33 protein-coding genes are annotated in these 46,749 nt (G+C 41.8%); 14 read left to right on the forward strand and 19 right to left on the reverse strand.

Annotated features, from left to right (window positions below; all coding sequences use genetic code 11):
* Together HP439_RS02585 and HP439_RS02590 are read right to left on the reverse strand one after the other, a co-directional pair.
* A partial coding sequence (locus tag HP439_RS02585) for a GTP-binding protein (protein WP_172388787.1) occupies positions 1 to 1,131 on the reverse strand: 1,131 nt, incomplete at its 3' end.
* Positions 1,132 to 1,142: 11 nt separating this feature from the next.
* Positions 1,143 to 1,370, reverse strand: coding sequence for a hypothetical protein (locus HP439_RS02590; protein WP_172388788.1), 228 nt, complete (start codon positions 1,368 to 1,370; stop codon positions 1,143 to 1,145).
* Between the two features lie 99 nt (positions 1,371 to 1,469).
* Here HP439_RS02590 and HP439_RS02595 point away from each other — a divergent pair, with 99 nt between their 5' ends.
* Positions 1,470 to 1,970 carry a hypothetical protein gene (locus HP439_RS02595; RefSeq protein WP_172388789.1) on the forward strand — a complete coding sequence of 167 codons (501 nt, stop codon included), beginning with the start codon at positions 1,470 to 1,472 and terminating at the stop codon, positions 1,968 to 1,970.
* A 261-nt stretch (positions 1,971 to 2,231) separates the two neighbouring features.
* On the opposite strand, the gene HP439_RS02600 is transcribed toward HP439_RS02595, so the two are convergent.
* The 10 genes from HP439_RS02600 to HP439_RS02645 form a co-directional block, all read right to left on the reverse strand.
* Entirely contained in the window at positions 2,232 to 4,094 is a 1,863-nt protein-coding gene (locus HP439_RS02600; RefSeq protein WP_172388790.1) for an acyltransferase family protein, read from the reverse strand.
* A gap of 185 nt (positions 4,095 to 4,279) precedes the next feature.
* Positions 4,280 to 6,544: a multicopper oxidase family protein gene (locus HP439_RS02605; RefSeq protein ID WP_172388791.1), complete on the reverse strand. Its 2,265-nt coding sequence runs from the start codon at positions 6,542 to 6,544 to the stop codon at positions 4,280 to 4,282.
* Between the two features lie 222 nt (positions 6,545 to 6,766).
* Positions 6,767 to 7,642, reverse strand: coding sequence for a DUF3347 domain-containing protein (locus tag HP439_RS02610; protein WP_172388792.1), 876 nt, complete (start codon positions 7,640 to 7,642; stop codon positions 6,767 to 6,769).
* A gap of 957 nt (positions 7,643 to 8,599) precedes the next feature.
* Positions 8,600 to 10,321, reverse strand: coding sequence for a WG repeat-containing protein (locus tag HP439_RS02615; protein ID WP_172388793.1), 1,722 nt, complete (start codon positions 10,319 to 10,321; stop codon positions 8,600 to 8,602).
* Positions 10,322 to 10,341: 20 nt separating this feature from the next.
* Positions 10,342 to 10,560 carry a hypothetical protein gene (locus HP439_RS02620; RefSeq protein ID WP_172388794.1) on the reverse strand — a complete coding sequence of 73 codons (219 nt, stop codon included), beginning with the start codon at positions 10,558 to 10,560 and terminating at the stop codon, positions 10,342 to 10,344.
* Between the two features lie 41 nt (positions 10,561 to 10,601).
* Positions 10,602 to 10,784 (reverse strand): hypothetical protein, encoded by a 183-nt coding sequence (locus HP439_RS02625; RefSeq protein WP_172388795.1) that lies wholly within the window; start codon positions 10,782 to 10,784, stop codon positions 10,602 to 10,604.
* Between the two features lie 94 nt (positions 10,785 to 10,878).
* Positions 10,879 to 11,391, reverse strand: a complete 513-nt coding sequence (locus HP439_RS02630) for an STM3941 family protein (RefSeq protein WP_172388796.1) — start codon at positions 11,389 to 11,391, stop codon at positions 10,879 to 10,881.
* A 73-nt stretch (positions 11,392 to 11,464) separates the two neighbouring features.
* The gene (locus HP439_RS02635; RefSeq protein WP_172388797.1) at positions 11,465 to 12,157 is read right to left on the reverse strand and encodes a hypothetical protein; all 693 of its coding nucleotides are present in this window, start codon (positions 12,155 to 12,157) and stop codon (positions 11,465 to 11,467) included.
* Positions 12,158 to 12,475: 318 nt separating this feature from the next.
* On the reverse strand, positions 12,476 to 13,603 hold the full coding sequence (locus HP439_RS02640; RefSeq protein WP_172388798.1) for an aldo/keto reductase: 1,128 nt from the start codon (positions 13,601 to 13,603) through the stop codon (positions 12,476 to 12,478).
* 202 nt (positions 13,604 to 13,805) lie between these two features.
* Positions 13,806 to 14,921 carry an acyltransferase family protein gene (locus tag HP439_RS02645; protein WP_216657747.1) on the reverse strand — a complete coding sequence of 372 codons (1,116 nt, stop codon included), beginning with the start codon at positions 14,919 to 14,921 and terminating at the stop codon, positions 13,806 to 13,808.
* Between the two features lie 216 nt (positions 14,922 to 15,137).
* Here HP439_RS02645 and HP439_RS02650 point away from each other — a divergent pair, with 216 nt between their 5' ends.
* Positions 15,138 to 16,445 (forward strand): acetylxylan esterase, encoded by a 1,308-nt coding sequence (locus tag HP439_RS02650; protein WP_172388800.1) that lies wholly within the window; start codon positions 15,138 to 15,140, stop codon positions 16,443 to 16,445.
* 235 nt (positions 16,446 to 16,680) lie between these two features.
* On the opposite strand, the gene HP439_RS02655 is transcribed toward HP439_RS02650, so the two are convergent.
* A complete protein-coding gene (locus HP439_RS02655) occupies positions 16,681 to 16,914 on the reverse strand; it encodes a hypothetical protein (protein WP_172388801.1) in 234 nt (77 codons plus the stop codon).
* A gap of 269 nt (positions 16,915 to 17,183) precedes the next feature.
* On the opposite strand from HP439_RS02655, the gene HP439_RS02660 reads away from it, so the two are divergent.
* Both HP439_RS02660 and HP439_RS02665 read left to right on the forward strand, forming a co-directional pair.
* Positions 17,184 to 20,246 carry a SusC/RagA family TonB-linked outer membrane protein gene (locus HP439_RS02660; RefSeq protein ID WP_172388802.1) on the forward strand — a complete coding sequence of 1,021 codons (3,063 nt, stop codon included), beginning with the start codon at positions 17,184 to 17,186 and terminating at the stop codon, positions 20,244 to 20,246.
* An 11-nt stretch (positions 20,247 to 20,257) separates the two neighbouring features.
* Positions 20,258 to 21,931 carry a RagB/SusD family nutrient uptake outer membrane protein gene (locus tag HP439_RS02665; RefSeq protein ID WP_172388803.1) on the forward strand — a complete coding sequence of 558 codons (1,674 nt, stop codon included), beginning with the start codon at positions 20,258 to 20,260 and terminating at the stop codon, positions 21,929 to 21,931.
* A 239-nt stretch (positions 21,932 to 22,170) separates the two neighbouring features.
* Here the strand turns inward: HP439_RS02665 and HP439_RS02670 are convergent, their stop codons facing one another.
* The 3 genes from HP439_RS02670 to HP439_RS02680 all read right to left on the reverse strand — a co-directional run bounded on the left by HP439_RS02670 (position 22,171) and on the right by HP439_RS02680 (position 24,266).
* The gene (locus HP439_RS02670; protein WP_172388804.1) at positions 22,171 to 22,731 is read right to left on the reverse strand and encodes a hypothetical protein; all 561 of its coding nucleotides are present in this window, start codon (positions 22,729 to 22,731) and stop codon (positions 22,171 to 22,173) included.
* 639 nt (positions 22,732 to 23,370) lie between these two features.
* Entirely contained in the window at positions 23,371 to 23,943 is a 573-nt protein-coding gene (locus HP439_RS02675) for a TMEM175 family protein (protein WP_172388805.1), read from the reverse strand.
* Between the two features lie 11 nt (positions 23,944 to 23,954).
* Positions 23,955 to 24,266 carry a GNAT family N-acetyltransferase gene (locus tag HP439_RS02680; RefSeq protein WP_172388806.1) on the reverse strand — a complete coding sequence of 104 codons (312 nt, stop codon included), beginning with the start codon at positions 24,264 to 24,266 and terminating at the stop codon, positions 23,955 to 23,957.
* A gap of 312 nt (positions 24,267 to 24,578) precedes the next feature.
* Here HP439_RS02680 and HP439_RS02685 point away from each other — a divergent pair, with 312 nt between their 5' ends.
* The 7 genes from HP439_RS02685 (at position 24,579) to HP439_RS02715 (ending at position 40,905) form a co-directional block, all read left to right on the forward strand.
* On the forward strand, positions 24,579 to 26,528 hold the full coding sequence (locus HP439_RS02685) for a glycoside hydrolase family 97 protein (RefSeq protein ID WP_172388807.1): 1,950 nt from the start codon (positions 24,579 to 24,581) through the stop codon (positions 26,526 to 26,528).
* Between the two features lie 29 nt (positions 26,529 to 26,557).
* Positions 26,558 to 30,589, forward strand: a complete 4,032-nt coding sequence (locus tag HP439_RS02690; protein ID WP_172388808.1) for a hybrid sensor histidine kinase/response regulator transcription factor — start codon at positions 26,558 to 26,560, stop codon at positions 30,587 to 30,589.
* A 432-nt stretch (positions 30,590 to 31,021) separates the two neighbouring features.
* The gene (locus tag HP439_RS02695; RefSeq protein ID WP_172388809.1) at positions 31,022 to 34,099 is read left to right on the forward strand and encodes a SusC/RagA family TonB-linked outer membrane protein; all 3,078 of its coding nucleotides are present in this window, start codon (positions 31,022 to 31,024) and stop codon (positions 34,097 to 34,099) included.
* 18 nt (positions 34,100 to 34,117) lie between these two features.
* Positions 34,118 to 35,830, forward strand: coding sequence for a RagB/SusD family nutrient uptake outer membrane protein (locus HP439_RS02700; RefSeq protein WP_172388810.1), 1,713 nt, complete (start codon positions 34,118 to 34,120; stop codon positions 35,828 to 35,830).
* Between the two features lie 78 nt (positions 35,831 to 35,908).
* Positions 35,909 to 37,834, forward strand: a complete 1,926-nt coding sequence (locus tag HP439_RS02705) for a glycoside hydrolase family 43 protein (RefSeq protein WP_172388811.1) — start codon at positions 35,909 to 35,911, stop codon at positions 37,832 to 37,834.
* Between the two features lie 44 nt (positions 37,835 to 37,878).
* On the forward strand, positions 37,879 to 40,347 hold the full coding sequence (locus HP439_RS02710) for a glycoside hydrolase family 2 TIM barrel-domain containing protein (protein ID WP_172388812.1): 2,469 nt from the start codon (positions 37,879 to 37,881) through the stop codon (positions 40,345 to 40,347).
* A gap of 336 nt (positions 40,348 to 40,683) precedes the next feature.
* Complete coding sequence (locus tag HP439_RS02715) at positions 40,684 to 40,905, forward strand: hypothetical protein (protein ID WP_172388813.1); 222 nt, start codon at positions 40,684 to 40,686, stop codon at positions 40,903 to 40,905.
* A 76-nt stretch (positions 40,906 to 40,981) separates the two neighbouring features.
* Here HP439_RS02715 and HP439_RS02720 read toward each other — a convergent pair whose 3' ends face one another.
* Genes HP439_RS02720 through HP439_RS02730 form a run of 3 tightly spaced genes read right to left on the reverse strand, consistent with a single transcriptional unit; the run spans position 40,982 to position 41,851 of the window.
* Positions 40,982 to 41,476 (reverse strand): hypothetical protein, encoded by a 495-nt coding sequence (locus HP439_RS02720; RefSeq protein ID WP_172388814.1) that lies wholly within the window; start codon positions 41,474 to 41,476, stop codon positions 40,982 to 40,984.
* A gap of 8 nt (positions 41,477 to 41,484) precedes the next feature.
* Positions 41,485 to 41,688 (reverse strand): hypothetical protein, encoded by a 204-nt coding sequence (locus HP439_RS02725; protein ID WP_172388815.1) that lies wholly within the window; start codon positions 41,686 to 41,688, stop codon positions 41,485 to 41,487.
* Positions 41,675 to 41,851, reverse strand: coding sequence for a hypothetical protein (locus tag HP439_RS02730; protein WP_172388816.1), 177 nt, complete (start codon positions 41,849 to 41,851; stop codon positions 41,675 to 41,677). Before HP439_RS02730 ends, HP439_RS02725 begins: the two co-directional genes overlap by 14 nt.
* A 965-nt stretch (positions 41,852 to 42,816) precedes the next feature.
* Between HP439_RS02730 and HP439_RS02735 the strand changes: the two genes are divergently transcribed.
* The 3 genes from HP439_RS02735 to HP439_RS02745 form a co-directional block, all read left to right on the forward strand.
* The gene (locus tag HP439_RS02735; RefSeq protein WP_172388817.1) at positions 42,817 to 45,009 is read left to right on the forward strand and encodes a TonB-dependent receptor plug domain-containing protein; all 2,193 of its coding nucleotides are present in this window, start codon (positions 42,817 to 42,819) and stop codon (positions 45,007 to 45,009) included.
* Positions 45,010 to 45,034: 25 nt separating this feature from the next.
* Positions 45,035 to 46,267 (forward strand): DUF4374 domain-containing protein, encoded by a 1,233-nt coding sequence (locus HP439_RS02740; protein WP_172388818.1) that lies wholly within the window; start codon positions 45,035 to 45,037, stop codon positions 46,265 to 46,267.
* Between the two features lie 57 nt (positions 46,268 to 46,324).
* On the forward strand, positions 46,325 to 46,749 hold a 425-nt coding region (locus HP439_RS02745), incomplete at its 3' end, for a PepSY domain-containing protein (RefSeq protein ID WP_172388819.1).

Consider the following 46,749-nt stretch of genomic DNA (forward strand, 5'->3'; position numbering starts at 1 on the left):
CAACAGACAGCGTTCCAATTCTTCTATACACGTTTCTTTATCAAGATTCTGCCCTATGAATACTAGTTCGTTCTTTCTATCTTCCCATTCTGGATGCCATCGATCTAAAAGATCGTTCCTAATATCCGCATATCCTGGATATTCATAACGCGTCTCTTCGGGCATACTACTCCACCAGGATCCAGCACTTTCTAGGCGGAGACTTCCGCCTGCCTGGCTGAAGCTTAGAGCAGTATTAGGGCGAGACGCTATCCAGAAAAGCCCTTTAGCGCGGATAATGCTATGAGGATAGTCGTCGTTAAGATACCGGTGTAATCGTTGCGGATGGAACGGTCTTTGCGAACGGAAAACGAACGACGAAATACCATATTCCTCCGTTTCGGGTGTGTGTTCCATTTCCAGTTCCTTGATCCAACCCGCGGACGACGAAGCTTGGTCAAAATCGAATGAATCTGTACTCATAATGTCTTTGGGGTTCACTTTGCCAAACTGTGTACGTATAATTTTAGCTCCGGGATTTAGTTTGCGGATAGCTGCCTCAAGAATGCCGACGATCTCCAGCGACACTAAGTCTACTTTGTTCAATACGATAACGTTGGCGAATTCAATCTGATCAGTCAACAAGTTGACGATAGTCCGGTTATCTCGCTCGTCGTCTGTTAGCGTCCGATCCAACAATGTGTCAGCACTACCAAAATCACGGAAAAAGTTGAAACAGTCAACGACCGTCACCATTGTATCGATATAGCTGAAGGAAGAAAGGTCTATATTATTGTTTGGATCGACATAACTAAATGTTTGTGCTACAGGAATCGGTTCGGAAATGCCTGTACTTTCAATCAGAAGGTAATCGAATCTGTCTTCCTCTACCAATCTTTCAACTTCGATCATTAGATCTTCTCGAAGTGTACAACATATACAACCGTTGCTCATCTCCACCAATTTCTCATCGGTACGAGATAACACATTCTCACGCTCAACAGATTGAGCATCAATATTTATCTCGCTCATATCATTCACAATAACGGCAACTTTCTGCCCCTGCTTATTATGCAGCACATGGTTTAATAACGACGTCTTCCCGGCTCCTAAAAAGCCGCTTAAAACAGTAACGGGTAATTTTTTCCTCATTGTTATACGTATTAAATTGTTTTTATAGCTTCTTCAGCACTTATTATCTGCAGGAACCACCCCTTAATATGTTTTAAATGTTGGTAACTATACAGATTAATGAACCGCTGCGTTTCCGCAAGACTCTCATTCTCATAAACGGCCAAACGCGCTCTAGCGAATTCCAGCGTCAACGGAATACCGCACTTCTGTTCGATACAGATCTTCCAATCGTCAAAATTTTGTGGAATAACGTTCATAACTATCTCATTTGGACCAAAAATAAAAAATATAATACATTAATGCAGCAAAGTTGCATTAATGTATTATATTTACCTTTAAATCAGACAGATTGAAAAATGTTAAGATATCTAATCCACTTTTTTATATTGGTTACCGTGCACACATGTTCATACGAAGCCACCGCGCAACAGCGCGCCACAGAAACTCAGCACCTCCAAGATCATAAACCCCTGACGGGAAAGATATGGGAAACGTTTGATCTATTGATGTACAAAGTGACTAAGACAAATAACGAAACGATATACACTCCGTATTTCCCACCGAAACTTTCAGCACTGGATGGTAAGACTGTAGAAGTTCAAGGATATATGATACCAATTAAATCCGGATTTAGGCATAACACCTTTATGCTGTCCGTGCTTCCTATTCAGCAATGTATGTTCTGTGGTCAGAATGGGATTCCAGCGATGATCGAGGTCACTCTTTCAAATGGCAAAAAGGAGAAAATATCTGAGCATCCCGTTACTATAAAAGGTAAAACGGTATTAAACCGACAAGAAAAAAATCGCCTTGAAATATGGATTACAGATGCAGCTCTGGTGAATCATGCAGGATAGGATGTTTTAACAATGCACTGGACTATCTCGGGCAGGAGACAATAAACGTCAATTTAAAATTCGGCCGTGCGTCGCAAAAGAGCGAATCTAGGCTGCGAAAATAAAGATAGAATTTCGTAGGCCCCTATACCTGAAAGTTATGACGATTGGCTAGTATGGTAACAGAGAAAAATTGTCTAGAAAATTTATTTTCTAAACAATTGTTAATAAATTTATGAAGAGTTATAAAATTCTGGGTGCAGAGTTTTTCGAAGCTTACGATTATTTGTTGAAAATATTTTGATTCAGAAGTTCACGATATTGCTCCGTTCCGAATGTCGAAAAGTGGTCGGCATCGTACATATATGTTTCGATTAAGGATGATTTTTTCACATTTGAATCGAGATAGACGTCTATATATTTACTTGAAATAGAAGATTCTGCTAGAAACTTGTTTGCGTTGTTGCGATATCGCGCAAGGTATTTATCTTGAGAAATATTAAACTTCCTTTTCATCATCGAAACTACAGGATACTCGATGAGATAACTTTCGGTCTGGCCGATATAAACGGTTGGAATATCGTATCCTTCAAAGTAATCTTCAATCTGATCAAAATAACGTATCAATTGTTCTTTTGAATAGGCGGAAAAATCAGCAGAAATAATAACCTTGTCGATTTTTGTGTGGTACTTTGGGAGAAAGCTCAAATAAACGTAGTTCATTAGCTCCGTAGGCCCTAGGTAAATTGACTTAACACCAGGAACAGGAAAGGTGTCATCACCCGTCGCTTGTAACAAATTCACGTTATTCTGCTCGGCAAGACTACGCAGCGTATAGGAAAACATCCCTGCATGGCAGTCTCCGAGGAGTAGATAATTTTCTTTCCCCTCGACAAACATATGAAGCCTAGTCGTGTCAAACGATGCGAAACCATTTTTGGAGAGCAGATGTCCTTCATCAAAACTAAACTGCCCAGCCGCAGACTCTCGCGGATAGGTATACCAATAACTAGCCAAAGCAGCTTCTTCTGAATTCCAGAGGAGCTTCTCTGCCGGGATCTGTCTACCTAAAAATGTAACAACAATGGTTACCCCTGTTAAATAAAGAACGTACTGTGCCTTTCGAAAAATTTGGGCTTGTTCAATCAATTTAAAGGAAACGGCACCCAGCAAAAATGACAACAGAAATGCAACCACCTTCCATTCTGGCGTCTGGTTTAACGCAAAGTACGACCCCAACACAATAAGCGGCCAGTGCCAAAGATACCATGAATACGATATGTCCGCTACGAAACGAACAACCCAAGAATGGTACAATTTAAAATCACTTTGTAGCACTAGTATCCCTGCTGTCAAAACAACGGGCAATAAGGTTATTGCAGATGGCCAGCTGTCTGAAAAGCGTGAAAAAACGCCGGTTATAAAACACCCTAGCAGCAGTAAAAATACGATCGAAATTAGATTCCTTCCATCCTTTTTAATCAATTTACGCACTTGCTCTTGGTGAATGAAAACGATTCCACCTAATAACAATTCCCACGCACGAGTAGGGAACATATAAAAAGCGAAAGAAGTATCGATTCTAGAAAAATAGATCATCGTCGCAAAAGAAGTTGTGGCGAGTATATATAGACTAATTCCGATGCTTTTCCTCGTTCGTAACCCTATCCGAGATAGAGAAATTAAGATTAGCGGGTATAGCGCATAGAATTGCAACTCGACGGATAATGACCAGGTATGCAGTAGAAAATTAAGTCTTGAATCCGCTTGAAAATAACCAGAATTGAGATAATAGTAGATATTCGAGACGAAAATACTGCTTGAAAATGCAAAACGGCTATAGTCGTATAACTTAATTCCTACTAGAAAATATACGACGAGCAAGAAGATTAAAATTAACGCCATCAGCGCCGGGAAAATACGTCGTAACCGCCGAAAGTAAAACTCCTTCAAGCTAAAGCTACCCGCTTCTACTTTATGGAGAATAATGCTTGTCATGAGGTAGCCTGAGAGTACAAAAAAAATGTCGACTCCAACATAGCCCTCATTAAAATAAGGAACTCGTAAATGATACAACACCACCGCTATAACGGCGAGTGCTCGTAAAAACGCTATATCAAAACGAAATTCGCTATTTGCAATCATATGGTTAATAATAGTGCTGAAACAAGTATACGAATTTTAAGGAAGAAACTAAGTTAAATATTGATCCTTAGAATTTCTTAGAAAGCAAGCTGCCCGTCTTTCAATTATATTGAAAGACGGGCAGCAGATGCAGACTTCGTCTGGTCGAGAATAAAGACTCGGGGTCTATAATATGTTCAGATCCACTAGTAATTCAAAGACAACCCAACGCCTAAACCCATGTCGCTATCGTAGTGTGTCCGAATGCCCATGTTTTTGTTAAGAATATAACGTAGATCGGCCATGTATTCCATATCGGTATTCAACATAAACCCTGCTCTTAATCTTCTTGAAACCGGTATATCCTCGCGCATTAAAGAGAGCCGTACAATTCCGTCATGGTATACCTCCGCTTGAAAGTTAACCAACATTGGCAAGGTGTACATAAATCCTAAGCTAAAAGCCTGCCGTGTGTCCTTCTCATTCCTCTGCCCGAATAAATTCTTTTCATGCTCATCAGTTCCCATTTTACGATATCGCCAGTCAAAACCCACGAATGGCATAAACCACTGCATTTTGCCGATATATCGTCCTAGATGTGTTTCCACTTCGTAACCGTGCATATCACTGTATCCCAACCGCCATTCGGTTCCTATTGACCATCTTGCGTTTTGAAACATTGCTTCTCCGTCGTTACCATTGGTGGCAAAATCGTTCTGCACCATGAAATGTGGCATATTACTTTCCATCTGCAACATTTTATAAGCTTTCATTTTATCAGGTAGGTGTGGATTTTGGTAGTCATCGACCGCAAAAACTCTGTTCATTCCAGCCATCATATGATAAAGGATATGACAATGGAAAAACCAGTCTCCTTCTTGATCCGCTAAAAACTCAATGGTATCCGTTTCCATTGGCATGATGTCCAACACATTTTTCAGTGGAGACCTATCTCCTTTCCCATTAATTACTCTAAAGTCAAAACCATGCAGATGCATCGGATGACGCATCATGGAATTATTGTAAATAGTAATCCGCAGCACCTCGCCTTTTTTTACAGGGATTTTGTCTGTTTCCGAAAGAATTTTGTTGTCCATGCTCCACACGTAACGGTTCATGTTTCCAGTGAGGGTAAACTTTAGTGCCTTCACCGGTGCATCTTCCGGTAAAGTTGTGTTGTAAGGAGATTTGAGCATGGCATAGTTTAGTGTCTTGATCTCTGCTGATGCTGCCGCATGTTGATGGTTGCCATCGTTAGCCCTCCCATGCTGGTCGTGGCCGGAAGCCTTCTTCGTCTCGCCGGAGATTTCGGGATACATAACGGTATTCATATCCATTTGATTTAGACTCATTTTCATCCCCATATCATTCAGATCTCCATTCATCTTCATCATGTCATTCATCATTTTCATCCCTTCAAAATATTTTAATTTAGGAAGAGGTGATATTAATTGCTTGATGCCATTCCCAACGAAGTAACTCGCCGATTGCGTCCGATCCTCAGTAGTTGCTAAAAATTCATACGCTACACCTTCTTCAGGAATTGTCACTACGATATCGTAGGTTTCCGATACCGCGATTATTAACCTATCGACGTCAACCGGCTCTACGTCGTTACCGTCACTTGCCACCACCGTTATTTTTCCACCGGCATACCGCAGCCAAAAATAGGATGATGCTCCACCATTCGAGATGCGAAGGCGGACCTTATCCCCTGCCTTTAATAATTTTCCATCAACCTCTTTCAGGTCGGTGGTATGATTCCCGTTGATTAATATCTTGTCGTAGTACACGTCGCTTACATCCATTGCCAACATCCGCTTCCATTCGTTGGTCAGCTTAGTTTTAAAATGTCCCTCTCCGATGGCTTCGGCATAGGACTGCGTTGCTTTCTTTTTTATCGCGGCCCAGTCGTTAGCATTATGCAGCATCCGGTTAATGTTATCGGGATTAAGATTTGTCCATTCACTTAATATGATAGGTACAGTCGGTAAATCATCTATACCTTTGCGAAAGGTTTTATCATCTTTGCGCTTTTTCATTATAAAGCTACCGTACATTCCAATCTGTTCTTGGAACCCAGAATGCGAGTGATACCAATGCGTTCCATTTTGGATAATCGGGAAACGATAAGTATAGCTCGTACCTGCCTTAATAGGCTTTTGAGTAAGCCAGGGGACACCATCTTCTTTATTTGGTAAAAAAATACCATGCCAGTGCAACGATGTGCTTTCTTTTAACCTGTTATGTACTATAATTTCGGCCGTATCACCTTCTGTAAAAGTGAGGGTTGGCATGGGTATTTGGCCATTCACCGCAATGGCTCTTTTATCTTTACCTGCATAGTTTACAACGGTGTCAGTAACAAACAGTTCGTATCGCACCACTTGCTGTGCAAATAGAAATTGCGAGAATAGCAGAATAAAAGCTATCAACGGCAAACGTATCGTAATATTTTTAAATATGTTCATTTCATGTTATTATTTTTTAGCAGACATTAACCATGTTGGTCGTGTTAATGAATACTAGTATGAGCGTATAACAAATAAGATAGATTGTTATGGATTATCACAACAGCAGTAATTGCAAACTGTTTTGCAAAGCCAAAAAAAAGAATTCTTGACCATTATCCACTATTTGCAAAAGCACATGCCGTTCTGTTTACCGCATGTGCTTTTCAAAACGAACTTGTCTTACTTGTTGGTAATTGTCTCCTGAACGCTCCCGCACGTTAGCATCTTAGACCCGTAGTACGGATTTTTTATCGCCTTTTCTCTACTCAACCAATTAGCTCCTTTTCCATCGTTATACATCGGGCAATGTTGATAATAGAGGAGGTCCCCTTGTTTTGAAACCTTCGCGAGCTTATACATATCTTTTGACAGCAAAGCGAAATTCTCCCGCTGCTTTTCCAAGTCTTTAACCTGAGCAATTTTTTGTCCATTTGCTTCCAAATCTTTAAAAACATCCATCCATACGTCGTGTTCTTCAGAAGAAAGCTTCGCCATATCCACAGCTTTAATTGCTTCTATCAGTTTAGCCGATGATGTGCTTACGTCACTTTTTACAAGAGCATCTTTAACGAGAAAATAGTTGTCGAAAACCACCTTTAATTGTGATACGCTATTGGCTTCCACATTAGTCGACTCAGCCGTTTCGTTGTGGCTATGATTGCTATGTTCGCTGCTGTTTTGTGTTGCATCGTTATGGGACGTAGATACTGGCTTCAACAGTCTTTCGTACTGGCAACACTCCGGTAGTTTAGCATAAACGTCATCCGGTGCTAAGAAGTTTTCGCTGTCATAACCCGCTAAAGCAATTCGTTTGAGTATTTCGTCCCGATTTGTTTTTTTGCTATCGAAATTGAGGGTGGCAATTTTTGTGTTTTTATTCCACGTTACCGTGGATATATTATTCAACGTGCCTGCTTTTTCAATTGTAGCTTTACACATTCCACAGTTCCCGTATATTTCAACAGTTTCTGTTTTAGCATTTTTAATTTGTGCGTAGCTACTAAAAGTATATAGTAATACAGCGATTACCATCGATATCTTTGATATTAATTTCATTTTGAAAATTTTAATTCTATAAAAAATAAGAGGATTTCGAAATCGTTAATTGGATTTCGACAAGGCGCACTTATGGCTTAAAAGCCATTCATTTAGCTTATTTTAGGGGGCAGCCAAATGGAAATAAATCCCGACGAATAGTTCGCTTGGCTAGAACCAAATTTTTGCTTTTTAATCGCTGAAATAGGATTTGCGTTGCTTAAATCGATTGGGATCGAAAAGTTAAGTGAAGATGTAGAGGTGCTGCACCTACAGGAACTATGCTTACATTTCGTGTCACAGTCATTATGTTCCTGGCTATCGCTACTAGAGGATTTCGTTTCGCAGCAGTCTTCATTTTCTGTCATTGGAAATTGTTCTTTTAAGCTGTTGCTGTGTTCCATCTTATCGATTTCCTTTTCACAAGCAGAACCTATACTCGGCGTAAGTAAAACCCAGACGCCCAGCAAAATGATCAAACAGATATGTTTACTCAAACTTTCCAATACTACAAAACTATGAATAATATTTGTTTTAAGAATAATATATCAGCACAACTTCAATCAAAAAATAAAATTGAACGATATATCACCAAAACAACTGGTCAGTATTAAAGCATATTAACACACGTCTGTGAACAGTTCTGTCGTACATGGAGATAAGTGCTGATTGTAATTTATCCTTAAGTTCTCAAAGTGAAGAAAATGGTTCTATTGCCAGAAGTTTTGACGATTCACTTGTAGGCTTGAATAGAGACTTTGTAAGTTATATATAAAGATAATTTTAAAGAGCTATAAAATACGGCGGCTTTTGATATCACTACGAATGCACCCCTATGCATGTTGTGCTATTTCTATTAAACCGTGTTCGCTTATTTATATACTACAAACGACGGGAGCCTCTGCGAGGTTTTTCAGATTTCCATTTTATTACCCATTTGTATCAAGTGAAACTAGTAAAAGAAATAACTAGTTGACTTCATTCTGCTTTCTTCCGGTATCGTAGCATGCCGCTTTCAACATCTAAAGACCATGGATAGACCGCATTGGCGGAAAAGGTATTGATCGTCCTTATAAAATCCCCTTCTGCCTTCAGAATTACGTATTTGCGGTTCTCTACTTTCGATCCTTTTTTTCCCCCTTCTACTGGATTGAGTTCACGTAGAGTGGCGAGATATAGATCTTGTGCTCTTTTGCCAAAAGGCCTAATTTCTGAATAAAGCCCTAGGGGAATAATTTTTTTCCCCTTAGGACTAATTAAAGTGAATTGCTCTTTAATACCTTTTTCATCTTCCGCTTCTTGAGTAGCTAGCATATGACCCGTTTCTAAAACTTCGATCTTTCGATATATCGGCGGAACCAGCTGTTTTCCTTCCCAATTGATAAGACTATATGTTTTAGCATCTACCCCCACATCGCTCACGTGACCCGAAGGTGCCTTTTTTTTAGTATGAAGATATAAAAACCCGATAGACGTGAGGCGTGTAAGTAACTTCTTTCCCTCATCGTCCGCTTGCCCACAGGGAATTGTAATCTCCCCACTCAGGCTGTATTGATTGATTTTGTTAGCATTATTGTCGATCTGGAGAACAACGAAAATATCGAAAATTCCTTCCTTTCGGTTTCTGTATCTACCTCCGTAATGATTCGTTAATAAAGAGACATCTTCTCGCGATGGATTGTGAATCACCCCGTTTACAAATTGTAGATCTGCATATTGCGCTTGAATTAATATTTTATTCCCCTTTTTTAATCCGGTTTTCTCGTTTTGTTTATACAATTTATATCCCAATTCCTTCAGATAGGACTGCACTTGAGCTTCGGACATCCTTTGGTAACTCGCCGCCGTATCATACGCTTTTTTCGGCGTTACCGATTCTGGAAGAACAGGTCGCGCCAGCAAACTGTCTATGCCTTCTCTGGTTTTGCCCACGCTCCTATTTCCCTTTTCATCTAGGAATGCATCGACATGCAGAAGCTGCTCGTGTTGAAAACCATCTGAATAATTGGTGGAAAAACGAGAAGCCAGCTTGTTAAAATGTAAGTCATAAATATCCTGACGGCCTTTTTCCGGAGAAAACTGGAAGGCATTTTCTTTAAATTGCTCATAAAAAGTCCCCTTAGAACTATCGATCTCTTGAAACACCGTGTAAAATGGAATATTCTTGTAAAATCTCCGTCCGGTTGTGATATTTGGCTCTAAGGTAATGATATATGTATATCGGTGGTGGATAATTTCTCTCCCACTAGAATCAATTATTCCTTGAAAAAAAGTACTGTCTCGGGAAATATAATATTGTTCGCCACCTAGTTCATAAGGCATGAGATCATAATAAACTGGAGGAATCACAAACGAACCGCATTTATTTATCACACCATAAAACTCTCCCTGCCGTACGATGGAACGTCCTTGCCTAAAACTTCGTGCTCCATCATAGCCAAATGGGATAACTACATTATTATTAGCATCAATAAAACCCCATTTCGACTGATTTTTTACTGCCGCGAGCCCTTCTGAGAAGCTATTAGCATCGAAATATACGGGTGCAATATTTTTGGACGTATCTTCGATATTAATAAAACCGGATCTATTTGTTGTACTCTTGTCAAAAGCGGTTAATATTTCCTGCGCACTTAACGATATAGAAGCAATAAACAGGGTTACAACGACCAAGATGTATTTGCGTACTTGTTGTATCATTACATTTTTTAATTAATACCTTATTCGCCGTATTTCCCGCAGAGTGTCCCGATCGTTAGAAGATTTTTTAAACACTCGATATTTTTCCGGCGTACCTTTAAAAGGTTCCAACGTGAAGGAAAACGGCCGATCGCCAGCAAAATACCACTATTTCCGTGGAGCTGACCATCGTCAGAGACCAGGTTATCTTTTAGAAGACATGATCGAAAAGTATCGGTCCTCCTGAAAAGTAACTCCATAATCCTTCAAATCGTTCTCTTTGGTGTATTTTAAATGAATTTTAGCATTCAGCAGTACTGTCACTGTATAGTTCACAAGATTTTAGCGAATAATGAGCGAGCTCGGGGCTCCACGAAGCATCGCCCTCGGATACTTTGCTCAATAAAGTTTCTTTTTCTAAACTGTACTGCCGAGTCTCGATTATAGCAAACATGCATGCCTGTCGAATAGAGATGGTTTTCATTGACGGGTCGATAGTTACCGTCGCTTTGTCTGCCGCTATCCTATTATTTTCAACTCCAAATAATGTACCCAGGACACAGAATATTATCTTTATCTCATCTGTCGTTGTTTGTACCGCTATATTGACTGATCCACTCCGATAGCTGCTCTGGTGTTACGTCTACTTCAATAAAAGATACGCGAATTACACCTTTATTGGTTTTGAGAAATGTATCTCTTACAAAAAAATTTTTTATCCGTGCGGCATACATTTTTGGGTCGCTAACCCAAATTACTAGTTCTCTTTTGTGGATTTGAATATCGGTAATATCCCGCCACGCTATCAAACCGGCACCTTTTGCGATGGGGCTAGTCGTCGCTAATATCCCTTTATTATCAATTCGTATGGCCATCTCATCATTTCGTCGTGGAGCAACTAGCAGTTTAACAAACATTATAATGCCGATAACGCCCAATACGACACCACCCACTACTACCATAAGATAACTGGGGTCAGCAAAAAACCACTGATATGCCGCCACAGTTATGCCTAAAATGGCTAAAAATAGAAAAAACCAGCCGATTTGGCGTTGTTTACTCGGACTAAAATTGAATGCAACTTGATCCATATACATATGATTTGTCTTTTTTACTATCTATTTCTTCTATTCCCGCCCACGACAAGCAGCGTTGCCCCTTGCATCATTGTTTTTTATCCTGGAAGTTGAATTCTTGGAGACCATCTTCGGAAATAAAAATTTTGCTGTATGCTTCGAGCTCCTTCGCTTTTACAATGCTTGCTTGCTGCTCAAAATCAGTACTGTTCATCTGTTCCTTAGGTTTATGGGCCCTGCTGATTTCTACGCTTTTGGCAATATGGTACTTATCGCCTTCAATTTTCGTAATCTTAAACCAACCAAAACCTCCTTCGCTACCTAACACATTACCTTTTTCTTTATAGGTCCTATAATTTCCAAAATAGATATCCCCCTGATTGACTGCGGCCATTTCTACTTGTCTTTCTTCAAAAGCTTTCTTTCTTGCGGGAGCTTGGAGGCCATCATAAGTTATATACCCCAGCACACCAAAAGCCAGTAAAAGAAATAACCAACCTATAATTGTTACTCTAAACTCTCCTTTTTGAGCTGGTAATTTCCCTAGTTCTTGATGGGCAAAAGATTTCATTTCATCCGTCCACTTTCGTCGCGGAACCACGGACCCCTTACCGTGTGTAATATATTGAGAATAGGTGCGTTTATTCCTGGACACAAAAAAGGCCGTCCGAGCTTCTCGCTGAAACAGGTTGAGCACCATAGGACCGTCGTCCGTTGTCGGATGTTTCAAATGGCTCGCATCAAGCTGTTGTACGCTGATATCTTGTATTCTAATCCACATATGTTTTGTTTTAGGTGTTCACATCAATTTAATCACTCATTAATTGATCTGGTCGACTCATTTTCCTTCTACTAAAATGAGCTAGAGTGCCCACCTCTCATAAAAAACGAGTGCTTTCTCAAAAATCAGAAAAAATAGATAGATAATACGATTAACCCTTTAACAAAACATCTACATCATTCCAACCTGTATATACAAAGTATCTACAAACTAGAGTCCTGACGGCTTCGTAAATACTGAAAGCTCAAATTTGTCGGTCCTCGTCTTCGATTGAAGGGTCTCCGGATCCCCGTAATCCAACTCGTGTAAGAGACGATGTTATCGCGGAGTCGGAGCATTCTCTTCGATTAACTTTTTCAGTTTAAGCTCTTCCCAAAAGCCCGCTGGAATATGTGCCTTAAAAGATGCTGCATTTTCCGTTGCCTGCTCCACAGTATGCGCTCCCGGAATTACAGCCGACACAACCTCTGGAGCCGCAGCGAAGCGTAAGGCCGCTGTCCGCACGTCAACACCATGATTATCCGCAACGCGTTGCAATGCAGCCAATTTCTCTTTTACTCCTTCAGGAAAGCCACTTCCATACAGATAACGGTCTTTTCCGGACAAAAAACCACCACATAATGGTGCACCAACGACAATTGACATTCCATGCTCGGCAATCTTAGGAAAAACCTTATTCAAATCATCTTTATGATGTATCAAGGAATATTGGCAAGCAGAAAGAAATATATCCGGATCAGCCACTTCAATTGTTTTAAGAATTGGTTCAACAGTATTCACGCCTAATCCCCACCCCTTTATTAAACCTTCCTCCCGCATCTTAGTTAGTTCCGGCATGGCCCCTTTCGCCGCAACTTCAAAATGTCGAAGCCAGTCGTCCTTCATGTCACCGTTGTCCGGAGAAAGATCATGAATAAAAACGATATCCAACGAACCGATTCCTAGCCGCTGTAAGCTATCTTCCACACTTTTTCTGACACCCTCAGCGGTAAAGTCGTATTCGTAGGAGAAATTTAGCTTCCCTTTCCATAAGCCATCTAATTTAAAGTCATCATGTGGTCGTAAAATCCGACCTATTTTGGTAGAAATCACGTAGTCCTTCCGCTCTTTATCTTCTAAGAACAACCCCATTCGCCGCTCACTGATACCTAACCCATACCATGGCGAAGTATCGTAGTAGCGAACTCCAGCATCCCATGCTGCGGCCATCGCCTCGAGGCATTCAATATCTGGGTTAGCATTGAAGCCGTTACCTAGTGCTACGCCGCCGAAGCCGACTTTACTTGCTGGTCTAAATCGTCGATTTATTTGTGAATGATGAGCTTGCGTCATTATTTTTTCTTTGGTTGTACTTAAATATTCCATACCGAGCGCGGGTATTGCTGTGGTGCTCGCTATACCGGCTGCTACTATGCCCGAGTTCCTTATAAATGTTCTTCTCTGCATCAAACTTGCTATCTATTTAGAAAAAAAATAGTTAATATATCACTTAAAAAACAATCAAAACATCATGTTGTTTTTGCTACTTCGGATATGCGGTCGATACGACTCCTTTAATAACCCTCCTTTAGACTTTATCAAGCTATGACAAACGACATAACAACTACATTTTCGAATCCAACTTTTTCTTGGGAGACATCTAGGGGCATCAGACTTTAAAAAAGATCTTTTTACGGTATAAGAACAGACAAATCAGCCATTCCACTGTAAACACACAAATCGACGAAAGCAACAGTATGGCCTGCTGTCCTAAACCGACAGCGGCAAAAATGGGGCTGACGATCATCAATACATATTCGTTCAACCAATGGGCTCCAACAATAGAAAAAAAGAGATAAATAAATATTGAATTCATTCCGATAACCTGAAAGAAAAGAAGTCCTTTACGGTTCTTACGAACGTCAATCCACCAATAAAGCGCAGCCACTATCAACAAACAATAACCCAGGGAAGCAATAATAAATGAGCTTGTAGCTATCGGTTTTATGATCGGTGTTATTTGCAAAATATCCATTGCGTATCCGACTATTAGGGATGCTATACCTATCGCCACTAAGCCATTAATCGGCCTATTCGCGCTTATAAATAATTTCCCGACCATAACACCAGCCACTGTATGCACAGCTGTTGGCAGCCAATTTATAAAAACATAGGTATTTGCTTTTTGCCCAAATAAAATCCAGTCTACCCAATTTCCAAAATTTCCCATGGCCGTATAGCCGTTATCAAAATCAGGCACACCCCAGAACCGATATAGCAGTTCGGTGATCAATAGAATCCCCACGCAGCAGAGAAGCTGATACCTAGGAGCGAGATTAAACAGCAGAAAAGCAATCAGTGTGGTGAATGCTAATTGGGTCAGGATATCCGTCACATCGAGCATATTCCATGCGAACCAATCGGGACTACTGATTCGTTTAAACACACCCCAAAACAACAACCAACCGCAGCGCCGGAGAACTTTTATCAATCGATCTATCCAAGACACTCCGTTTTCAATTTGTCTGGTTAACGAATAGGCCATCGCTATACCAGCCATAAACATAAAAGCAGGTTGAATAAGATCCCAAAAATGTAGACCGTTCCAGCCGTTATGGAAAAATTGAGAAATAAACACTCTCCCAAAACCGTCGGAATCTGTCGCGCTATAAACGCGGCTATATAATTCGCATGCTTCTAAGGCTAACAAAAACATAATAAGCCCACGCATAAAATCCAGTGACAATAAGCGATTCGACGGTTTAGGGTTGGAGATAGTATGCAAAGCTGTCGGTTTAGAAAGTTTATAACGGGGAGATACCATGTTTAGCTTATCGTACCCCTTATTTCAAAGATACATATCCTGATACCAAAATAAAAACGGAATAAGGAGGCTTTCCACCGTTTTCTTTCCATAAAATTATTATACCTGTTTAAAAATCATTATTTTAGTTATCATTTTGCGATATAAACCTAATCATCAACAAACCTTAAAATGAACATGAAAAGACTAGTCTCAATTTTGTGCTTAATGTATCTCGTCCTTCTGGCAGAGCCCACCTTCTCACAATCCCGAATAACTGACCCTGTCCAAGTGCTGGTCACGCCCAATAAAGCAGATTGGACATATAAACTAGGCGAAAAAGCTAGTTTTACCGTAACGGTACTTGAACACCAAGTTCCGATCAATGGAGCAGAGGTTCGGTACGAAATAGGTTTAGAGAAAATGAAGCCTACGCAACAGGGGACGGTTAAGGCGAGATCAACATCTTTACAGCTAGGCAATGAGGTGGCCCTTAACGAACCTGGATTCTTACGATGCCAAGCTTGGGTGACTATCGATGGCAAAGAGTATAGAGGTATCGCCACCGCCGCCTTTTCTCCAGAAAACATTAAGCCGACACAAACCTTACCCGACGATTTTTGGGATTTCTGGAACACGGCAAAAGCGGACGCTGCAAAAATACCCATGGATGCGAAACTAACCTTTCTGCCCGAACGGAGCAATGAAAAAATAGATGTTTACCAAGTCAATATCCAAAACTATGAACTCGGAGCGCGGTTATATGGAATACTTGCAAAACCAAAAGCAGCAGGAAAATATCCGGCTTTACTACAGGTCCCGGGTGCAGGTATCCGTCCTTATAAGGGTAATACTGCTCTTGCAGAACAAGGAGTTATTACCCTAGAAATCGGAATACATGGAATTCCGGTCACCTACGAGCAGGAGTTGTACAGCAATCTGAGTGGAGGTGCACTAAAGGGCTATAACTACTTCAACCTAGACGATCGTGATAAATACTACTATAAACGAGTTTATCTGGGGTGTATCCGCGCGATCGACTATCTTTTCTCTCTAAAGGAATTCGATGGGACGAATCTGGCTGTTTTTGGGGGTAGTCAAGGAGGCGCACTCTCCATCGTCACCGCGGCTCTGGATAACCGAGTTAAACACTTGGTTTCTCTTTATCCGGCCCTTAGCGATCTGACAGGATATCTCCATGGAAGAGCTGGTGGATGGCCACATATGTTTACCGAGGCAAATTCGAACTATCTAAAAAAAGACGACAAGATTAAGGTGTCAGCTTACTATGACGTAGTGAATTTCGCCCGCTCTGTGAAGGTCCCAGGTTACTACACCTGGGGATACAACGATGAAACGTGTCCACCCACCTCCTATTATTCAGCCTATAATCTTATCCAGGCACCGAAAGAATTATATTTGGTACAAGAAACGGGGCATTGGACTTATCCCCTTCAACACGAAAAAATTAATTCTTGGTTATTAAAACAGTTGAAGGTAAATTAGAAAACGTCAAAAATTTAGCCTTTTATTTAGGGCATCAAAAGACAATGGTGCCCTAAATAAAGTTAATAAATATGGTTTCTCTCTTTATCATTCCCTTTTAATAATTTTCTGTTTAATTCAATTCTTTAATTTTTCAAAAATACTGTGAGGACCCTATCAGGGCTTGCAACCTTCTTGTTCATCATGTAATTTAATTCTTTTTGTACTATTGGAGCCCTCTCATTTTCGATGATGTCTATACATCTTTAAGATGTTGGCTTCCCCCGCCGCGAATGCGATAACCTCCAAAACTCTTTGCACTCATCAGTTGATGTCTTTTTGCAAATCGCGAAGTATTATTTGCCGGATACTCGTTACCTCCTAAACGCTCGAGTACCCATAAAAATACCCATAAATACCCATAAACCTGAATTCCAAAGGCGGCCCCATATTTAACGAAAAAAGTCGATTCTTCCAGCAACAAGACCATACAGACATCAAAGAAAATACATTCAAATGACAGTTTTCCAGGGGTTGAATATGGCCCAATAATCGACTTTGTTACAATCTCGGTTTATGCAAATATTCTACAAAACAAGATAAAAGACGCAACCAATTGTCTTTCAATCTCTAAAAATACAACAAACGTCAATCCGACATTTTTTTACATATTTTAACAGTTTTTCCCGGCAGGATAAAATACCTTGACGCAATGAATACAGTCTTTCATTCTCAAAACAAACATCGTTTAAATTTTATATGAAAAATCGGTTAACTAGAAAATCCAGCATACTCTTGCAAACAGTATGCTTAATCATTGCTATGCTATCTGGGCAGGCCTATGCCCAGAATATTTCTCTTAAAGGAACTGTAAAAGATGCGGTAACTAAAGCGCCAATTATTGGAGCGAGCATTTCCACTCCCGACAAAAGCAAAAGTACAGCTTCCAACGAACAGGGAGAATTTACTTTGTCCATTGACAGCAACGTAAAAACTATCGAAGTGAGTTACATAGGTTATGCGACTAAACCTGTGCCGGTCTCTCGCACTGGTAATTTCGAGATCTTTCTATCTGCCAACGACAATGAGCTGGATGCGGTTGTTGTTACAGCACTGGGCATCAGTAGAGAGCAAAAATCCCTAACATATTCTACCCAACAGCTTAAAGGAGATGAACTCACCCGGTCTAAAGGAACCAATCTGATAAACAACATTAACGGAAAAGTTGCCGGAGTAAGCATTACTTCTTCTTCCTCAGGAATTGGCGGATCCGCAAAGGTTGTTTTACGTGGAAATAAATCCGCTTCAGGAAGCAACCAGGTGCTTTATGTTGTAGACGGTGTACCCCTTAATAATAACTCTATCGGTTCCCAACCGGGGAACGTATTCGGGGGGGAACGTGATTCTGGAGACCCAATTGCTTTGATTAATCCAGATGATATTGAAAGCATGTCCGTGCTAAAAGGAGCATCGGCAGCCGCCTTATACGGAAGTCAAGCAGCGAATGGTGTCATTCTAATTACAACAAAGTCCGGAAAAAATGGTCGTACAACTATTGATTTCTCGAGCAGCGCGCAAATCGAAACACCCGCTACATTACCTAAATTCCAAAATAATTATGGTCAAGGAATGGATGGGTCCGAAAACCTCAATTCTGTTAACAGCTGGGGAGAGACGATGGCTGAAACATCAGAAGACCAAACACCCACGTTTTTTAACACCGGAACAAACTTCACAAATTCGCTAAGTCTTTCAAAAGGTAACGAGCAAATGCAGACCTATCTATCTTATGCTAATACGACTGCAAAGGGACTACTACCGGAAAACAAACTAAATAGGCATAACATCAATATCAAGCAAACCGCCAACTTCTTTGATGACCGCTTAAAATTACAAGGAGGAGCTAACTACATTCAACAGAAATTAGAAAATGCACCATTAACTGGTTTTTATTTTAATCCGATCGTCGGATTATATTTAATGCCACGAAGTTTAGATCTATCCAGCTATAAAGAGTTCGAAACGTTCGATCTTGCGACTAATAAATACGCACAAAATTGGCATTCACTGGGCGATAGCGAAACCACGCAACAAAACCCATGGTGGATTCAAAATAGAAACCAGACGACGTCGAACAAAAATAGATTGATCCTAAACGGAAGCGCTCAATTTAAAGTTAATGATTGGCTAAGCCTGCAAGCGCGGGGAAGCATGGACCAGACCCATGAGTTATATGACAGAAAAGTATATGCCGGCACACAGTCTATTATCAGTCAGAAAAACGGAACGTATAATAACTCTAACATTAAGATTACACAAAAATACGCTGACTTCATCGCCAATTTTAACTCGCAAATAACCGACAAAATAAAATTCACAGGTTTAGTTGGTACCAGTGTGACAGACTGGAACACGGAAGGTAATTCCTTTAACACGGGGTCTGAAGGACTAAAAATTGCGAATGTTTTTGTAAATCAAAATACAACTACACCGCTCACGACCACTGAGAGTAATAACCGCAGACAACTACAATCGGTTTTTGGAAGTGCGAATTTTGATTACGATGGGTGGTTATACCTAGATCTTTCCGCTCGGAACGACTGGTCTAGTTCATTAGCATTCACAGACTCTCCGTCCTTTTTCTACCCTTCGGTCGGATTGAGTGCAAATATTCATGAAAAGCTTCATCTACCCGACTTTATCAATTTCATGAAAATACGTGGTTCTTACGCCGAGGTAGGTAATGACCTCCCAGCGTACAAGAGTTATTTACTTAACTCCTTTGGGAATTACGGAAACGTTAACATGAACACACTGACTTCTCTAGCGGCCCTAAAGCCTGAGATTACTCGGTCCATTGAAGCGGGAACAGAGATTAAAATGTTCAACAACAAAGTAGGGGTTGATTTCACTTATTATAAAACCAACACAAGAAATCAATATTTCGAGATAGCTGCCAGCGAAGCTAGCTTATTTGGCACCTATGCGATCAATGCTGGAAACATCCAAAATCAAGGTATCGAATTATTAGTGAATTACGATGCGATCCAAAATGAAGATTTTTCTTGGAATACCGCGTTAAATTATTCAAAGAACAAGAACACGATTATTTCATTAGACGATCGTATTAATGAATTTTCCTTAACGGGAGAAGGTCGTAACAATTATGCTTCCAAATTCAAAGTAGGCGGGTCATTCGGAGATATTTACGGAATTGATTTCCAACGCGATGACCAAGGACGCATTCTACTAAGTGATGAAAATGTACCGTTGAAAGGGTCTGAATATGTGAAGCTTGGAAATGCAAATCCTCAATGGCAAATGGGATGGAGTAACACGTTAAACTACAAAAATATCGGATTATACTTTTTAATCGACGGAAAATTCGATTATGATGTGTTGTCGGTTACAGAAGCGGTGATGGATGGCTATGGAGTTTCCGCTCGGACAGGCCAGGCCCGAGATGCTGGAAAAGTAGCGATCGACGGCGTTAACGCCGCGGGGGAATCGGTATCAGCGGTTGATCCGCAAACTTGGTATACAACCGTTGGAGGGATTGGTCCAGTTACCAGTAACTACATGTATAGTGGTAACGCAGTACGATTACGTGAAGTAGCCCTTTCTTATAATTTCAAGATCAATAGTAAATTCGTTAAAGGTGTAAAAGTCGCAGCAACGGGACGTAATCTTTTCTTTATCTATAAAGATGCTCCGTTTGATCCAGAAACCTCTATGTCGACTGCAAATGGCCTAAGTGGTATCGACATCTTTATGATGCCATCTAGCAGAAGTTATGGTCTGTCGTTAAATGTTAATTTCTAATCCGTTTAATCATGTTAATTAAGAATATTAAAAACACAAAAAAATATATATTGCCTGTAGTGCTTTCTGCAGGGTTTGCGTGCTTATTCAATAGCTGCACAAAGAGTTTTGAAGATTACAACACCAATAATACTGGTGTAACTCCGGAAGATTTGCAAGGCAACAACGAAAATTTAAAACTGTATTTTGCAACAGCTCAACGCGCCATTAAGAATTTTTCGAAGATTGACCCCAATTCCTATCAGGTGCAACAAAACTTAATGGGTGACGTTTACGGCGGATATCTAATGAGCGCCAATCCATTTAACAGCGGGCAGAATAACATGAACTATGCATTGGTTAGTTCGTGGAATACTGAACCGTTTAAAGTCTTATATCTAGACGTACTAAGCCCCATCGACAAGCTCGAAAAAGCAGAAGTAAAAGCCACCTATCCCGCATTATGGGGATCTATCTTAGCGGTAAAGGTTCTAGCTACAAGCCGGGTAACAGATATATATGGACCGATCCCGTATAGTATTGTTGGAAAGAACACAGATACTAATATACCGTACGATTCTCAGGAGGACGTTTATACGCAAATGTTTGCCGAACTTGATGAGGCTGCCCAACTTCTCGAATCGTACGTCGATGGCTCCGCCGTCACCGAAATGCCTTCGAATCTGGATGAAATTGATCTGATTTATAGCGGTTCAGATAATAATGTTCGTTTCTCGAAATGGTTAAAATTCGTAAACTCATTACGGCTAAGACTAGCCATGCGCATCGTAAAAGTGAATCCAACATTGGCTAGGCAAGAAGCGGAAAAAGCCCTTTCAACCGAGCAACTTATTACGAGCAATGCTGATAATGCATCCGTTCGGATTGATCGTGAAAGCGGATTTTACAATGTGCTTGAATTTATTTCTAACAACTGGGGAGATATAAACATCAATGCTTCACTAGAATCCTACCTTTCGGGATATAAAGATCCTCGTATTGGAAAATACCTAGATAAGGCGACAAGCGACAAAATTAGTGGTTATAAAGGTATCCGTATCGGAGCAATCGGATTGGTTAAAGGAACGTATTCGAGTTATTCTACGATTAATTTCAAAGACGGAGCTTCTCCTTCGTTCCAACAGGCTACGGCACCTATCTTAATGACAGCTTCTGAAGTTTCATTTTTAAAGGCTGAAGCAGCGCTACGCGGATGGTCAAATTCAGGCGGGACGACGAAAAGTCATTATGAAAATGGAATTCAGTTGTCGTTCGATCAGTGGGGCGCTAACGGAGCGCAGACCTACATATCAAACAGCACAAACAAACCCAGCGCATACGTAGACCCTAATAACAGCAGGAACAACGCGCCAAGCCCTTCTGCAATAACGGTTAAATGGGATGATGCAGCAACGAATGAACAAAAATTAGAACGTATTATTACCCAAAAATGGCTCGCTTTATTTCCTGAAGGACAGGAGGCTTGGTCAGAGTTCAGACGAACTGGTTATCCAAAATTATTCCCTGTAGCACAAAATAATAGCGGTGGATTGATTGATACCGAAATTCAAATACGCCGAATTCCTTTTAGTCAAAATGAATATAACACCAATAATAGTGAAGTTCAGAAAGCAATTTCTTTATTGGGAGGTCCCGATAACGGAGGGACGAGATTATGGTGGGATGTAGAAAAAGGCAATTTCTAGTCTAACTCGGCCGCAATAATCGGACAGACTTTTTAAGAACAGGGGCTTTGTCAAAGAAATAATTGATAAAGCCCCTTTCTTATATCGTTATCGTCGTTCATTCGAATGCCTCTTTTATCAAGCATTCTTTGGCTCGTCGGATTCCTTATAGCATAAAACAATACAACCATCTAAGGCGCTAAATAATAGCCGACTCGACTTTTTTGAGTTTCGATATAATTTTACTTATTTCTCCATAATTATCGACCCCAACTTACATTTAATTGATGCTTGTCAGCATAACTTTTACCAAGCGTAAAAACTTCATTGAACAAAGCATCTATTTTTCGCATATCATTATTTTGTATCTTTTGTAAGATGGCTTGTTTCTCTTCTTCAGTCCCCTTCGTGTCACAAAGTTTTGCGTAAGAGATATAGTCGATTTTATAGACAGGAAGGACCGTTTCGAACAATTCTACTGTTTTTTCTTTTATAACTTTAGCATCTTCATCCGTCACATTAAGCTCCTTGATATCTCCAATTGCTTTTTCAATAACAACAATTTTAAAATCGACGATTTGCTTGGCTTGGCCGCCATTCCCTCCCCCCGCTGTACTCTCACTATCCAACCTTTTACCAAAAACATCTGGTGCAACATCACTTATTTGATTGGTGTTAAGTAGAACTCTTTCGAAAAATTTATCAGGGCTTGCTGATTGACAAGAAACCCAAAAAAAACCAATTAGGACTAAAATAAATAAACGGATTTTTCTCATTTTTTGAAATATTAGAATAGGCGCAAAGAAACTGAAACCAGTCAACAATAACAAGTCTATATTACGAAAAATGGCGTAATTTTTAATAAATGCTTCTTATAGAAATCTTAGAGATAATATAGACTTGTCCGGCAGATAAATGAGGATTTTGTTTTTCATATTTTGTGCTATTTATTGCCCCAATCTCTTTCCCGCGATAAGTTGCGGAGGTATGCTAACGCCAATTCTGAATCTAGCAAATCTGAAATCTGCTCTACCGGGGCACCTTTACTGTATAATAGAACGAAAATTCCTACGATGGAATATACAAGAGCTAACTATTTGAATGTTTGATCCATTTTAATACAGTTGAGAGCTATATGTCAGATAAATTTAGTTCGCAGCAAAAGTTATCGTATGGTACAAAACGTGAATATGTCGGTACAATTCTCCACATTCTAACATAGTCCGGAATTTCCGATAATTATCAAATAATTTACATCTATATGTAAATTATAACCACGAAAAACGGTTTATTTCCGATTTTACGATAAAAATTTTACATATTGGGTCTGCGCAAATAAAAATACGTCAGATTTTGGATACCGGCAGGTTCTATCCTTTAATCATCATTGAATTTTTTTTACTCAACAACTAATTGCAAAAAGTTAAGCATGTGTAATATACTGAATTAATAATTCCAAGTTAGGTTAGAATTTTCTCAATTCGCTTATCCGGAATTATCCACATCAAAGCAATCAAAAAATATACAGCAATACCCATCTGTGGATAAACAATCGTCGATCCGATACCTAACAAATATCCAACTACGGATATTAATTCTTTTCTTTGATTCCCCAATGATTTTGCCAAATTAGATTCTTTTCCTTCGAATTTTAAGGCAGCCTTTTCAACCATTGCAAAGGCTATACTACACAGTAACAATATGGCGCCATAAATTGCGACAGGGGCTTCGTCCGTATAATGCTCGCCCATCCAACCTGTTGCAACAGGGAGCAAAGACAACCAAAACAATAGATGAAGGTTAGCCCAGAGGATTGCTCCATTGATTTTCGTTATAGCCTGAAACAGATGATGGTGATTGTTCCAGTAAACACCTACATAAATAAAGCTTAATATATAATTAAGAATTTTTGGCAATAATAGCGAAATGCTATGGAAATCATCTCCATGGGGTACCTTCAGCTCTAAAACCATTATCGTTATAATAATCGCTAACACACCATCACTGAATGCCTCTAATCTTCCGGTCGTCATAGGTCAATTTGTTAAAATCTGTCTTTAAAATCATCCCGCACTATATCTATCCAATCAGGATGTCTTTTGATATACGCAAAAACCAAAGGGCAAAGCGGCACTAAGACATAGCTATTATCCTTCAGGTAATGTAGAGTTTTTTCAATCAAAGCTGTTGCAACGCCCCTTCCTTTAAGCTCCTCGGGGCTCTCAGTATGAATTAATGTGATGATATTACCTCGCTCTTTATAATCGATAAAAGCTGTATATCCCTCCACTATTAGTTCAAAACGATGACTATTCGTGTTCTTCTCAATTGATAGGTTGTCAAATGCTTGTTTCATATGCGTTGATTAGTATTAGGGGCCACTCAATTTCTTTCCAACATTCAAATAAAGGTATCAAAGTGCGCTGGTATTTCAAAGATAATACTGCTTTAAGGTCCGATCTGTCAATTTTGTGGAATTCATTATCGGTATACTAAGATTACCCGCAACCGAAAGCGGCTAAAAATTTGATCGCTTAACGATCAATCAGATATTTAAAATGTATTTTATACATTTAAAAAATTAATTTAACTTTAACTTCGAATAAAGAGAGAACGTCTCTAATGACTTCCCCCCTTATCCGTTATTAAATCTATATTATTAACCGTTATGAAAGATCTTTTCCTTCTTGTGCAGCTACTCACACTGTGTCTTTTTTCCCAAGGACAAACCATTACTGTTACAAGTCCCGATGAAAATCTCGTTGTCTCACTAACGCTAAATGAGGGAAAGCTATTTTATAATGCCTCTTTACGAGGAAATGAACTTCTTGAAGATTCTCCCCTTGGATTAAAAGGTGAAGCTGTGGATCTTAGTTCAAGTTTAAAATTAACGGATCATAAAATAGTACCCATTGCGCACAGCTACAACGAACCAAAAATTAAACAGAGCAGCGTTGAATATAAAGCCAATCAGCTTATCGGTTTATTCGAAAACGAAGCTGGACAAAAATTGGAGGTCATTTTTCAAGTAAGTGACAACAATATCGCTTTCCGCTATCATGTACCTCAGGTTGGTGAACCGGCGAACTTTAAGATTGCAGAAGAAGCAACTGGCTTCAAATTTCCAAAAATCACGACCACTTTTTTAACTCCTCAAGCACCTGCAATGAGTGGCTGGATGAAAACAAAGCCTAGTTACGAAGAAAAGTATATCGCCGATCAGGCAATGGGTGTTCCCTCTGAATATGGTTTAGGCTATACCTTTCCAGCGCTCTTTCATGTAGGTGATCGGGGCTGGGTTCTTGTTTCAGAAACGGGAGTAAATGGCCTCTATTGTGGGTCTAAGCTAAGCGAAGGTACAAATGAAGGTTTCTTTCAGCTTGCCTTCCCCGAACAAGGAGAAAACAACGGATTGGGAAGCGCGCAACCAACCATCGCATTACCTGGATATACCCCATGGCGCACCATAACACTGGGCAGCACACTAAAATCGATCGTCGAAACAACAATCTCCTTTGATGTGGTTAAACCGCAATATCTACCCTCCAAAACATATACCTTCGGCAGAGCAACATGGAGCTGGCTGGAATGGCAAGATGGTAGCATCAACTTTGACGATCAGAAGAGATTTGTTGATCTATCTGCAGCTATGGGCTATGAATTCACGTTGGTAGACAACTGGTGGGACTCGCGAATTGGAAAAGAAAAAATTGAAGAGCTGGCCCAATATGCTGCTGATAAGAATGTCGGATTATGCTTGTGGTATAATTCCAATGGCTACTGGAATGATGCACCCCAGGGGCCAAAGAACAGCATGAACTCCGCCACAGGTCGCAAGAAAGCGATGGCATGGATGCAGCAGATAGGAATCAAGGGCATAAAAGTTGATTTCTTTGGTGGGGATAAACAGGAAACAATGAAGCTTTATGAAGATATTCTCGCTGATGCTAATGACTATGGTTTAGTTGTAATTTTTCACGGCTGTACACTCCCTCGCGGATGGGAGCGCATGTATCCAAACTTTGTTGGCAGCGAAGCCGTCCTTGCCTCGGAAAACCTTATCTTCACCCAAGAAGCGAACGACGCGGAGGCATATAATGCTACTTTGCATCCTTTCATCCGAAACGCTGTGGGATCGATGGATTTTGGCCCCGTCCTTCTGAATAAACGACACGATAAAGCAAACAAGAACGGTAAAATCCGAAAAACGACGGAAACGTTTCAACTCGCAACGGCGATCCTTTTTCAAACACCAGTACAAAATTTTGGGATTACCCCAAATAATTTAACGGATATGCCTTCCCATGTGATAGACTTCATGAAAGACATCCCTACCACTTGGGATCAGACGGTCTTCCTAGATGGGTATCCAGGTAAATACGTTGTGCTAGCGCGCCGTCACGGTGAACAGTGGTATGTTGCGGCTATCAATGCCGAGAACCAAACCAAAACGATCGAATTATCACTACCGATGTTAAAAAATCATCAGGCGAAATTATTAAGCGACACCTCCACGGGCGACCCTCAGATTGAATCCGTATCTTTAAAAAAGAAGAAGGGCGCCAAAATAAAATTAACCGTCCCTGCTGGCGGTGGAGCAATCATCGTTGGACAATAACAGCCGTAGGTAACGCTTGTGGGAAGAGAATGATGAATAAATGGCCGATATTATTATGGATATGCTTCTTGCAGGTAAGCCTGGCATTATGCCAACCAACCCCTGTAAGTGAGCATTTCGGTATACAGCAGGGCCTATCCAATCAACAGGTTCTAGATATTGTACACGACCAGCAAGGCTATACATGGATCGCCACTGAACTCGGCCTCAACCGGTTTGCAAGCGGACAATTCAAGTCGTACTACCAGTCTGAAAAGATGGATGGATCCGCTATCAATAGCAACGAAGTAAACACTTTATGCCACGACGAGGGAAAACTATACATCGGCACACGCTCTAACGGATTAAATGTCCTTGACCTAAAAACAAACAGATTTCTATATTATTTGCATGATTCCAGCGATACAAACTCTATTGCGACGAACGACATTACGGATATTTTGAAGGGCAAAGAGCAACAGCTCTGGCTGGCAACCTATCACCGAGGCTTGCAGCGTTTTGATAAAAAGACGAAAAAATTTACGCGCTTTAACACCGAAACAATTCCAAACTTCCCAGAAAACGGAATATGGTCGCTGGAAAAAGATGGCAAGGGGCTGCTTTATATAGGGCATGTAAACAAAGGCATGACGGTCTTTAATCCTATGACCGGCACTCTAGTAAATTTCAATGTGGACAATACCAGAGGCGCCCTCCCGGACAACGAGGTAAAAGCCTTATTCCGAGATAAACGTGATAATATCTGGATCGGTACGCGTCGAGGTCTTGCATTATACGATCCACGAACACAATCGATAAGCCAGGTACATCTAAACGGAGGTAAGAAAAATAGTAATGAGCCGTTCGTTTATTCCATTAAGGAAATAGATAACGAAATTTGGGTGGGCACGGAATCTTCTAAGCTGTTTATTATTAATCCATCAACACGCATCCAGGATACCTACAGTTTCCGCACGCTGGATCTTAAAAGAGGAAATAACGCATCGATTCAACAAATAACACCGGATAGATTTGGAAATATATGGGTTGCCATATATGGGAGCGGCGTAGACTTTATCAGTCATGTGCAGCCTTTTTTCCAGATTTTTCCACCTATGGACAAAAGTGGAAAGCCGAGCCTTTCTCCTTTATCGCCAGTGGTCGGTATCGTTCAGCAAAGGGATCAGCAAACCATGTTGGTAACCGAAGGTACTGGCATTATTCGGCTTGATGCTCAAGGAAACTTATTAAAGCAGCTAAACGATCGAAGCGGACTTGGCGACAACTTTTTATTCTCCTGCTTTTCCGATCAAAATAACGATTTATGGTTAGGACCGCGCCAAGGAGGGGTCGTACGGTATAATAGCGATAATAATAATTGGCAGCAGATTGATTTAGGAGAGAGGGTCACAGAGGTAAGAGCTATTATCCAAACCCGAGATAAGCAGTTATGGATTGCTGCCAAACAGGGTGTTTTCATTTACAATGTCCAAACGAAAAAATCTAAAAAACTACTGATCAACGATCCGATGCTCGGTGACTACGCTCCGCGTACACTCGTAGAAGATAGCAAAGGTAATGTGTGGATAGGCACGTACGGCCAAGGTTTATATATCTATAACGCCGAACAAACGCTCATAAAACGACTTTCGGGTGACGATGTATTAAAGAGCAATACGATCAACCACCTGTACTCCGATAAAAATAATAACATCTGGGTTGCAACCAATGAAGGCATCGCCGTACAGGAGGTCGGCCTTCCCATCGGACAGCTGCGCATCCTAATGCCTGAAGGTGCCGATGCCTGGCACATCATTAACGCCATCAGTGAAGACGACAGCGGGAGCATTTGGTGCTCAACTAAATCGGGTTTAATCCGGTATCTACCTTCAGAAAATCGCTTTCTACTGTACGACGAATCTTTCGGGATACCCGTCGGCGGTTTTGTAAATGGTAGTGTGATGAAAGATTCCCAAGGAAAGCTTTATTTCGGAATGCAGGACGGATTATGCTATTTTAAACCATCTGAAATTCCATTGGACTTACCTTCATCGCCGATTTTCATCAGCCGATTTTCTGTTTTTAATAGCGGTGAAACGCGGCCACAAGAAGATAAATTTCCTGCCAGTACGCAAAAAGTTGTACTCAGACATAACGAAAATAGCTTCCGTGTAGAATTGGCGGTGATGGACTACGGACTCCATGAGCTCGTTGAATTCAGCTACATGCTGTATGGCCATGACGCGGATTGGTTGTTTTTGGCTAACGAGCGAAATCTCGATTTTCGAAATGTTCCCCACGGTAGCTACGAACTCCGTGTACGAACGCGCATGAAAAATGGAACATGGTCGGCGGACTATACCCAGCTGTTCATCGAGATCAAGCCTCCGTTCTATTTAAGTAAGCTGGCTTGGATTGTCTACGCCTCGATCATTGTTATAATAATCTGGGTACTTTTATTTTTATACATAAAAAAAATAAGAGCCGAAGCCGAGCTACAAATGATTGCGCACAAACACCTCCAGGACGAGAAGCTCTATAACGAGCGATTAAACTTCTATACAAACATCACCCATGAGCTACGAACGCCGCTTACGCTTATTCTAGGCCCACTGGACGACCTCCTACTAGACACAAAACTTCCTTCGCGCCAAAAGGTTCTGGTACGCACTGTCCAAAAGAGTGCGAACAGACTCTTCTCGTTGGTGAATCAATTACTAGAATTTCGAAAGGTAGAATCACAATACAAACCGCTAGTGCTCGAGGAAGGTTACCTCGGGGAAATGTTAAGCGATCTGGTTCAGAAATATACCGAGCTCAACACGAACAAAAACTTAATCTTTACCGCTGAGGTTCCGGAGGTGGATCATCGGACGCTATTTGATCCCGAAATTATCCAGCATATCATCGACAACCTGCTGAGTAATGCCTATAAACATACAAAAAACGGTTCCATTAAGCTTAGCCTAGCCTATGAAGTTAGCGGGTTAAGCAAATATTCGATCATAAAAGTACAGGATACAGGCGATGGTATTGGTCAGGAACACATCGAAAAAATATTCGATAAGTTTTATCAAATCCCCCGAGCGGAGGGGCATGGCACGGGCGTGGGTTTAGCAATAACCAAGGAGCTTGTATCCATCCACGGTGGTAAAATCTCCGTGGAAAGCGAGCTTAGCAGCGGTACAATCTTTACAGTTAGACTGCTTACCAACTCGGTAAAAGAAGAGACTACCAAGGCCCTACCCCCTCACACAGACCCTGAAATAACAAAAGAAGACGACAGGCCACCGATAATCCTGCTTGTGGAGGACGATCCCGATCTTCGAAACTACCTCACTGACATCTTAGGATCGCGGTACGAAGTTCTCTGCGCCCAAGATGGAGACACTGGCCATGCGCTCGCTAAAAAGCACGTTCCGGATCTAATTCTCAGCGACGTGATGATGGCCGGTGCCGACGGTTATACGCTGCTGAATAAGCTGAAATCAGAACGGGACACCAGTCATATCCCCGTAGTATTCCTAACGGCGAAGGATACGGATATTGACCGCGAAAAAGGGTATGCGATGGGAGTAGATTCTTATCTCACCAAACCTACTAGTGCAGCTGTTTTGTTTAATCGTATCGAGAACCTCCTTAGCAAGAAGAAGGCTACCTATGCAGAAATATTCAGTAAGCTTGCTGAAAGCAGCAACGTTGATTCTCCCAAAGAAGATTCTATAGGGCAGGATCCCTTTCCAGAGAACGCCTTTGTGCAAGATTTTGTTACAATCGTTCGCGATCATCTGCAAGATGACGTCCTTGATGCTGCGAAACTCGCAGAAAGGATGAATATGAGTCAGTCGACCCTCTACCGTAAGCTAAAAGCCCTAACAGGTAAAAATATAAATCAGTTGGTACGTAAGGTACGGCTACATCGAGCTGCTGAACTTCTTCGATCAGGACAATATAATATCACAGAAGTTAGTTTTATGGTCGGCATGAACAGCGCTGTTTATTTCCGCCAGTGCTTTAAAGAAGAATTCGGAGTATTACCGTCGGAGTTTCAAAAACAGGAATCTACCCAAAACATAAATTAACCAGATTCAGACTGGCTAACAACCTTGCCCGTCTAAAATCGGATCAAAATCGTCAGATAATGCATCTTGTCTCCAGCACCTGTTTATAAATAAGCTCGCACTTTCCGAATAACTGTCTTGTTCCCTCCGGTTATAACTATACACCCGGCGATGCACCTTTCAAAAAACCGGCATCTAAGGTGGCAAGCTTCCTCCTATCTCACTTAAAACATGTTTTACAGTCACTTTTGACGAAATAATATATGTTTTTTGACGGATTTGTATATGCTTTTATGTACTGAAGTAGGTTAAGTTTGATCTGTTATTCAATTATAAATCTAGTTAGCTTCAGAGCACGTAAAAGCATCACACTCCTACATTTCCTATGTACGAATGAACTCTCCGAGCAGCGCTAGATTGCATTATTTTAAAGTTCAATTATACTAACACATTATGAACAAACTAAAAATTGTATTCCTGTACATCCTGGTTTGGGTTGTCCCTACCCTGGTGTATGCGCAAAGAAAAATTTCGGGCCATGTTGTAACCTCCGAAAATAGTCCGATTTCCGGAGCTACCGTTCTATTGGAAGGTGGTACGCAGGCCACGACGACCGACGATTCGGGGCACTTCGAAATTAATGCCGATGATGGCGTACTGGTCGTGTCCTATATTGGTTATATCACCCAACGTGTGACGCTGGACAATAAAACCAGTTATCAAATTCTGCTCCAAACAGACGAACAAACCTTAGAAGATGTAGTGGTCGTGGGCTATGGTACGCAGCGTAAAGCGACCTTAACGGGGTCAATTTCCCAGGTTAAGGGAGAAGAGCTTGTGAAAAGCCCGCAGCCCAACCTATCAAATTCTCTTGCCGGCCGGTTCTCTGGCGTTATCATCAACAATCGTAGTGGAGAGCCTGGTTATGATGGTTCTTCCATTACCGTACGCGGTCAGGCAACAAATGGAAATAACGATGTGCTTATCGTCGTCGACGGTGTTCCCGGACAAGTGGGTGGCCTAGAACGCCTAGACCCAAACGATATTGAAAGCATCTCAGTTCTAAAAGATGCTTCAGCGGCTATCTACGGTAACCGAGCGGCCAATGGTGTCATTCTAGTCACGACAAAAAAAGGAAAGACAGGGAAACCAACGATTACCTATAGCGGTAACCAAGGTTTCAGCTCCCCTACCCGTATGCCAAAAATGGCTGACGCGGCGACCTATGCAACCCTGATGAATGAAATTGCTTATGACAATAGCGAAGAGGGAGGAATCAACCAAGTATACTCGCCCGAACAGATAGAAATGTTCCGTAATGGTTCGGATCCCGTAATGTATCCTAATACGGACTGGGCGAAGCAAACGTTAAAAAGTAACGCCCTTCAAGGGCAACACAATGTGGGTGTCTCCGGAGGAACCGAAAGCGTCCGCTATTTTATGTCCTTAGGAACAATTTATCAGGGAGGTCTCTATAAGGATGGTGCTACCAAATATAACCAGTATAATTTCAGGTCGAACCTAGAAGCAGATATTACAGATCGTTTTAAAGTAGGCCTTTCTTTGTCTGGAAGACAGGAAGACAGAAAGTTCCCTATAGCTTCTGCAGGTGATATTTTCCGATCTATCTACCGAGCAAAACCTATTGTAGCGGCATTTTACCCAAATGGCCTTCCGACTACTGGAATCGAGAATGCTAATCCTGCGGTAATGGCCACAGATTTAGCAGGAACGGTTGAAAATCCTAAACAGGTGTTCAACGGCATCCTGCGTGCAAGCTACGACCTTCCTTGGGTCGATGGGTTGTCAGTGGATGGCTTTCTGGCGGTTGATAAGTCCTCAAATTTTAATAAGAACTTCTCCAAGCCTTATTTGCTTTACAATTACAGTGCTGCTGATGATGCTTATAACAGTGTTATCGTCGGCGGGAACAATGATGCCGCGACGTTGATACAGGCACAAACAAACGAATCGCTCATAACCGGAAACTTCAAGTTGAATTTCGAACGTAACTTTGGCAAACATCATGTCAATGCTTTCGTGGGTTATGAACAGAGCAAGCGTCACCTTTCCTACTTCGACGCCCAACGATTCAACTACTTATCTTCGGAGCTTCCTGAACTCAGTCAAGGTGGATCAGCGGCTACCGATTACCTTAATTCGGGTTACAGCACCAACTATACCCGCCAAAGTGTGATCAGCCGTATTGCTTACAATTTTGATGAGAAATATATGCTTGAAGGGCAGTTCCGCGCTGATGGTTCGTCGATCTTTGCACCAAACAATCGGTGGGGATATTTCCCATCAATTTCGGCTGCTTGGCGTATCAGCAAGGAAGAATGGTTTAACCAAGAATCCATATTCAACGACTTAAAGATTCGCGCATCATATGGAACCCTAGGAAATGACAACGTAAACGGCTTTCAATATTTTGACAACTATTTGTTAATGTCCAACGGCTTTGTAGCTCTCTTAGATGAAGTGGGATCAATACAACCAAACATTAGGCTTGCGAAGCTCGCCAATCCGGATATCACATGGGAGACATCACGTAAACTAGATATTGGATTAAATGCACAGTTTTTGGAAAATTTCACTTTGGAAGCAATCTACTTCCAGCAGAAACGGGATAACATCCTGACTACTAGAAATGCTTCGATTCCGGCAACTTCCGGTATCGTTAACCCTTACGAAGGGGATCCTCTTGTACCTTCTGAAAATATTGGTAAGATCAATAGCAGCGGTATGGAAGCAACTCTAGGCTATCAAAAAACAGGCAATTTCTCTTGGGGAGTTTCCGGAAACTTTACATACGCCAAAAATGAAATCATCTTTATCGATGAAGCTAGCGGCACTTTAGAGCATCAGCGCCAGACGGGGCATTCTTTGAACACCTCGTTACTATATAATGCGATCGGTCTTAACCGGACCGAGGAAGATCTCGCGGGTTCACCACAGGCACCGGGAGCGAAAATTGGTGATCTTATCTATGAAGATTTCAACGGTGACGGCGAAATTACAGCGGACGATATGATCCGCTCGAAATACGGTAATATTCCGCGCATTACTTATGGATTAAACCTTATGGCTGCCTATAAAAATATCGATCTATCGGTATTATTTGCGGGCCAGGCGCAGGTCAGTCAGTATGTTCTGCCTGAGTCGGGTACTGTAGGTAATTTCTACAGCAGCTGGGCCGACAACCGTTACAATGCAATTAATAACCCAGATGGCGACTATCCCAAAGTCGGTGAACGCGCCTCATCTATGGTCAGTGGGGGTTTATTTAACAACACGTTTTGGTTAAACGATGCTTCATTTCTACGCCTTAAAAATGTAGAAATCGGCTATACTTTTGCAAGTGAATCCTTGTCTCGATTAAAGCTAGGAGGCCTTCGCCTTTATGCGAATGGCTTTAATCTACTCACATTCTCCAAAGTGAAAGACTACGATCCTGAAGGAAATAGCGGTAGCGGGCAGTTCTACCCACAACAACGTATCATGAACATCGGCGTAAATATTAAATTTTAATCTCGGAGGAACTTAAACATGAAAACATTCACAAAATATATAGCACTGCTTGTGGCAGGAATGGCTACCCTTGCTTCTTGCGATAAAAATCTTCTCGAAGTGACGCCTACGGACCGGATATCAACGGCTTCAATCGAATCTGACACCGTACTTCTCGAAGCATTTATTACCAATCGATATATTGGCGAACGGATCATCGGTAGCGAGGCTGATGGCACCAATCCGGGATTTGGCCGAGGGTTCGAATATGCTTTATGGGGATCAATAACAGACGAATCCATGTACACAAATGACGACAATACCTGGCTGATTGTCCGCGGGCAGCTGTCGCCCGAAAACATGGGAGCGGCAGGCTCACTGTGGGCACGCAGTTACCGGAGCATTCGCGAGTGCAATTATGCGTTGCAAGTGCTCTCAAAAATTGAGATTAGCGACTCACGCAGGCGCATGCTTGAAGGAGAGCTGCAATTCATCCGCGCGTTCCGTTACCACGACCTACTACGTAACTTTGGCAAAGTCGTGCTTATGGGCGATAGCGTCTACAACCTCTCGGATGACTTAGCGAGCCCTTCTCTTTTTGAGCGTCAATCGATCCAGGAAAGTATGGATTATATCTTAGCACAATTGGACGAAGCTGCACAGAAACTTCCCCTGAACAATTCAGGAGAATGGGTGGCCGGTCGAGCAACCAAGGGAGCAGCGCTTGCCGTGAAATCCAGACTGACTTTATATGCAGCCAGTCCGCTGTATAACGTAGGGAGTTGGGAAGATGCCACGCAGGCTGCAGCAGAGGTTATTGCATTAAACAAATACAGTCTCTTTGGTGGTGGCTACGGCAGATTGTTTTTAATTAACGATAATCCGGAAACAATTTTTGCCCGCTACTATACTAAAAATGCAAATCACGTTCACCTGGAGATCGCCAATGGTCCAAACGGTTACGGTGGATGGGGTGGAAACACGCCCTACCAAAATTTGGTCGACGATTACCAGATGAAAAATGGAATGCCCCCCTTCTTAACGAATGGATCGGTAAACCCTGCCTCCGGTTATGATCCCGCTAATCCGTATGCAAACAGGGATCCCCGCTTTGACGCGACGATTCTGCACAATGGCTCGGACTTTCGTGGACGCCAGATAGAAACCTTTCTACCGGGAGGACGTGATAGTCGTGATGGTTCGGACAATTGGAATACTTCCAAGACAGGATACTACCTGCGTAAATTCCTAAATGACGACTATCCTATCCAGAACCCTTGGGGCAATGCCGGCTTTCAGCCGTGGAACTACTTCCGTTATGCAGAAATATTATTAAATTATGCAGAAGCGGCAAACGAGGCATATGGGCCTGACGTTTTACCAGCGGGTGCTACCATGAGTGCGCGCCAAGCATTAAACTTGGTCCGCTCAAGACCTTCGGTAGAGATGCCTGAGATTCCGGCGGGCAGATCAAAAGATGATTTTAGAAAGGACGTTCGTTATGAACGCAGGGTGGAGCTAGCCTTCGAGGAACATCGTTTCTACGATGTACGTAGGTGGAAGATCGCCGAAACCACAGAGAATGTTCCTGCATATGGTGTCACCATCACTAAAAATGGAAGCACCTTTACTTACACGCGTAAGGAAGCGCTATCAGATCGCCGGTTTGAAGAAAAACATTACTGGCTTCCTATTCCGCGTGCGGAGATATTATCATCAAATGGTAAATTAGAACAAAATACAGGCTACTAATACAATTTTAAACGAATAGAAACATAAAAACCAGGTGTGGGAGCGTTCAAGGAGGCTCCCCACCCTAAATACCAATAGATGCAAAAAATAATAAGATCATTCCTAAGGAGCTCCGTTATCCTCACGCTTACTTGCGCCGTTATAAGTAGTGCGCTTGCCCAAGATTACAGATTCGGTCCGAGCGCCAAAGACTATGCTGGCTACCTCTTTGCATATTTTAAGGGCAACGCCGTAAAAGACGAAGCGGTATGCTTCGCTATCAGTACCGACGGTTATACCTATCGCGCATTGAATAGCAACAACCCTGTGTTGGACTCTAAATTAATAAGTAGCACTGGCGGTGTCCGCGATCCTCATATCCTACGAGGCCAGGACGGCAAAACATTCTTCATGGTTCTGACCGATATGACCTCCTCGAAAGGCTGGGACTCCAATAGAGCTTTAATATTGCTTAAGTCAAATGATCTTATACATTGGGATCATGCAATCATTAACATTCAAGACAGATACGCTGGCCAGCAGGATCTAAAGCGTGTGTGGGCGCCGCAAACCATTTACGATGCTGCAGCGGGAAAGTATATGGTTTACTGGTCTATGCAACATGGCCAGGGGCCCGATATTATGTACTACGCCTATGCCAATAAGGAATTCACTGATTTTGAATCCGAGCCGAAAGTATTATTTCGCCCTAGAAACCACAAATCGACAATCGATGGCGACATCATCAATAAAAACGGGCTATTCTATCTCTTCTACAAAACAGAAGGCGATGGTAACGGGATAAAGCTTGCATTAACCGACTCCTTAACTTCCGGAAAATGGATTGAGCAGCCCGGTTATAAGCAGCAAACGAGCGATGCTGTTGAAGGGTCTAGTATTTTTAAGCTTAACCATTCGGACAAATATATTCTGATGTATGACGTATACGGCAAAGGATCTTACCAATTTACCGAAACATTGGATCTTGACCAGTTCAAGGTAATTGACAAACAAGTGCGTATGGATTTTCATCCCCGCCACGGCTCTGTTATCCCGCTCACACGTGAGGAAATAAAAAAACTAACTGCTCATTGGGGCTCCCCGCAAGATGTGCCGCTATCACTAAAGAAAAATCCTATTATTGATGGCCATTACGCCGATCCGGACATCATATACTCCAACAAAATGGGCAAATATTACCTCTATCCTACAAGCGACGGTTTTGACGGATGGGGAGGTTATTATTTTAAAGCCTTTTCCTCCCCTGATCTTAAAAGTTGGAAGGATGAGGGAGTTATATTGGATCTTAAACGTGACGTCCCTTGGGGACCGCGTAACGCCTGGGCGCCAACAATTACAGAGAAAAAGATCCATGGAGAATACAAATATTTCTACTATTTCACCGCAGCTCAAAAAATTGGCGTTGCCGTCTCGAATGACCCTGCGGGTCCCTTCAAAGATTCAGGAAAGCCACTCATTGACAGCAAGCCAGCGGGTATTAAAGGCGGACAGGAAATAGACCCTGCAGTATTCAATGATCCAAAATCGGGTAAAAGCTTCCTATACTGGGGTAACGGGTATCTTGCCGTTGCCGAGCTGAATAAAGCTATGATTTCGATCAAGAAAAAGACACTCAAAGTAATTACACCCGACGACACTTTTCGCGAAGGTGTTTACGTGATCTATCGGGACGGACGCTATTACTTTTTATGGTCAGAAAACGACACGCGTAGTCCGGATTATAGGGTACGCTATGGCACCGCCAGTTCACCATATGGCCCGATAGATATTCCTGAGAATAATCTTATCCTACAAAAGGATACAACGCAGGGAATCTACGGAACAGGGCACAACTCCGTTCTACAGATTCCTGGTAAAGACGAATGGTATATTGTCTATCACCGTTTTAGCTATCCGGACGGGATACATATGGGTGATGCCGCAGGTTATAATAGAGAGGTGTGCATGGACACACTCGTCTTCGACCGGCACGGTGCGATATTACCGATCAAACCTACACATTAAAACCAGTAGAACGATTAAAAAAAGCATCCCAAACCGCAAAAACAATGAAAAAATTAATAAGAAAAATAACGCTACTCTCTCTTCTGTCAATACTACCCTTACTAACAATATTCGCCCAGCCCGGATTTGGTGAGGCGACACGGATTAATAAGGACTGGCACTTTCATTTAGGTGACCTCGATAGTGCTACCACAATCAATAGAGGCATTGGCAATGAAGATCAGCGATGGCAGCGGGTACAACTCCCCCACGACTGGAGTGTATCCCTTCCTCTTAGTCCAACCCTTGCAAGTGCAACGGGGTATCTTCCCGGAGGTATCGGATGGTACCAGAAAAGCATCCATATACCTGGCAGCGATAAGGGGAAACAGCTATACCTCTATTTTGAAGGTGTATACAACCGAAGCGAGGTCTTTCTAAATGGAAAATCTTTGGGAACACGTCCCAATGGCTACCTTTCTTTTAGCTACGATATAAGTCCAGCAGTGGAATACGACAAAGAGAATATCATCACCGTAAAAGTAGATCACAGCCAGAGCGCCGACTCCAGATGGTACACCGGATCGGGAATTTATAGAGATGTATGGCTTGTCAAAGCTGCTCCCATTCATATTGCGCAGTGGGGCGTCTACGCTTACCCTCAGCTCACGGGCAATAATGGGACGTTACAGGTCGAAGTCGAGCTTACTAATCAGGGTACTTCGGGCAAGCAAGCAACTGTGCTTTCTGAGCTGCTTGATCCTAACGGTAGGGTTGTTGCAAAAAAAACAGTTAAAACACTGTTAGGAACAAGCGTAACGGAAGCCGTGAAGCTGGAACTGACGGCGAAAAACCCGCAGTTGTGGGATCTGGAGAACCCTAATCAGTATACACTAAAAACAACTGTTTTGGTCGATGGGAATAAAACTGACTATTCGGAGATAAAAACGGGGTTTCGCTCGTTTACCTTTGACCCAGACAAAGGTTTCGCGCTAAACAACAAATGGATGAAGGTGAAAGGTGTATGTATACACCATGATGCTGGCGTGTTGGGCGCAGCGATGTATCCTGAGGTATGGCGGCGCCGACTTTTGACGTTAAAATCTATCGGGGTGAATGCCATCCGGACAAGTCACAACCCCCAGGCGAGCGCATTGTACGAGCTTTGCGATGAGCTAGGCCTGCTAGTCATGAACGAAGCGTTCGATGAGTGGGAGTTTCCTAAGCGTAAATGGCTTGAAGGATGGAATGTAGGAACTCCGGGGTTTCAGGGGTCCTTTGATTATTTCGAGCAATGGGGAGAACGTGATCTAGCTGATATGGTCAAACGAGACCGCAATCACCTCTCTATTTTTGCTTGGAGCATCGGCAATGAGGTCGACTATCCGAATGACCCCTACTCTCACCCAGTGCTTGACGGCGATGGAGCGGGTGGGTTCACCCAAGCGATGTTTGGCGGCTATAAAAAAGATGCCCCCGACGCGATGCGCCTAGGTGTTATCGCAAAAAAACTCGCTTCGATCGTACGCAAATACGATAGGTCTCGCCCTGTTACAGCGGGTCTTGCTGGCGTCGCTATGTCGAACCAAACCGAATACCCAGATGCGCTTGACATCGCAGGATACAATTACACCGAGAGCCGCTACCAAGAGGATCATAAGCGTTACCCTAAACGCGTGATCTACGGCAGTGAGAACAGGCATGACCTTGAAGCTTGGGCAGCAGTTCGCGATAATCAGCATATATTTGGCCAGTTTCTTTGGACCGGTATTGACTACCTGGGGGAATCCGGCAGATGGCCGTCACGGGGCTTTTATTCGGGGCTTCTGGATTTCGCAGGGTTTATTAAACCAAGAGGTTATTTCCGTAAATCACTGTGGTCGGATACTCCGATGGCCTACATCGGCTCCTATCCGGTGAACGATAGAAACAGATCCGATAATCCATCGATGGATGCATGGCCGGTATGGAACTATACGGAAGGGCAACAAATCCGTATAGTTTGTTACACGAACGCAGCAGCGGCCCGGCTAGAGCTAAACGGGAAACCGGTGGGTGAAAAAAGATCTCACGATAAAAAAACTGGCATTATATCGTGGGATATTCCTTACGCTGCAGGCAAGCTTGAGGCGATTGGACTCAATGACAAGGACGAAATAATTACGCGCGATCATATTCAAACATCCGGACGTCCGGCAGCTATTACCTTGGTAAACTCCACGCCACTTACAATAAAAGAAAATGGCGGTGTGGCACAAATCGAACTGCAAATAGTTGACGAAAATGGAATTCCGGTAGCAATAGCGGACGATGAGATCACTTGTAAAGTCATTGGCAATGCCCGGCTACTAGGCCTGGAAGCCGGAAATAATTCCGACATGGGCGACTATACGGATAACCGCCAGCGTGCGCATCATGGAAAGATGATTGTCTACATTCAGTCCACAGGAAACCTCGGGAAAGAAACAGAAATTCAGTTTACTGCTCCATGGTTAAAGCCAGTGAACAAAAAAATAAACCTAACTGGGCAATAAGCTCCTATTATTACGGGTAGTTGCAGAACTGCCCGTAATAATTTATTATAGGTTTCTCACAATTATGATGTTCGATCACATTCAATGGTTCACTAGAACTACTCCTTCGATATTGATGTAGCACCCCACGCTTGCTTTTTCTGACATGCAATATTTTAGGTCAGCATATCTAGTTTTGCTATGGATTCGATTATTTTAAGAGATTTGGCATTGCGGACTACGAGTATTTAAATACTGGTATCTTACCCACACAGAACATGTTCCTACTTGAATAATCTACCCTTTTTACCAGCGATATTACCTAATTTTTGTATAAATTAGACAATTAATAGAATTATGGCAATCGCAATTAAAAATGTTCCTGTATTAAAAGGATCGGAAGCTCTTAGCTTTGAAACTAGAGCGAAGGCTTCTATTGCTCAAAAAGCTACCATTAAGTTTACTGAACAGCTTCAAATATCCTCAAAAAGGCTAAAATCTAAAATCATCCTCGTGAGTTTTCTTTACGAAAAATGCACTTTTAGGTCATATACCTTAGCAGATATGACTCTAGTTTAAACGTATAAAGTTAGGCTCTTTTTTTTATTAGTTATCAGCTTTCTTTCTGCCGTAGTGTACACATAACCGTGTGCATTCACTTTTTCAAAATCTTCACATCCCGAATACTGTCTTTTGTTCCTACAAAAAAATCTCCCGTAAATTCTACGGATAGCTTTGGTAGTCTATCTCGTTCTATTACGAGATATCCAGCGCTTCCCATTAAATTATCCAACATTAGATACTTCGGTGAAAAGTCAATTTTTTCAGCCAACAACGAACCATTTAACCAAACAATACTCCAGTGTTCATAGTCTTTATCGAAAATCTTTTCTTTGGACTCTTTTGACAATGAAAGTTCTTCCGATAATTTTGCTCTGGCAACTTCGTTACTTAGAATAATGACTCTATCAAAATCCAAGCAATCCAGATCTAGATCAATTGAATCGCCAGCATTAATAGTCGTGATTTTACTTTTTAAAATGTTTGCGCAATTAAGATCTGTACCGTCTTTCATTTTGTTTCCCTTGCAGGCGGCAAGACTGTAGAGAAAAAGCAAAATACCGATACTATAAAACAATTTATTTCCCATAATGTCGGTTAATTTCCAGAACATTGCTCAGATCCATCATACACAAAATCACCGATTGGTTCAGTGGGCAATGGAACATCACCATTAAAACCAACTATTATAATTTCACCATCTGCAACTGCTTGATCAAAAATATTCATAAATTCATGGATGTTTATAGTGTCATATGAATCTCCATAGTTTGCTCCCCATTGATTGTTATTTATATCCATCGCATACTCTGGCTAGCACAATCGGTGCGGATTGTTCATGCGCTATTCCTAGCTCAATTGCGGCATTCTTGCCAAACGCGTTTGCATTTAACGCGGTGAAAAGTGCGTGCCGTAAAGCGTCACCGTAACCATTATCGAAAAAAGTGAAATTTTTTGTTTGCATAATGTATTTTATTTAAAAAAAATCCTTTGTCGACTATACATTGAATTTATTCCGTTTATTGTCTTTGTATAGTTGCCATCGGCAGAGGGTATCCTTTTTTCGTTTTATGGCATACACTGAAAGTTTAGTCCACAAAACCCTTCTCGTGAGATCCTGAGTATCTATTGCGACTTAACTTCAGTCAGTATTATAAATCCCTGATTACACGTAAAACTAACCGATACACCGTGTGGTTTTGTCCAGTTCTTTTTATCTCAATGGGGACATATGCAAAAAAAAAGAATTATTTTAAATTTGTGATCGGATCAAATTATTTTTTTGTTAATTCTTTGTACATAGAATACGCTCCCACATCGAAATGCGAGTTTTCTAAACAATATAGTCTAAACTGATAATGAGATTTGTTTAGGTGTACCGCATCTTATGCCCTTGGAACATTTAGAAAAAAATTCACCTATCAGAAAAGTACACGAGCTATGTACGATATTGAGCAAAGCTTGCATTCCATAAAAATCCACATGACATGATTCTTGTAAAGAAGCCGAATTTCCCCCTGAGCAGTCTGCTGTGTATTTGTGACAAAGGAAATCTGTTCCACAACACCTTTAATTGATCCGAATCCATTGTAAGGATAATTGTCCAGTTTGATTATGACATCTTGTCCTTTTTCAACCTTTCCTGCGTTTATTTAAGGTAGAAGCACCTGGACTTCGATTTTGGCATTCACTAGAACGATAGAAAAGACCGGTTCACCAGCCTTCACAAAATGACTGTTGCTCCAGAAGTTCAGATCCTGGACGCTGCCGCAGTACGGACTTTTAAAAAGCTAAAACCTTTTTGTTAATCGAGAAATGTATAAAATATTTTACACTCTTTGTGATAAAAAAAGAGGGGTGAACTTTGAATTGCCATGAATTTCCCCTATTATTGCGTGATTTAAACTAATTCTAAATAAGAAGCAGGAGATGGTTCGTAGAGAAAAAGATTACCTCGCCGCAATTTATTCGGCAATTGCGGTTTTAATATTTTTGGCAAATACAAATTTATTAGCGCAATCTCCCACCACTACTATACAGAGCGACACCCTTAAACAGTTGAAAGTAGACGAGGTTCAAGTGACCGGTAAAACGAGCATTAGAAAGACCAAGGAACAGGCGTTTAACATCAACGTTGTCGATGCCAAGCAACTTTATAATTCGTCTGTTGACCTCAATCAAATATTAAACCGAACTTCAGGCGTCCGCATTCGCGAAGATGGAGGCATGGGTTCTACTTTTAGCTTTTCATTAAATGGCTTTAGTGGCAGGCAAGTGAAGTTCTTCCTTGACGGTCTGCCAATGGACAACTTCGGATCGTCACTTACCTTGAACAACTTCCCGGCGACAATGGCAGAGCGAATTGAGATATACAAAGGCGTTCTCCCTGTACACCTTGGAGCCGACGCACTGGGGGGAGCAGTTAATATTGTAACGCGTACCAATGCTAATTTCCTCGATGTTTCCTACGGCTATGGATCGTTCAATACCCATAAAGCCAGTATTAACGGTGCATTTACAGATGCCAAAACAGGTTTTACCGTTCGAACAAATGCGTTTTACAACTATTCGGATAACAATTATAAAGTCACCGTAAACCCAATAGACCTAGTCTCCGGGCAGAAGGGCCCCGAGCAGGAAGTTGAGCGGTTCCACGACACCTACAAATCCATCGCAGCGCAGGTTGAAGTTGGCGTGACCGGCCGCTCGTATGCCGACCACTTGCTATTTGGTGCCATGGTAGCAGGCAATAACAAAGATATTCAAACAGGAATCACCATGGAGCAAGTATTCGGTGCAAGAACGACAACGAGCTCCTCAATTATTCCGACATTAAAATACAAAAAATCAGACCTTTTTTTAGATGGCTTAGATCTTACGCTGTTTAGTGCTTATAATATTTCAAACAACAATTTTGTGGATACCACCCGGTTACGCTACAACTGGCTAGGAGAAACAGCGCCTACAACGACGGCGGAACTATCACGCACGCAACTTAAAAATCGTGACAAAGAAGCCCTCACTTCGGCGAACCTGACGTACTCACTAAACAATAGTCACGCGGTATCGTTGAATTACACACTAACCGATTTTCAGAGAAAATCCAGTGATGAGGAAAACCCCGATAATATTACATTTCTTATGCCGCAGGGACTCCGTAAGCAGACCATAGGTCTATCCTGGCAAGCGACCTACAAGCGTTTTACTTCTACGGTATTCGGTAAGTTATATGACCTGCATGCAGAATCTTTCGAAGATGTTTCAACAAATACGGTGGCGGACTACGTCCCAACGACGCTAAATCGGACACATGCCGGATACGGTGCCGCAACCGCTTATTTTATCACACCACAACTTCAGGCGAAAGCATCGTATGAGCATACCTACCGGATGCCCGAGGCAGTTGAGTTGCTAGGTGATGGCCTATTTGTTCGCCGCAATGCGAACCTAAAACCTGAAAAGAGTGACAATCTGAATATTGGAGCGCTTTATAGCATAATTCCAACAGGTCCTCATAGGTTGAATTTTGAAGGAAGTTTTATCTTTCGTAACGCGAAAGATTATATCCGGCAAGACCAGCAACAGGTTCAACCTATCGATCGCCAGTTCATCAATGTCGGTAATGTGCGCACGACTGGAGCAGAGGCAGAGCTAAGCTACGTATGGAATAATAAACTATTTGCAAGCGTAAATGCTACATTTCAGGACATCATCGACCGCACAGAGTTTCTGGTGAGTGAGAATTTAACGGGAACGACGACCAGTCCCAATTTAAATTACGGCTACCGGTTGCCAAATATGCCTTACCTTTTTGGAAACGCAAACATTGGTACGCGGCTACACCCCACGCCTAACGATAAAAATACGTTAAGTCTAAATTATGGTCTTAGCTATGTCGAAAAGTATTATTTTACCCCCAATCAAATTGGCCAAAATAACCACGATATTATCCCGAGGCAAATATCGCATGACCTGTTTGCCGACTACTCAATCAACGATGGCAAATACGTTATTGCTTTAGAGTGCAAGAATATAATGAATGAAAAATTGTACGATAACTATTTACTTCAGAAACCAGGACGCTCTTTTTTTATCAAGCTTCGATATTTTATAACTCAATAAATTATTTTAAACAGACTATACAGTGATGAATACTATTAAACTAAAACAAATCTTCAGAAATAGCTTATATGCCGTTCTAGCAATATCGTTAACCGCCTGTAGCAATAACGACGACCCGGCTCCAGCACCTACTGATGGGAACGTCTTTACGTTAGGCTTAGGTGTAACTACAACCGAAGGAACTACAAACTACGTTCTCCAGACCAACGACTTGATGAGCGGTAAACTTTCCTTGATGAATGCGGGTTTTCTGCAAGATGGTTACCGTGATTTCACTACGGTGGGTAATTATTTCTTTAGCATCGGAGGATTAGGCTTAACAGATGTAAACACATATTTTGTAGATGCTTCCAACGAAGTAGCAGTCAAAACGGGATTAAATCTTAACGCAAGGGTTACCGATGCTCAGGATATTGACGGCACTGGAAAAACGCTACTGGCCGTAACGCTACCGGCAAATCCGACCGACGGAACGGACATGTCCTTTTTAACTATAGACGCCGCTTCAAACGCAATTACCAGCACAAAAAAAGTTAGCGTTAACAAGGACAACTTCCCCATCGGCGATGAGTGGATGTTACATACTGGTATCGCCGTTCGAGGCGATAAAGCTTTCCAAACAATCGTACCGTTTGACGCTGTGGGATGGAAAACATCAAAAACAGATAAGGCCTATGTAGCCGTCTACAGTTATCCTGAGTTCGAGCTGGAGAAAATAATCGAAGATGACCGCAGCGGTCCAGCGGGTGCTTTCGGTACGCGCTCTGGTATTTTTGCAACTGAATCGGGGGATGTGTATACGATATCACATAGTGGATACGGTTATACCCAACGGACAAAAGAGCCTGCAATATTAAAAATCGCAGCGGGTACCTCGGAATTTGACCAAGATTACCTGTTCGAAACTGCAGAGGCTGAAAATGGCGGACGTATCGTTCATGCAATATATGTGGGCAACAACAAGCTATTTGCCACTGTAAGCGCAGGAACTCAGGCTACGCAGTGGGCAGATGAGAATCTAAAATTTGCGATAGTAGATTTAGCAGAGCAGACAATTACAGCAGTTGCTGGATCGCCAACCTTTACAGGTAATGGCGGACGAAGCTTTGCTGCGTTTCACAGAAATGGTAAGGCCTATGCTTCCGCCAGCGTAAACAATATTCTTAATATTTACGAAATCGACATAGCAAACGCATCAATCCGTAAAGGAGCACAAGTTGATGCTTCTTTTGTTGGAGGCTTGGGACAGATAAAATAAAATAGGTAACATAGGTAATCCGATGTCTTTAAATAGGCTTCGGATTATGTTTTTGATATGAAAGGTAAAACAAAAAATAAAAGTCTAGCGAGACGTTTCAACGACCAAGTACACCTATGGGTGGGCCTTATTTCAGGGGCAATCGTGTTCATTGTCAGTATTACCGGCTGCTTCTACGCTTTTCAACAGGAAATTAAAGATGCGCTAGAACCATGGCGGTTCGTTGAAGCACAACAAGTAGGATATGTTCCTCCCAGTGTACTTCTCGACACGGCTGCTAAATATATACCTAATGCGCAGCCTAGTGGTTTAACCTATGGTAGCGAAACTGGCGCCGCTGCTGTAGGATTTTCCGGCACCGAAAACGGGAAACGAACGTTTTCTGTGGTTTTTATGAACCCCTATACAGGAGAGTTCCTCAAAAAGCAGCAGACCGTAGGTGGCCCCGAATTCGACTTCTTCCGATTCATTATTGATGGCCA

Origin of the sequence: Sphingobacterium shayense (assembly GCF_013179575.1) — a bacterium.
In the GTDB taxonomy this organism is placed as follows: domain Bacteria; phylum Bacteroidota; class Bacteroidia; order Sphingobacteriales; family Sphingobacteriaceae; genus Sphingobacterium; species Sphingobacterium shayense.

Coding starts and splice junctions, on each gene's coding strand:
- HP439_RS02590 (WP_172388788.1), bottom strand. CDS start 1,370: ATGAACGTTATTCCACAAAATTTTGACGATTGGAAGATCTGTATCGAA.
- HP439_RS02595 (WP_172388789.1), top strand. CDS start 1,470: ATGTTAAGATATCTAATCCACTTTTTTATATTGGTTACCGTGCACACA.
- HP439_RS02600 (WP_172388790.1), bottom strand. CDS start 4,094: ATGATTGCAAATAGCGAATTTCGTTTTGATATAGCGTTTTTACGAGCA.
- HP439_RS02605 (WP_172388791.1), bottom strand. CDS start 6,544: ATGAACATATTTAAAAATATTACGATACGTTTGCCGTTGATAGCTTTT.
- HP439_RS02610 (WP_172388792.1), bottom strand. CDS start 7,642: ATGAAATTAATATCAAAGATATCGATGGTAATCGCTGTATTACTATAT.
- HP439_RS02615 (WP_172388793.1), bottom strand. CDS start 10,321: ATGATACAACAAGTACGCAAATACATCTTGGTCGTTGTAACCCTGTTT.
- HP439_RS02620 (WP_172388794.1), bottom strand. CDS start 10,560: ATGGAGTTACTTTTCAGGAGGACCGATACTTTTCGATCATGTCTTCTA.
- HP439_RS02625 (WP_172388795.1), bottom strand. CDS start 10,784: ATGAAAACCATCTCTATTCGACAGGCATGCATGTTTGCTATAATCGAG.
- HP439_RS02630 (WP_172388796.1), bottom strand. CDS start 11,391: ATGGATCAAGTTGCATTCAATTTTAGTCCGAGTAAACAACGCCAAATC.
- HP439_RS02635 (WP_172388797.1), bottom strand. CDS start 12,157: ATGTGGATTAGAATACAAGATATCAGCGTACAACAGCTTGATGCGAGC.
- HP439_RS02640 (WP_172388798.1), bottom strand. CDS start 13,603: ATGCAGAGAAGAACATTTATAAGGAACTCGGGCATAGTAGCAGCCGGT.
- HP439_RS02650 (WP_172388800.1), top strand. CDS start 15,138: ATGAAAAGACTAGTCTCAATTTTGTGCTTAATGTATCTCGTCCTTCTG.
- HP439_RS02655 (WP_172388801.1), bottom strand. CDS start 16,914: ATGGTCTTGTTGCTGGAAGAATCGACTTTTTTCGTTAAATATGGGGCC.
- HP439_RS02660 (WP_172388802.1), top strand. CDS start 17,184: ATGAAAAATCGGTTAACTAGAAAATCCAGCATACTCTTGCAAACAGTA.
- HP439_RS02665 (WP_172388803.1), top strand. CDS start 20,258: ATGTTAATTAAGAATATTAAAAACACAAAAAAATATATATTGCCTGTA.
- HP439_RS02675 (WP_172388805.1), bottom strand. CDS start 23,943: ATGACGACCGGAAGATTAGAGGCATTCAGTGATGGTGTGTTAGCGATT.
- HP439_RS02680 (WP_172388806.1), bottom strand. CDS start 24,266: ATGAAACAAGCATTTGACAACCTATCAATTGAGAAGAACACGAATAGT.
- HP439_RS02685 (WP_172388807.1), top strand. CDS start 24,579: ATGAAAGATCTTTTCCTTCTTGTGCAGCTACTCACACTGTGTCTTTTT.
- HP439_RS02690 (WP_172388808.1), top strand. CDS start 26,558: ATGATGAATAAATGGCCGATATTATTATGGATATGCTTCTTGCAGGTA.
- HP439_RS02695 (WP_172388809.1), top strand. CDS start 31,022: ATGAACAAACTAAAAATTGTATTCCTGTACATCCTGGTTTGGGTTGTC.
- HP439_RS02700 (WP_172388810.1), top strand. CDS start 34,118: ATGAAAACATTCACAAAATATATAGCACTGCTTGTGGCAGGAATGGCT.
- HP439_RS02705 (WP_172388811.1), top strand. CDS start 35,909: ATGCAAAAAATAATAAGATCATTCCTAAGGAGCTCCGTTATCCTCACG.
- HP439_RS02710 (WP_172388812.1), top strand. CDS start 37,879: ATGAAAAAATTAATAAGAAAAATAACGCTACTCTCTCTTCTGTCAATA.
- HP439_RS02715 (WP_172388813.1), top strand. CDS start 40,684: ATGGCAATCGCAATTAAAAATGTTCCTGTATTAAAAGGATCGGAAGCT.
- HP439_RS02720 (WP_172388814.1), bottom strand. CDS start 41,476: ATGGGAAATAAATTGTTTTATAGTATCGGTATTTTGCTTTTTCTCTAC.
- HP439_RS02725 (WP_172388815.1), bottom strand. CDS start 41,688: ATGGATATAAATAACAATCAATGGGGAGCAAACTATGGAGATTCATAT.
- HP439_RS02730 (WP_172388816.1), bottom strand. CDS start 41,851: ATGCAAACAAAAAATTTCACTTTTTTCGATAATGGTTACGGTGACGCT.
- HP439_RS02735 (WP_172388817.1), top strand. CDS start 42,817: ATGGTTCGTAGAGAAAAAGATTACCTCGCCGCAATTTATTCGGCAATT.
- HP439_RS02740 (WP_172388818.1), top strand. CDS start 45,035: ATGAATACTATTAAACTAAAACAAATCTTCAGAAATAGCTTATATGCC.